The sequence below is a fragment of the Streptomyces sp. NPDC048361 genome (genome assembly GCF_040651795.1).
GTDB lineage: Bacteria > Actinomycetota > Actinomycetes > Streptomycetales > Streptomycetaceae > Streptomyces.
Genome location: NZ_JBEZKW010000006.1, coordinates 96147 through 151840 on the forward strand (window position 1 = coordinate 96147; position 55694 = coordinate 151840).

Here is a 55694-nt window from a genome sequence, read left to right on the forward strand (position 1 = left end):
GCCAGGGCCAGGGCCAGGGCCAGGGCCAGGGCCAGGGCCAGGGCCAGGGCCAGGGCCAGGGCCAGGGCCAGGGCCAGGGCCAGGGCCAGGGCCAGGGCCAGTAAGGGCCTTCTGAAGGGGCCCCGGCCACCGCCGACCGCCCGCCATCACCGACCTGCCACCTACCGCTGCCCAGGCGCGACACCGCTCAGGTCGTGGACGTCCGCGATCCGGTCGGGCGCGGGGGGCGCGGCCGGGGTGACGGACACCGCGAGGAAGGTCGCGGCGAGCGCGCTGACGGCGGTGAGCCCCGCGGCGAGCCGGCGCCGGGCACGGTCCAGCGGAACGGGAGTGGGGCGCTTGCGGTGACGGGCCATGGCTCTGCGATTCCTCGTCCTGGTCGTGGGTCCTGAAAGTACGTGCGAACGCCCTCAGAAACTGAACTGCTCGGTGTGGATGTGCTCCTCGGGCACCCCGGCCCTGATGAGCGAGGCCGTCGCCGCGCGGGCCATGGGGCCGGGCCCGCACAGGAAGACGTCGTGTTCGGCGAGGTCGGGGACGAGGTTGCGCAGGGCCTGCGGCGCGAGCGGGTCGAAGGAGGCGCCCGAGGGCCCGAGCAGATAGTGCAACGCGGCCCCCCGCTGAACGGCGATGGCCTCCAGCTCCTCGCGCAGTACCAACTGGGCGGCATTGTTGGCCCGGTAGAGCAGGGTGAGGTCGCCGGGCCCGGCGGGCAGCGTCTCGAACAGGACCCGCATCGGCGTGATCCCCACCCCGCCGGCCAGGAGCAGCACCTTGCGACGGGTACGGCGGTGCGGGGTCATCGCGCCGAACGGCCCCGTGGCCAGGACCCGGGTGCCGGGACGCAGCCGCCTGATGCGCCGGCTGTGCACGCCGAGCGCCTTCACGGTGACGCGTACGGTGTCGTCCCTGACCGGCGCGGACAGCGAGAACGGCAGCGAGGTGTGCCACAGCCTGCGCCGCAGGAACCGCCACCGCAGGAACTGGCCGGGTTCGGCGCGCAACGCGTCGAGGCCGGTGCCGCGCATCACGACCGAGACGACGTCGGGGCTCTCGTTCCGCACCTCGACCACATACAGCCCGTGCCGCAGAGCCTGCCGCACCGGGACGACGCCCCGGTACCAGACGATCAGCACGGCCACACTCGCGTGCAGCATCGCCCAGGCCCACACAGTGAGCGGGTTGCCCGCCACATCGGGCCCGACCAGCTGATGGGCGAAGGCCAGCGCGGCACCGAGGTAGGTGAGGAAGTGCAGGGCACGCCAGGTCTCCTGGGAGATCCGCGCCCGCGCCGCCCGCACCGAGCTGACCCCGGCGGCCCCGAACGCCAACGTGCCGAGCATGGCCGCCAGGATGCCTCCATAGTCGAGCAACCGGGTGGCCGACCGCAGCAGGTCGGTGCCGGTGTACGCGGCGTACGCGCACAACGCGAGCACCAGATGCGCGCCGACGAGCGTCAGGACGTAGCGTCCGCCGAGCGAGTGCCAGCGGGCGAGCCGGTCGGCGCCGACGCCGTGTTCGACGGCGGGCACCCGGGCCATGAGCAGCAGCATCACCAGGATTCCGTACCCGGCGAGCAGCCCCGACAGATGCGCCCCGCTCGCGAAGAGCGCGTCCAGCCGCGCGGACGGCTCGGCCTGCGTCCCCCACACCAACCCCACACCGCCGGCCCCCACGAGGATCCCTCGCCGCATGACGCGAGGCCCCACCCGCACCGGCCGCCCGCCCTGACGGCCGGCCGCCCCCAATGCCCCCGCATCGCCGGCCGGCCCGAACCCCCGGCGCTCCACCGGCTCCACCGGCTCCACCGGCTCCACCACCGGCGGGACATCCGGCGCGACATCCGGCACCTCCAACACAGCGCCGCAGTACGCGACTTGCCCCGCGCCCTCCAGTTGCTCCTCGCCCTGCTCTTCCCGTTGCTCCTGACGAGCCTGGAGGGCGAGATAGGCGGACAACGCCGGGTACGCGGCAAGCTGCGGGTCGGTGGCCTCGATCGTCACGCCCGGCAGCCTAGGTCGGCGCAACCGGCGAAACCCCCTGGTCAGCGCCCAATCCGCAATCCTTAAGGCCCCCTTGAGGATCGCCTGACCACCCATTAAGAGGCCACCGCAAACACCCTGGCCACCCAGCCACCCGCACCCACACCCGACCCCACCCGCACCCGCACCCGCAGCCGCACCGAGCCGGGTCGGGTCGGGTCGGGTCGGGCGGAGTCGGGCCGGGTCGGGTCGGGTCGGGTCGGGTCGGACCCAGCCGGCCGGCCCAGCCGGCCGGCCCAACCGGCCGGCCCAACCGGCCGACTCAGTCGGCCCGCTCAGTCGGCCCGCTCAGTTGGACGACTCAGTCGGCACCGCGGTCCAGGTAGCGAAGGACCGCCAGGACGCGGCGGTGGCCCGACTCCGAAGGGGGCAGGTCCAGCTTGGTGAAGATGTTCGCGATGTGTTTCTCCACCGCCCGCTCCGACACCCCGAACCCATCGGCGATGGCATGGTTGGTACGGCCCTCCGCCATCAGGCCCAGCACCTCCCGTTCGCGCGGGGTGAGCCCGTCGAGGGCCGCGGCCCGTCGGCTCGCGCCGAACAGCTGGGCCACCACCTCCGGGTCGAGCGCGGTGCCGCCCGCCGCGACCCGCTCCAGCGCGTTCACGAACTCGCCGATGTCCACGACGCGTTCCTTGAGCAGATAGCCCACCCCCGCCCCGCCGTCGCCGATGAGCTGCGCCGCATACCTGGTCTCCACGTACTGCGAGAAGATCAACACCCCGGTGCCCGGCGCCGTACGCCGGATCTCCACAGCCGCGCGCAGCCCCTCGTCGGTCTGTGTCGGCGGCAGCCGGATGTCCACCACCGCCGCGTCGGGCCGGTGTTCGGCGACCGCGGCCAGCAGCGCCTGCGCGTCCGCCACCGCGGCCGCCACCTCCACGCCCCGCATCTCCAGAAGCTGGACGAGCCCGTCACGAAGGATCGAGGAGTCCTCGGCGATGACGACGCGCATACGGTGACCCATTCTGTTGTTGGTAGCGGAGACGAAAACAGAGGCGATGGCACGCGTGTCGTGCCGGCGTTCGGTGCCCGGTGTCTGGTGCCTGTGTCTGTTGTCTGATGCCGGTGTCCGGTGTTCCGCGTCCGGTGTTCCGCGTCCGGTGTTCCGTGTCCGGGTGTCCGGTGTGACGCGCCGGTGCTCAGTCGGCCGCCGCTCACCTGAACGGCAGCACCACGCTCACCACCGTAGGCCCTCCGACGGGGCTGTTGCAGGTCAGTGAGCCGTCGACGGTACGCACCCGGGCCCGCAGGCCGGCGAGTCCGCTTCCCGCGCCCACCATCGCTCCCCCGCGCCCGTCGTCAGCCACCATCAACAACAGGATCTTCGCCGCACCGGTCACGGTGACCTTCGCCTGCGAAGCCCCGCTGTGTTTGGCCGCGTTGGCGAGCAACTCGGCCGTGCAGAAGTACGCGATGGACTCGATCGCCGGACTCGGCCTGCCCTCGATGCCGCACTCCACCCGCACCGGCAGCGCGCTGTCCGCCGCGAGAGTCGCGAGCGCGGTGTCCAGCCCCTGGTCGAGCACCGGCGGATGGATGCCCTTGACCAGGTGGCGCAAATCGGCGACGGCCTGCTTGGCATTGCTCTGGGCGGTCTCGACGACGCGCAGGATCCGGTCCGGCTCCGCTCCGCCCGCCACCAGTTCGCGGATCATCGTGAGGTGCATCCCCAGACCCACCAGACGGGCCTGGGTCCCGTCGTGCAGATCCCGCTCGATACGGCGCAGGGTCGCCGCCGCATCGTCGACGGCCTGCGCCCGGGTCTCCTCCAGGGTCCGGATCCGCTGGTCCGCCCGGTCGGGCCCGAGCAGCGCGGTGAGCAGCATCCGGTGCGGGGCGAGCGCGTGGCGGTCGAGCCACGGCGCCACGTACAGGAGGAGCAGCCCGAGAGCGAAGGGCGCCAGCCACCGCGGCCAGCTGTCGAACTCCACTCCCCCCACCTCCAGTCCCACATGCCGTACGGACCCGTCGGGCTTCCTGATCGTGAAGTAGTTCCACCGCTTGAGCACCGGATACAGGGTGAGGAGCACCCCCTGCACGTAGCCGACGTACACGGCGAGCAAGGGCAGCAGCGCCGTCAGCGGTGCGGCCAGGGCGCAGCACACCGCCCGCCATCCGGGCCTGCCTCCCAGCACCGAGCGCCGCCAGTCGAGCACCCCGGCGGTCTCCGCCCGCGCCGGCGGGTCGATCTCAAGCCCCAACAGGCGCCGCGCCAGCGCACGTTGCAGGTCTCCGAGCGCCAGCGCCCCGCGAACACCGGCGGCGACGAGCCAGAGCCCCGGCGCCGTCCACGACAGCACCGCGCCCGCCAGCAGGACCAGGGCGACCGCGAGGAGGCCGGAGAAGGCGAGGGGCAGCGCGACGAGCGAGTAGAACGCGGCCCGCGCAACGGCGGCGAGCCGGTCCCGCCGGTAGGGGAACTCGAGGATCGCCACGGATCGCGCCAGGAACGGACGGTGCATGAGAACAACCTAGGCCCGCCAGTCAGAGCTGGTGGATCACGGGTATGGACAGAAACGCGCAGACCAGGGCGAGCGCCAGGGCTGTCCAGGTCGTCTTCAGGAGCCCGGTGCGGTCCGCGCCGAGGAAACCCTTGACCAGGCGGGCCTGGATCAGGGTGAAGCCCCTCATCACCCAGGGCGTGATGAGCAGGAAGGGCACCCCGCCGCCGAGGCCGTGCACCGCCCACGCGCCGGCCATCGTGGGGCCGCCCCACGCCTGGCTCGGGTCCCCGCCGGGCCGCAACGGGTAGGCCAGGTTGATGACGACCACCGTCCAGAAGTAGCCGGACACGGCAAGCGCTATGAGGTTGAGCGGCACGCTGATCACGGCGTGGGCCAGGGCGAGCAGCCCCCCACGGCCATCGGGGCCGGGGTCGGCCGCCTCCACACCGAGGAGCCCGCGGGCGAGCCCGCGCTGTATCCGGCCGGCCGGCCCACCGACCAGAGCTATGGGGACGCACAGGATGCCGACGGGGAGCGCAAGGAGGAGGTAGACGAACCGCAGCCACGTCGCCGCCCGGAAGGGCTCACGCAGGAAGGCGAGCGGGGTCGATGCCGAGGATGCGGCCGGTGCGGATGCGGCCGGTGTGGATGCGGCCGGTGCGGAGGCGTTCGGCATGAGTGCGGCCGGGGCGGAGGCGGCCGGGGTAGATACCGTCGGTGTGGATGCGGTCGGTGTGGATGCGGGGTGCCGCTGCGCGAGGTCCATGCGTCAAGGCTCCCGCTCCCGGGCCGCCCTTTCGATCGTGCCAGTACGGATCTTCATGGTTCGGTTTACCCCACCCCAGAACCACCCGCCCCCAACGACCGGCCCACCCCAAGAACCACCCACCCCCGAAAACCGGCCCCACTCCTCACACCCCGCCCCCGAAAACCGGCCCACTCCGCTCACCCCGCCCCCAACGACCGGCCTCTCTCCTCACACCCCGCCCCCCGACCCGCTGAGCGCAAGGTTCCCCCGCGGTAATCGGCGGGATGCCACCGGGAAACAGCGCGCGCCCACGCTGGGCGCATGAGTACGGACATCGTGGTGATCGGCGGCGGCACGGCGGGTGCCCGCCTGGCCCGGCATGTCCCGGTGACCGTCATCGGCGAGGAGCCCCACGCACCGTACAACCGGGTGCTCCTCGCGGAGGTGCTTGCCGGACGGTACGGGCCCGAGGTGATCGCCCTGCCCCCGGTGCCGGTGCGGCGCGGCGTGCGGGCGGTGCGGATCGACCGTACGGCCCGGGTGGTGCACTGCGACGACGGCAGCGCCGTCCCGTACGGGCGCCTCGTGCTCGCGACCGGCTCGAACCCGGTGCTGCCGCCGCTGCGGGGGCTGCGCGAGGGCCGGCTGCCCGACGGCGTCCACCCCTTCCGCACCCTCGACGACGCGCTCGCCCTGCGCGAACGGGCCCGGGAGGGCGCCCGCGCCGTGGTCATCGGAGGCGGACTGCTGGGGGTGATGGCGGCGCGGGCGCTCGCCGAATGCGGGGCCCAAGTCGTCCTCGCCCAGCAGGGCGAACGCCTGATGGAGCGTCAGATCGACGCGGGCGCATCGGCCTTGCTCCGTACCCATCTCGAACTCCTCGGTGTCGAAGTGCACACCGAGTGCCGGGTACGCGGGCTGACCGGGCCCGCCGGCACCGACGTCGAACTCGCCGACGGCTTCGTCCTCGGCGCCGAACTCGTCGTCCTCGCCACCGGCGTCCGCCCACGCACCGGCCTCGCACTCGACGCCGGGCTCGACGTCCGCCAGGGCATCGTCGTCGACGACGAGCTGCGCACCACCGACCCCGCCATCCACGCCATCGGCGACTGCGCCGAGCATCGCGGCACGGTGTACGGACTCGCGGGCCCCGCGCTCGAACAGGCCGACGCTCTGGGCCGGCTGCTCGCCACCGGCCGCGGAACCTACCCGGGAACCCGGGGCCTGACCCGGCTCACCCTCGGCGGCCCGCGCCCCCTGGACCTGGCCGCGTTCGGCGAACCCACGCCCCGCCCCGGCGACGACGTGGCCCACCTCGCGGACGCCACCCGGGGCGCCTACCGCAAGGTCGTCGTACGCGGCGACCGCCTGGTCGGGGGCGTACTCCTCGGCGATCTCGGCGCGGTCGGGGCGCTCGCCCGGACCTGGCAGGGCGACGAACCCGTACCCGACGCGCCCCTGCTCCACCTGCTCACCCACGACGGAGGTTCCTGACGTGCCCACCGAACACCTTTCCACCCTCGTCGTCATCGGCCACGGCATGGTCGGTCAGCGCTTCCTCGAAGCACTCGCCGAGCGCGGCGCGACCGGGCGGACCCGGGTGGTCGTGCTGTGCGAGGAACCCCGCCCGGCGTACGACCGCGTCCACCTCACCTCATACTTCGAGGGAAAGACACCCGACCAACTCAGCCTCGTACCCGACGCCTTCATGCGGGAACACGGCATCGAGCTGTACGTGGACGACCCCGCCGAAACCGTCGACCGGGCGGCGCGCACCGTCACCGCCCGCTCGGGCCGCACCTTCGCCTACGACACGCTCGTCCTGGCCACCGGCTCGTACCCGTTCGTGCCGCCCGTCCCCGGCAAGGACATCCCGGGCTGCTTCGTCTACCGCACCATCGAGGACCTGCTCGCCATCGAGGCGTACGCGAAGACCGCGACGACCGGCGCGGTGGTGGGCGGCGGGCTGCTCGGCCTTGAGGCGGCCGGCGCGCTGCGCGGGCTCGGCCTCGACACGCACATCGTGGAGTTCGCACCCCGTCTGATGCCGGTGCAGGTCGATGCGGGCGGCGGCGCGGCGCTGCTGCGCACCATCGAGAACATGGGCCTCACCGTGCACACCGGGGTCGGCACACAGGAGATCACCGCCGGTGAGGAGGGACGCGTCAATGGAATGACACTGTCCGACAGCTCTCATCTGTCAACCGATCTCGTGGTCTTCTCCGCCGGTGTCCGCCCCCGCGACCAGCTGGCCCGCGACTGCGGACTCACCGTCGGCGAGCGCGGCGGCATAGTCGTCGACCAACAGTGCCGCACCAGCGACCCCGCGGTCTTCGCGATCGGCGAGTGCGCGCTGGCCGCGGACGGCCGGGTGTACGGCCTGGTCGCGCCCGGCTACGACATGGCCGAGACCGCCGCCGACACCATCGCCGCGGCCGGCGAACGCGCCTTCACCGGCGCCGACCTGTCGACCAAACTGAAGCTGCTCGGCGTCGACGTCGCCTCGTTCGGCGACGCGCACGGCACCGCCGAAGGCTGCCTCGACGTCGTCTACTCGGACTCCCGCTCCGGCGTCTACAAAAAGCTGGTCATCTCCCGCGACGGCGCCCTGCTCGGCGGCGTCCTCGTCGGTGACGCCGACGCCTACGGCACGCTGCGCCCGCTCACCGGACACGTCCCCCCGGTCGCGCCCGAGCAGTTGGTCCTGCCCGCCGGGCTCGGCGCACCGGCCGCGCTCGGCCCGGAATCCCTGCCCGAGGACGCCGTCATCTGTTCCTGCCACAACGTCACCAAGGGCGCCATCACCGCCTGCACCTCCCTGCCCGAGGTCAAACGCTGCACCAAGGCCGGTACCGGATGCGGCAGTTGCGTCAAAACCATCGGCATGCTGCTGCCGAAGTCCGGCGACACCGGGCTGTGCCCGTGCTTCGCGCAGACCCGCCAGGAGCTGTACGAGATCGCGCTCGCGCTGCGCCTGACCACCTTCACCGAACTCCTCGACGGACACGGGCGCACCCGGGCGCGCGGCGGCGAGGGGTGCGAGATCTGCAAGCCGACGGTCGCCTCGATCCTGGCCGCCCTGGGCAACGGGCACATCCTGGACGGCGAACAGGCCGCGCTCCAGGACACCAACGACCACTTCCTCGCCAACTTGCAGCGCAACGGCTCCTATTCGGTCGTGCCGCGCATCCCCGGCGGGGAAATCACCCCGGACAAGCTCATCGTGATCGGCGAGGTGGCACGCGACTTCGGTCTCTACACGAAGATCACGGGCGGCCAGCGCATCGACCTCTTCGGCGCCCGCGTCGGCCAACTCCCCTTCATCTGGACCAGGTTGGTGGACGCCGGTTTCGAGTCCGGGCACGCGTACGGGAAGTCACTGCGTACGGTGAAGTCGTGCGTCGGCCAGACGTGGTGCCGCTACGGTGTGCAGGACTCGGTGCGGATGGCCATCGACCTGGAGCTGCGCTACCGGGGCCTGCGCTCGCCGCACAAACTGAAGTCGGCGGTCTCCGGCTGCGCCCGCGAGTGCGCCGAGGCCCAGTCGAAGGACTTTGGTGTCATCGCCACGGCCAACGGCTGGAACCTGTATGTAGGAGGCAACGGCGGCGCGAGCCCGCGCCACGCCGATCTGCTCGCCCAGGATCTGACAGATGACGAACTTGTCCGTTTGATCGACAGATTTCTCATGTTCTATATCCGCACCGCCGACCGTCTGGAGCGCACCTCGGTGTGGCTGGAGCGCATCGAGGGCGGCCTCGGCCACGTCAAGGACGTGGTGGTGAACGACTCGCTCGGCATCTGCGCCGAACTCGAAGCTCTGATGGCCGCGCATGTGGCCGGCTACCGCGACGAGTGGGGCGAGACCCTCGACGACCCCGAGCGGCTCGCCCGCTTCGTCTCCTTCGTGAACGCGCCCGGCGCGCCCGACCCGTCGGTGCGCTTCGTCCCGGAGCGCGACCAGATCAAGCCGGAACTTCCCCTCCTCACCCTGGGAGCCACCCGATGACGATGGTCCATCTCAAGCTGGAGGAAGGCTCGGTCGCGGTCTGCGAGGCCGCCCGCCTCACGCCCGGACGCGGCGTCGCCGCCCTCCTCCCCGACGGCCGCCAGGCCGCCGTCTTCACCGACCGGCGCGGCCGCACCTACGCGATCGACAACCGCGACCCGTTCACCGGCGCCTACGTCCTGTCCCGCGGGCTGCTCGGCGCCACCCCGGAGGGTCGCCCCTATGTGGCCTCCCCGCTCCTCAAACACCGCTTCGACCTGGAAACCGGCGCCTGCCTCGACGACGCGGCGCAAGCCGTCCGGACCTACGTGACCGAGCATTCCCATTAGACGCCCCTCTCCCGGCATACCGGCCGGTACGGTGGATGTATGAATCGTGGCTGGAGCGCTCAGGACATCCCCGATCAGAGCGGCCGCACCGCCGTCGTCACCGGGGCCAACAGCGGGATCGGTCTGGTCACCGCGCGGGAGCTCGCTCGGCGCGGCGCGCGCGTGGTGCTCGCCTGTCGCAGTGAACCGCGGGGCAAGGAGGCCGAGGAGCGCATCCGGGGCGAAGTCCCGGGTGCGGACGTGGAGTTGCGGCTGCTCGACCTGGGCGACCTCGCCTCGGTGCGGGCGTTCGCCAAGACGTTTCCGTACGAGCGGCTCGATCTGCTGATCAACAACGCGGGGGTGATGGCGCTCCCCTACGGCAGGACCGCCGACGGGTTCGAGACGCAGTTCGGCGTCAACCACCTCGGTCACTTCGCGCTCACCGGGCTGCTCCTGCCCCGGCTGCGGGCGGCCCGGGTGGTGAGCCTGTCGAGTGGCATGCACGCACTGTCAACTATTGATATCCGTGATCTCAACAGTGTCCGCCGCTACCGGCGGTGGGTCGCCTACGGGCGTTCCAAGTCGGCGAACCTGCTGTTCGTGCACGAGCTGGCGCGGCGGCTCGACGCGGCTGGCTCGGATGTCGTCGCTGCGGCCGCGCATCCTGGCTATGCCGCCACCAATCTGCAGACGCAGGCCGTCCGTATGGAGGGCCGCAGGAGGGCCGAGCGGATCGTCGAGCTCGGCAACCGGATCATGGCCCAGCCCGCGGAGGCGGGCGCGCTGCCCACGCTGTACGCGGCGACCGCGCCCGGGGTGCGGCCCGACTCGTTCACGGGACCGTCCCTGATGATGTGGCGCGGTGCGCCCGCCCCCTCCTGGCGGGCACCCTGGACGCTGAACGACGTCGCCGGTGAACGGCTGTGGGCGGCATCCGAGCAGCTCACCGGCGTGACGTTCGAGGGGCTGTGACGAGCGGGTCGCCGTGCCGCAGCGGGCCGCCGTTGCGCAAGGGGGCGTGAGGCGCGAGGGGGTGCGAGGCAGCCGTACGGCCCGGATGTCAGCTGTTGATCGCGGCCGGGTCCATGTACATGACCTCCCAGTGGTGCCCGTCGGGGTCCAGGAAGGAGCGGCCGTACATGGGGCCCTGTTCCATGGTGTCGTTGGCGGGCGAACCGCCCGACGTCAGCGCGGTGTCGACGAGGCGGTCGACCTCTTCGCGGCTGTCGGCGCTGAGGCAGACGATCGACTCGACGGTGGTGGCGGTGTCGGCGATCTGGCGCTGGGTGAACCCCTTGAAGAACGGTTCGGTCAGGAGCATCGCGTAGATCGTGTCGCTGATGACCAGGCAGCCGGCGTTCTCGTCGGTGAACTGGGGGTTGAAGGTGTAGCCCAGCCTGCCGAAGAAGTCCTTGGAACGGTCCAGGTCCTTCACCGGCAGATTGACGAAGATCATGGTGGGCATGGTGTGCTCCCTCGGGGGCCGTGGCGTTGCTTACGAGGGGTAGACCGGGGCCCGGGCGGGAACTCATCGCCGTCTCGCGGTCGACTTTTCGGCCATCCTCGGGCGGGGCGCCTCCGTGGCCGACACACCGTCGCAATAGCCCTGTCGCAATCGTCCCGCATGGTTGATCGTTGAGCGGTACAGCGGGATGAGTACAGCGGGACGACGAACAGGGGCGTACGCCATGACGATCAGCCGCAGGGCACTGCTCGGCACCGGGGCCGCACTGGGTCTGCTCACCGCTTGCGGCTCCAACACCGGGCGCGACAGCGGTGGTTCGCCGGGCGGGAAGGTGACGCTCGACCACTGGTACCACCAGTACGGCGAGAGCGGGACCGAGGCGGCGGTGCGCCGGTATGCGGCGGCGTACGACAAGGCGAAGGTCAACGTCCAGTGGCGGCCGGGCAATTACGACCAGCAGACCGCGGCAGCGTTGCTCACGTCGTCGGGCCCGGACGTCTTCGAGGTCAACGGGCCGACGCTGGACCAGATTCAGGGCGGGCAGGTCGCCGATCTCACGGCGTTGTTCGACGGTGTGAAGGACGATTTCAATCCGGCGGTGCTCGCGCCTAAGACGTACGGCGGGAAGATCTGGGGTGTGCCGCAGGTCGTCGATACGCAGTTCCTGTACTACCGCAAGAGTCTGCTGCGGGACGCCGGGGTTCGGCCGCCCGGTTCGCTGGACGAACTCGTCGACGCGGCCAAGGCGTTGACGCGGAACAGGGTCAAGGGGCTGTTCCTCGGGAACGACGGGGGCGCCGGTGTGCTGGGCGGTACGCCGTTGTACGCGGCCGGCCTCAGCCTGGTCACCGCGGACGGCAGGGCGGGTTTCGACGATCCGGCGGCCGCCCGGGTGCTCGGCAAGGTGCGCCGGCTGTATACGGACAAGTCGCTGCTGCTGGGTGCGCCGAGCGACTGGTCGGACCCGTCGGCGTTCACGCAGGGGCTGACCGCCATGCAGTGGTCGGGCCTGTGGGCGCTGCCGGCGGTGCAGAAGGCGCTGGGGGACGACTTCGGGGTGCTGCCGTTCCCGCAGGACGGGCCGGGCGGTAAGCCGTCGGTGCCGGTGGGGGCGTATGCCGCGGCGGTGTCGACGCGCTCGAAGCGCCAGGCCGAGGCGAAGGCGTATGTGAAGTGGCTCTGGGTGGAACGCGCCGATTTCCAGGAGGACTTCGCGCTGTCCTACGGCTTCCACATCCCGGCGCGGCTCTCGCTCGCCAAGAAGGCGGCGAAGCTGCGGCAGGGCGCGGCGGCCGAGGTGGTGAGGCTGGTGACGGAGGACGGATACGCACAGCCGTTGCTGTGGACGCCGACGATGCAGAGCGCTTACCAGGACGCGCTGAACCGGATCATCAAGGATGGGGCGAGCCCTGACAGTGAGATGAAATCTGTCATCCGGAAGACCAATGACGAACTTCAGCGGGTGAAGAAGCGCTGACCATCATGCGACGTCCTTCGATGCGGCGCCCCGCGACGCGACGGTCTTCCACGACGCGTCTCTCGATGCGGCGCCGGACCAATGACGCCCTCTGGTTCTGGATCTTCGTCGGTCCGTTCGCGGCCGGGCTGGCGCTCTTCACGTACGTTCCGCTCCTGTGGAGTGTCTATCTCAGTTTCTTCGACGCCCACAACACGGTCTCGCCGACCGACTTCGTGGGCTTCGACAACTACACGGCGATGCTGCGGGACGGCGCGTTCACCTCCAGTCTGGGCACGTTCGCGGTGTTCTCGCTGTTCATCGTGCCCGCGACGTATGTGCTGGCGCTGGGTCTCGCGCTCATGGTGAACCGGACCCGGCGCTTCCAGGCGTTCTTCCGCTCGGTGTTCTTCCTGCCCGCCGCCTGTTCGTATGTGGTGGCGGCTCTGATCTGGAAGCTGTCGATCTTCAACGGTGTGCGGTTCGGTCTGGCGAACACGGTGCTGGGCTGGTTCGGGGCCGATCAGACGGCGTGGCTGTCGACGACGCATCCGCCGTGGTACTGGCTGGTCATCGTGACCGTACGGCTGTGGCTGCAGGCCGGGTTCTACATGATCCTCTTCCTGGCGGGGCTTCAGCGGATCAGTCCGCGGCTGTATGAGGCGGCGGCGGTCGACGGGGCGCGGCCGGGGTGGCAGGTGTTCCGGCACATCACGTTTCCGCAGCTGCGCACCACGTCGGTGGCGGTGGTGCTGCTGTTGGTGATCAACGCGTTCCAGGCGTTCGACGAGTTCTACACCTTGCTCTCCGATGCGCGGGGCTTTCCGCCGTATGCCCGTCCGCCGTTGGTCTATCTCTATTACACGGCGCTCGGTCAGGGGCAGAACCTGGGGATGGGCAGTGCGGGTGCGGTGATCCTGGCGCTGATCATCGCGGTGGTGACGGTGTTCCAGGCCCGGTGGTTCGGTCTGGGCAGGAAGGAGGCCGACGCGTGAGGGCGCCGGGGCGGGTGGGGGCCGGTGCGGACGATGCGCTGGTGCGGGCCGGGCGTGCGGTGCGCGCGGTGGTGCTGGTGGTGCTGGCGCTGTTGTTCCTGGTGCCGTTCTATCTGCTGGTGCGCAACGGTCTGGCCGCCGAGCAGGACATCACGTCGCCCGCGTGGACGTTCTTCCCGTCCACGCTGCACTGGTCGAACGTGCGGGAGCTGTTCGACGATCCGGCGGTGCCGATGGCGCGGTCGTTGCTCAACTCGGCGCTGATCGCGGTGGCGACGACGGTGGGGACGCTGCTGTTGGCGTCGCTTGCGGGGTACGGGCTCGCGCGGATCCCGTACCGCTTCGCCAACCAGGTGTTCTACGCGGTGATCGGTACGCTGATGGTTCCGGCGGCGGTGACGTTCGTACCGAGTTTCGTTCTTGTTTCGTCGCTCGGCTGGGTGTCGAGCCTGCGGGGTCTGATCGTTCCCACGCTGTTCTCGGGGTTCGCGTGCTTCGTCTTCCGCCAATTCTTCACGGGATTTCCACGGGAGCTTGAGGATGCGGCCCGGGTGGACGGTCTTGGGTATTGGCGGACGTACTGGCGGATCGTCGTGCCCAATGCGCGTCCGGTGTTCGCGGCCGTCGGCACCATTGTGTTCATCGGTGCCTGGAATTCCTTTCTGTGGCCGCTGGTGATCGGGCAGGACCGTGGGGCGTGGACGGTTCAGGTGGCGTTGTCGACGTTCACCACGGCTCAAGTGGTCCATCTGCACGAGCTGTTCGTGGCGGCGGCCGTGTCCATCGTGCCGCTGGTCCTGGTCTTCCTGCTGCTCCAGCGTTACATCGTGGCCGGCGTGGAGCGCTCGGGGATCGACGACTGAAGCCGGCGCGGTGCGGGTGGAGTGCCGCCGCACAGCAGGGCGGAGCCGAGCGGGGTCAGGGTGTGCAGGACGGAGTTGCCGTGGCGCAGGGTGACCAGGAGGCCGGCGTCGCGCAGGACTCCGGCGTGCTGGCTCGCGGAGGCGAGGGAGACGCTTGCCCTGCGGGCGAGTTCGCTGGTGGTGCAGCCGTTGCCGATGGCGTGCAGGACGCCGGCGCGGGTGTGGCCGACGAGGCGGCCGAGTGAGGTGCCGCGGTCGGGGCCCGGCGGGGATTCGTAGGGCGCCTGGGTGTGGGTGACCGGGTAGACGAGGACGGGCGGGAGTGTGGGGTTGTGGAGGGCGACGGGGGTGCGGCGGCAGAAGAAGGAGGGTTGCAGGAGCAGTCCGCGGCCGCCCAGATGGAGTTCGCGGTCGACGGGGTAGTCGGCTTCGAGTACGGGGGCGCGCCAGCGGAGCATGGGCGGGAGTGAGGCGAGGAGTTCGCCGGCGCCGCCGTCGAGCAGGGCGCGGCCGCGGGCGGCGCGGTCGGCGTCGACGCGGGTCTGGATGTGGGCCCAGTACGGGGAGACGGCCGCGTGGTGGTAGGCGGCCAACGCGTCGGCGAGGCGGCCGAGTTGGGTGGTGCAGCCGTCGGCGAGGGAGGCGGCCCAGCCGGTGGAGGGCCGGCCGCCGGGGAGCCGGGAGAGTTCTTCGTTCAGGCGTGCGGGTCCTGTTTCGCGTATGTGTTCAAGTCCGGCGTCGAGGGAATGCGGGCCCCGGGGCGGGGTGAGAAAGTCGGGGAAATATCCTCGACAGGGAACGACTGCGGAGAGCAATCGTGTTTCTCCGCTCAGCCGGCCGCGAGTTTCCTGTCGCCATTCGCCGAATACGGAGGCGCCCCGCCGGTCCCTTAAGCGGTGAAAGCTGAGAATCGTTTCCCACAGCGTGTCGGGACCCGGCGCCATACGGAGCCGGGCCAGATCCTCGCCGGTGAAATGAATGCGCAGCACCGAAACCCCACCTGTCCACTGTGTTGCAACCTGTTGCGTCATGTTGCATCCGCAATTGATCCCCCGATCGACTCGACTGAGTATGCCTCCCGTCACTGCCCGTGACCACGGGCCTTTCAGCCACAGTTGAAAGGCCTCGCGGAAGGGGCCCCGAGGACGAAAAGCTGTACCTCGTCGGGCACGACACCGAGCCAACCGGAAAGATTCTGCGAAGACCGTGGGGGGCTTCACAGGCTCTGGCGGCGGTGGGCGTAGGTGGCGGCTCCGTGCTCGGCGTGGTTGACAGAGTGCGGTTCACGGGTGGGGATCCGTGAACCGCACTCTGCATTTCCGGCCACGGTCCTGTTAAATGTCCGCCATTCAACAGGAATTAAGCGGTTGCATACCTGGTTCATGCGGGGCGCTTACCGCAGAGGGTTTCGGTACTTCGGGCAACCATCCAGGCGAGTCGGGTACTTCGGGCAGCCATCCGTACGGGCCCGGCACTTCGGGCAGCCATCCGTACGGGCCCGGCACTTCCGGCAATCATCCGTGTGGCGCCGGCACTTCCGGCAACCATCTGAGCGGGCCCGGCGCTTCGGGCAACGATCCGAGCGGGCCCGGCACTTCGGGCAACGATCCGAGCGGGCCCGGCACTTCGGGCAACGATCCATGCGAAAGGGGCAGCACACCCCCGCACAGGGTTGCTGCCCCTTCTTGGTGGCCGGAGCCGCCGCCGGATCGGTGGTGAGGGTCGGGGACCCGGCGGCGGCTCCGGGGTCTCAGCGGGAGTCGCTGCCCTTGGACTGCGCGGCGGCGCGGCCGGCTTCGAGGCGGGCGACGGGGATGCGGAACGGCGAGCAGGACACGTAGTCCAGGCCGACCTCGTGGAAGAAGTGCACCGACTCGGGGTCGCCGCCGTGCTCGCCGCAGACGCCGAGCTTGAGGTCGGGTCGGGTGGCGCGGCCTGCCTCGACGGCGGAGCGTACGAGCGAGCCGACGCCGTCCTTGTCGATGGTCTCGAACGGGGAGACCCCGAAGATGCCCTTCTCCAGGTAGGCGGTGAAGAAGCTGGCCTCGACGTCGTCGCGGGAGAAGCCCCACACGGTCTGGGTCAGGTCGTTGGTGCCGAAGCTGAAGAACTGGGCGGCCTCGGCGATCTGGCCGGCCGTCAGGGCGGCGCGGGGCAGCTCGATCATGGTGCCGATGGTCAGCTTGAGCTCGACGCCGGTGGCGGCCTCGACCTCGGCGATGACGGTGTCGGCCTCCTCGCGGACGATCTCCAGCTCCTGGACGGTGCCGACCAGCGGGATCATGATTTCGGCGCGGGGGTCGCCCTTGGCGTTCTTGCGCTCGGCTGCGGCTTCGGCGATGGCGCGTACCTGCATGGCGAACAGGCCGGGGATGACGAGGCCGAGGCGTACGCCGCGCAGGCCGAGCATCGGGTTCTGCTCGTGCAGCTTGTGGACGGCCTGGAGCAGGCGCAGGTCGTTCTCGTTGGCGTCCTTGCGGGACTCGGCGAGGGCGACGCGCACGGAGAGCTCGGTGATGTCGGGCAGGAACTCGTGGAGCGGCGGGTCGAGGAGGCGCACGGTGACGGGGAGTCCGTCCATCGCCTCGAACAGCTCGACGAAGTCCTTCTTCTGGAGCGGCAGCAGGGCACTGAGTGCCGTCTCACGCTCGTCGTCGGTGTCGGCGAGGATGAGCTTCTCGACCATTTCGCGGCGCTCGCCGAGGAACATGTGCTCGGTGCGGCACAGGCCGATGCCCTGGGCGCCGAAGCGGCGGGCGCGCAGGGCGTCTTCGGCGTTGTCGGCGTTGGCCCGTACGCGCAGGCGGCGTACGCGGTCGGCGTAGGCCATGACGCGGTGGACGGCGCCGACCAGTTCGTCGGCGTCGTCGGCGCCGGCGTGCATGCGGCCCTCGAAGTACTCGACGACCGGGGACGGTACGACGGGGACCTCACCGAGGTAGACCTTGCCGGTGGAACCGTCGATGGAGACGACGTCGCCCTCTTCGATGACGGTGCCGGCCTGGGTGGTCATGCGGCGGCGCTTGGTGTCGACCTCCAGCTCCTCGGCGCCGCAGACACAGGTCTTGCCCATGCCGCGGGCGACGACGGCGGCGTGCGAGGTCTTGCCGCCGCGGGAGGTGAGGATGCCCTCGGAGGCGATCATGCCGTCGAGGTCGTCGGGGTTGGTCTCGCGGCGGATCAGGATGACCTTCTCGCCCGAGCGCGACCACTTGACGGCGGTGTAGGAGTCGAAGACGGCCTTGCCGACGGCGGCGCCGGGCGAGGCGGCGATGCCGCGGCCGATGAGGTCGCTCTTGGCCCCGTCGTCGAAGCGGGGGAACATCAGCTGGGCGAGTTGGGCGCCGTTGACGCGCTGGAGGGCCTCGGCCTCGTCGATGAGGCCCTGGTCGACGAGTTGGGTGGCGATGCGGAAGGCGGCGCCCGCGGTGCGCTTGCCGACGCGGGTCTGGAGCATCCACAGCTGGCCGCGCTCGATGGTGAACTCGATGTCGCAGAGATCCTTGTAGTGGGTCTCCAGGGTCTCCATGATGCCCATGAGCTGGTCGTAGGACTTCTTGTCGATGCCCTCCAGGTCGGCGAGGGCGACGGTGTTGCGGATGCCGGCGACGACGTCCTCGCCCTGGGCGTTCTGCAGGTAGTCGCCGTAGACGCCCTGGTGGCCGGAGGCGGGGTCGCGGGTGAAGGCGACGCCGGTGCCGGAGTCGGGGCCGAGGTTGCCGAAGACCATGGAGCAGATGTTGACGGCGGTACCGAGGTCGCCGGGGATGCGCTCCTGGCGGCGGTAGAGCTTGGCGCGGTCGGTGTTCCACGATTCGAAGACCGAGCAGATCGCGAGGTCCATCTGTTCGCGCGGGTCCTGCGGGAAGTCGCGTCCGGCCTCGGTCTTGACGATCTTCTTGAAGTGCTTGACGAGCTTCTTCAGGTCGCTCGCGTCGAGGTCGGTGTCGACGGTGATCTTCTTGGCGGCCTTGGCTTCGTCGAGGGCTTCCTCGAAGAGTTCGCCGTCGACGCCGAGGACGGTCTTGCCGAACATCTGGATCAGGCGGCGGTAGGAGTCCCAGGCGAACCGCTCGTCGCCGGACTGCTTGGCGAGGCCGGTGACGGACTTGTCGGAGAGCCCGATGTTGAGGACGGTGTCCATCATGCCGGGCATCGAAAACTTGGCGCCGGAGCGGACGGAGACGAGGAGCGGGTCGTCGGCCTGGCCGAGCTTCTTGCCCATTTTCTGCTGGAGGGCGTCGAGGTGTGCGCTGACCTCGTCGCGCAGCTGGGCCGGCTCGTTGCCGCTGTCGAGGTAGACCTTGCAGGCCTCGGTGGTGATCGTGAACCCGGGCGGGACGGGGAGGCCGAGGTTGGTCATCTCGGCGAGGTTCGCGCCCTTCCCGCCGAGAAGGTCCTTGAGGTCCCTGTTCCCCTCGGTGAAGTCGTAGACGAACTTCTGGGTGTGCTGGAGGTCTTTGTCTTCCGACACGGGTCTCGACTCCTCGAATCCGCGGTGGCTGCCCTGACGGCGAGGAACATACCCAGATCGAAGGTGTCTGGGTACGTCCACTTGCGCGTCACGGGGTCGTAACCACTCGTCCGCCACCAGATCGAAAGTGACTGGAGCGTATGGAAGGGTGAGCTCGTGGCTTCATCACTTGAACGGAGTTGGTCAAGAAAAGGTCTATAGCTGCTCTTCTGAGCGGCCCGTCCGACAAGTGAGTTCACTAGATGAACACAGAAGGGGTGGCACTGAGTGCCACCCCTTTCAGAGGTGCAGCCACCATGAAATCGCTCATCTGAGCGCAACCCCTATCAGGGGTGGCGAGAATCACGCGCTCGATCGAGCGGGATTCCAGACTTCGGACCGCTTTTTGGACCGTTCCGAGCGGTCCGGACCCGGTACGGTCCCGCGCGGACCGGCGCGGATCAGCCGCCGGAGGTGTCCAGCTCGGCGTCCATCGTGATGCCGGAGCAGTCGTAGGGGTCCTTCAGCCAGCAGTCCGGCAGGACGACCCGGTTGTTTCCGGACGTTCTGCCGCGCGGGCCGTCCGCACCGTCCGGCCACGACTGGTCCAGGTCCAGCTCGCTCAACTGAGCGGCCAGCTCCTGAAGGGACGAGGTGATGGCGAGGGACTTGCGCAGGGTGGAACCGACCGCGAAGCCCTTCAGATACCAGGCGACGTGCTTGCGGAAGTCGATCACACCGCGCGTCTCGTCGCCGATCCACTCGCCGAGCAGCGTCGCGTGCCGCAGCATCACCTCGGAGACCGTGCGCAGCGTGGGGCGCGCGAAGGAATCCGTCCCCTCGAACGCGGCCACCAGGTCGCCGAAGAGCCAGGGCCGCCCGAGGCAGCCGCGGCCGACGACGACGCCGTCGCAGCCGGTCTCCTTGACCATGCGCAGCGCGTCCTCGGCACACCAGATGTCGCCGTTGCCGAGGACCGGGATCTCCGGGACGTGGTCCTTGAGGCGGGCGATGGCGTCCCAGTCGGCGGTGCCGCCGTAGTGCTGGGCGGCGGTGCGGCCGTGCAGGGCGATCGCGGTGACGCCCTCCTCGACGGCGATCCGGCCGGCGTCGAGATAGGTGATGTGGTCGTCGTCGATGCCGATGCGCATCTTCATGGTGACCGGCAGGTCGCCGGCGTTGGTGACCGCCTCGTGCAGGATCGCGCGCAGCAGCGGCCGCTTGTAGGGCAGGGCCGAGCCGCCGCCCTTGCGGGTCACCTTCGGCACGGGGCAGCCGAAGTTGAGGTCGATGTGGTCGGCGAGGTTCTCGTCCACGATCATGCGGACGGCTTTGCCGACGGTGACCGGGTCCACTCCGTACAGCTGGATCGAGCGCGGGGTCTCGGTCTCGTCGAAGTGGATGAGCTGCATGGTCTTCTCGTTGCGCTCGACCAGCGCCCGCGTGGTGATCATCTCGCTGACGAACAGGCCCTTGCCGCCGGAGAACTCACGGCACAGGGTGCGGAACGGGGCGTTGGTGATGCCGGCCATGGGTGCGAGCACCACGGGCGGCTGCACGGTGTGCGGGCCGATGGAGAGCGTGGTCATCTGTTCATTGTCGCGCATGCGGGACGTGCGCCTGCTGGGCCTGTGGACAACGGGGCTCGGGGGGCGTGCGGGCAAGCGCCGGGCCTGTGGACAACGGAGCTCAGAGGGCCGTGCGGGCAAGCGCCCCGAGCGCCGGGGCCGGGACCCGCGCGGGCAGGTGCCCTTTGCCGGGGCCGCCGCCACCAGGATCGCGCCGCACCGGGTGGCCCGGTACCGGGACCGCAGCCCGGGGAGGCCCCACCTGGTGCCCCCGGTACAGGGACCGCAGCCCGGAGACGCCCCACCTGGTGCCCCCGGCACCGGGACCGCCGCCACCAGGGCCGCAGCACCCCCGGTTCATTAGTTAGGCGTACTATCGAAGCCATGTCCGAGCCGACCCACCGCCGACGGATGCTCATCCTGGCGATCTGCTGCCTGAGCCTGCTGATCGTCAGCCTCGACAACACCGTCCTCAACGTTGCCCTCCCCTCCCTGCAGAAGGACTTCCACGCCGAAGTCTCCGGCCTGCAGTGGACGATCGACGCCTACACCCTCGTCCTCGCCTCGCTCCTGATGCTGTCGGGCTCGACCGCCGACCGCATCGGCCGCCGCAAGGTCTTCCAGACGGGCCTGGTCCTGTTCACCATCGGCTCGCTCCTCTGCTCGCTCGCGCCCGGCCTCACCTCCCTCGTGATCTTCCGGATGGTGCAGGCGGTGGGCGGATCGATGCTCAACCCCGTCGCGATGTCGATCATCACCAACACCTTCACCGACGCCCGTGAACGCGCCCGTGCCATCGGCGTGTGGGGCGCCGTCGTCGGCATCTCGATGGCCATGGGCCCGATCGTGGGCGGCGCCCTGGTCGAATCGGTGGGCTGGCGCTCGATCTTCTGGCTCAATCTGCCGGTCGGCCTGATCGCGCTGTTCCTGACCTGGCGCTTCATCCCGGAGTCGCGCGCGCCCAAGCCGCGCCGCCCCGACCCGGTCGGCCAGCTCCTGGTCATCGCGCTGCTCGGCTCACTGACGTACGCGATCATCGAGGCGCCGAGCGCCGGCTGGAACTCGCCGAAGATCCTCGTCTTCGCCGCGCTCGCCATCGCCTCGCTCGCGGGGCTCCTCGTGTACGAGCCGAGGCGCGCCGAGCCGCTGATCGACCTGCGTTTCTTCCGCAGCGCCCCGTTCAGCGGGGCCACGGTGATAGCGGTCTCCGCGTTCTCCGCGCTCAGCGGGTTCCTCTTCCTCAACACGCTCTACCTGCAGAACGCGCGCGGTCTGAGCGCCCTGAACGCGGGCCTGTACATGCTGCCCATGGCCGCGCTCACCTTCGTGTGCGCACCGATCTCGGGCCGGCTCGTCGGCAACCGGGGTCCGCGGCTCTCGCTCCTGATCGCGGGTGTCGCGATGGCGTCGAGCGGGCTGCTGTTCGCCCTCTTCGACGCCGAGCGGACCACGGCGCTGCTCTTCACCGGGTACGTCCTGTTCGGGCTCGGGTTCGGCATGGTGAACGCGCCGATCACCAACACCGCGGTCTCCGGGATGCCGCGTTCGCAGGCGGGTGTGGCCGCGGCAGTCGCCTCCACCAGCCGCCAGATCGGCCAGACCCTGGGCGTCGCGGTGATCGGCGCGGTGCTGGCGGGCGGCATGGCGGGTGTCTCGGCGGGTGCGTACGCGGGTCACTTCCCCGACGCCGCGCGGCCCGCGTGGTGGATCATCGCGGGGTGCGGTCTGAGCGTGTTGTTCCTTGGGCTCGCCACCAGCGGCAAGTGGGCCCAGGAGTCGGCGCGTCGTACCGCGCGGCGCCTTGAGGCCCCCGTGGCTCAGACCCCGGCGGACGCCAACGCCTGAGCGCGGTCCGGCGCAACGAGTGCCTGGAGCTGCTCCAGGCGCTCGCGGGTCTCGTCGTCGCAGGGCACGTACATCACGAGACGCGGGCCCGCCGACGGGCCGAGCCACAGGTTGGTGTGCTCGACGGAGAGCAGGCCGACGTGGGCGTTGCGCAGGTACTTCGTCTTGCCGCCCTGGGTGACGACCTCGTGCCGGGCCCACACCTCGCGGAACTCCGCCGATGCCCCTTCGAGCCGGGCGAGCAGCGCCTTCCAGGCCGGCTCGGCGAGGTGCTCGGCCATCGAGGCGCGGAACTTGGCAGCCATCACCCGGTTCATGTCGGGCAGGTCGACGACCGAGGCCCGCCACTCGGCGTTGGTGAAGGCCAGCCACAGGCAGTTGCGGTCCTCGGGCGGCACCGCGTCGAGGTCGCACAGCAGCCGGCCGTACGTCTGGTTGTACGCGAGGATGTCGTACCGGCTGTTCTGGACGCAGGCCGGGATCGGGCCCAGCTGGTCGAGCATGGCGCGCAGCGCCGGGGTGAGCCGGGGGCAGGGCGCGTTGGGCGTGGGGTCGAGGGCGCCGGCCAGGGCGAAGAGGTGGCTGCGCTCGCTGGGGTCGAGCAGCAGGGCGCGCGCCAGGGCATCGAGGACCTGCGGGGAGACCTGGATGTCGCGGGCCTGTTCCAGCCAGGTGTACCAGGTGACGCCGACGGCGGAGAGCTGGGCGACCTCCTCGCGGCGCAGCCCCGGGGTGCGGCGGCGTCGGCCGGGGGGCAGGCCGACCTGTTCGGGGGTGATCCGCTCACGCCGGCTGCGCAGGAACTCGGCCAGCTCATGGCGGCGGACGTCGCTCGCCGGTGCCACAGTGCTCATGGTCTCAGAGTGCCGCACCCGCGGAGCCTTGTCAGCCGGTGTCCGGGTAGTGGTGGTACCAGGATAACGAGACTCTGGTACCAGGCTCAGAGGAGGAGGATGGTTCTCCACGTGAGCGACATCGTGAACGAATCAACCGTACGAACGGCACCCCGCCCCTCCCCCGCCCCCTCCTCCGCCCCTCTCGTTTCCTCCGCCTCTCCCTCCCCTTCAGCTTCTTCAGCTTCTTCCGCCACTCTCACCACTTCCACCTCTTCCTCCTCCGCGTCCTCCGTGCCCTCCGCGTCCTCCGTGCCCTCCGTGTCCTCCGGCTCCGGACCTGCGGCCCGACGGCACTCCGTCCCAGTCACTCACCACGGGGCGGTCATCGGGCCCCTCGGGCTGTTCACGGTGCTGCTCGGTGCGGCGCTTCCCCTGATCGACTTCTTCATCGTCAATGTCGCTCTGCCGTCCATGGACAGTGACCTCGCCGCGGGCCCCGCGACCCTGGAGCTGGTGGTCGCCGGGTACGGCGTCGCCTATGCGGTGCTGCTCGTGCTCGGCGGGCGGCTCGGCGACATGGCGGGCCGGCGCCGGCTCTTCCTGATCGGCATGGCGGCGTTCGCCGTGACCTCCCTTGCCTGCGGTCTCGCGCCGACCGCGTGGACGCTGGTCGGGGCGCGGGTGGCGCAGGGCGCGGCGGCTGCCCTGATGCTGCCGCAGGTGCTCGCCACCATCCAGGCCACCACGCAGGGCCCGCGCCGGGCCAAGGCGATGAGCCTGTACGGGGCGACCGCGGGCCTTTCCATGGTCGCCGGACAGATCCTCGGCGGTGTGCTGGTCGCGGCCGACGTCGCCGGTACGGGCTGGCGCTCGGTGTTCCTGGTGAACGTCCCCGTCGCCGTCGTGGGCCTGGTACTCGCGGTCCGTTCGGTGCCGGAGACCCGCTCGGACAAGCCGGCCACCATCGATGTGGCGGGCACGCTGCTCCTCGCGCTCTCCCTGCTGTCGCTGCTGCTCCCGCTCACCGAGGGGCGGGCCGCGGGCTGGCCGCTGTGGACGTGGGTCTCGCTGGGTGTCTTCCCGTTCGCTGCGGCCGGCTTCTTCATGGTCGAGCGGCGCGCGGACCGGCTGGGGCGGACACCGCTGGTGCCGCCGAGCCTCCTGGAGACGGAGTCGCTGCGCCGCGGCCTCGTGATGATCGTGCCGTTCTCGATCGGCTTCAGCGGCTTCATGTTCGTTGTCGCGGTGGTGTTGCAACAGGGGCTGCGGATGGGTCCGGTCGACGCGGGTCTGGCCCTGGTGCCGATGGCGCTCGCCTTCTTCGCCGCGTCACTGGCCGGGCCGAGGCTGATCGGCCGGTTCGGCACCCGCGTGGTGAGCGCGGGCGGAGTGATCCAGGCGGTGGGCATCGCCCTGCTCACGCTGACCGTGTGGCACGGCTGGTCCGGTCTGACCGTCGCCGAACTCGCCCCCGGCGTCGCGGTGGCCGGCCTCGGCCAGGGCCTCCAACTCCCCATCCTCATCCGCCTGATGCTCTCCGACATTCCGGCCGACCGGGCCGGAGTGGGCGGCGGCGTGGTGGTCACCACCCAGCAGTCCGCGCTCGCCCTCGGGGTGGCCACCCTGGGCACGCTCTTCCTGGCCCTGGCCCCCTCACTCGGCATGCGCGACGCGCTCGTCGTCACACTCCTCGCCCAGCTCGGTCTCGTCGTCATCACGGCGCTGCTCAGCCTGCGGCTGCCGCGTGTCATGCGGTGAGCCGGTGAGGGGTGACACGAAGGGCCCGGACCGTGATCCGATCACGGTCCGGGCCCTTCGGCGTATGCGGCGGCTCAGCTCTCGCCGGCCTCCGTCGCGGTGTGTGTCGCGGTGTCCGTCGCCGGGCCCGTCGCGGGGTTGGCGCGCTCACGCATCCTGCGCAGCAGCTCCTCCTTCTTGTCCACGGCCGCCTTGCGGTCGGCCGCGCCCTCCTGGACAGAGCCCTGGTCTCCGTTGCGGGACACCTTCTTGCGCTGTCCACCGACACCGAGCAGGTTGTTACGACTCTTAGCCATGAGGGCGACGGTACCTGCCGGAAGAGGGCGGCTCGTACCGGTTTTCCGCCGGGGGCGGCGCGGAGGAGCGGCGCCAGGCGGCATCGCACGGCGGCGCCGGCGCAGGGCGCATGACAGCTGACAGATATTGAAATCTGTCAGCTGTCATGTCATGGTGGACGCATACCCAGCCTCACCCCTCCGCCACCAAGGAGCACCTCATGCGCACCCGCACCCTCGGCACCACCGGCCCCCGCGTCTCCGCGCTGGGCCTCGGTTGTATGGGCATGTCCGCCCTGTACGGAGAGGCCGACCGGGGCGAGTCCATCGCCACCATCCACGCCGCGCTCGACGCCGGCGTCACCCTCCTGGACACCGGCGACTTCTACGCCATGGGCCACAACGAGATGCTGATCGGCGAGGCGCTGCGTTCCGCGCCCGTCGCCGCTCGCGAGCAGGCGCTGACCAGTGTGAAGTTCGGGGCGCTGCGCGACCCGGACGGCGGCTGGTCCGGCTACGACGGGCGGCCGGCCGCGGTGAAGAACTTCGCCGCGTACTCGTTGCAGCGACTCGGAGTCGACCACATCGACATCTACCGCATCGCGCGGATCGACCCGGACGTGCCGATCGAAGAGACGGTCGGCGCCATCGCCGAACTGGTCGAGGCCGGGCACGTACGGCACATCGGCCTCTCCGAGGTCGGTGCGGACACGCTGCGCCGGGCGGCGTCGGTGGCCCCGATCTCGGATCTCCAGATCGAGTACTCGCTGGTGTCGCGCGGCATCGAGGAAAAGATCCTGCCGGCCGCCGTCGAGCTGGGCATCGGTGTCACCGCGTACGGGGTGCTCTCGCGCGGTCTGATCAGTGGGCACTTCTCGCCGGACCGGCAGCTGGCCCCGGGTGACTTCCGCGGCATGAGCCCGCGTTTCCAGGGTGAGAACCTGCGGCACAACCTCTCTCTCGTGGAGGCGCTGCGGAAGATCGCGGAGCAGAAGGGCGTCTCAGTGGCGCAGATCGCCATCGCGTGGGTGCTGGCGCAGGGCGAGGGGCGGGGTGCGGACGTGGTGCCGCTGGTCGGTGCGCGGACCCGGGAGCGGCTTGCCGAGGCGCTCGGTGCGCTCGATGTGGTGCTGACCGGGGACGATCTGGCCGCGATCGAGGGTGCGGTGCCGCCCGGCGCGGCGGCGGGTGAGCGCTACCCGCAGGCTCAGATGGTGCATCTGGACAGTGAGCGCTGAGCGGTCGAGCCGGGTCGCGCGGCCGTCCTGGCCTGTGGGCAAGTCCGTCACCCGGGGTTGTCCACAGGCCCGTCGGGGCATTGGGAGCGGCAGGTAACGTCATGGCCATGAGTACGGAACCACTGACCGCCGAGCGCATCCTCGTGGCGACCGAGGAGGTGCTGCGCCGCCACGGGCCGGCGAAGGCCACGGTCGTCGATGTCGCGCGTCAGCTGGGGGTGAGTCATGGCAGTGTGTACCGCCATTTCCGGACGAAGGCGGCGTTGCGGGAGGCGGTCACCGAGCGGTGGCTGAACCGTTCGACGGTCCTGTTGCGGGAGATCGCGTCCCGTCAGGATCTGGAGTCGGCGGTGGTGCTGCGGCTGTGGCTGAGCGAGCTGTTCCTGGCGAAGATGCACAAGGCGGGTGACGACCCGGAGTTGTTCGGGACGTATGAGGTGTTGCTGCGGGAGAACAGCCGGGTCGTGGAGGAGCACATCGGTGAGCTGGTGGATCAGCTGACGGTGATCGTGCGGTTCGGTGTGGAGCGGGGCGAGTTCGCGGTGCCGGACGCGCCGGCGGTCTCGGCGCGTGCGGTGTTCGACGCGACGGGCCGTTTCCATGATCCGGTGTATGCGGCGGAGTGGTCGCGGCCGTCGATTCGGGACGACTTCGGGGCGGTGGTGGATCTGTTGGTGCAGGGGTTGCGGCGTCAGCCGGCCGGGGGGCTGGAGAAGTCCCAGCCGGGGTAGCCGACGGTGACCGATCCCGAGCCGCTGGAGACGTCGAGTGTGCGGTCCGATGTGGGGTCGGCGAGGCCGGCGTCGATGATGCGGGCGCCTGATCCGGGGGTGCCCAGGATGCGGTAGTGGCTGCCGTCGGGGACGGTGAGGTCGACGCTGCCGGAGCCGGCGGAGGCATCGGCTCGGCGGGGCGGGGCGGTGAATTCGGCGCGTACGGTACCGGAGCCAGCCTTCAAGTGGGCTTCCGGGGTGGCGAGTTGGGTGGCTTCGATGGTGCCGGAGCCGACGGTGGCCCGCAGCGTGCCGGTGAGGGCGCGCAGGGTCATGCCGCCGGAGCCGTTGGTGAGGTCGACCGGTCCTGTCAGGTCGCGGACGCGGATGTGACCGGAGCCGTTGTGGACGGTCAGGGCGACACCCGGGGGGACGGTGAGGTGAAGGTCGATCTGGCAGTTCTGGAGGAATTGGTCCACAAAGCCGTTGCACTGGGCGTGGACTTTGAGGGTGTCGCCGTCCCAGGTCCGTTTGATGGTGGGCTTCTTCAGCAGCCAGTTGAGTGTGCCGCCCAGGGTGACGTGTCCGGCGGGGCCGGTGGTGACGGTGATCTCGGCGGAGCCGGCTTCGACGTCGACGGCGGAGACGGCGTGGGGGCGGTCATTGTCGGGTCCGGTGTAGACGCCGGTCCGGCTGGCGGTGTCGGCTATGAGGGAGGCGGTGAGCGGCGCCACGATGAACAGGGCGCCGGCGAGGGCGACGAGGATCCAGGGGATGCGGTGGCGGGGGCGTTCCCGGGCGGGCCCGCGCGTCGCGTTCTCCCCGCCGCCCCTACGCGTCCAGCGCGCCCCCTTCGCTCCGTCCGCCCCGCTCGCACTGCCGGGTGCGCTCGCACTGCCGGGGCGGCTCGCACTGCCGGGCCCGCTCGGGCCGCTCGGCCCGCTCGACCTGGGGCTTCCGGGACTGGGGGTTCCGGGGCCGGGGGTTCCGGGGCCGGGGGTTCGGGGGCCGGGGGTTCGGGGGCCGGGGGTTCGGGGGCCGGGGGTTCGGGCGGCTCGGGGTGGTGCGTGCTGTTCGGTGCCGGCGGCGGCGTTGGGGGTGGTGGTCGTGCGGGGCATGCCGGCGCCGCCGTTGGGGGTGGTCATGCGGGGCCGCCGTCGAGGAAGCGCAGGACGGCGAGGACACGGCGGTGGTCACCGTCGGCGACGGGCAGGTCGAGTTTGGCGAAGATGTTGTTGATGTGTTTGGCGACCGCGCTTTCACTGACGACGAGTTCGGTGGCGATGCCGGCGTTGGAGCGGCCTTCCGCCATGAGGGCGAGGACGTCGCGTTCGCGGGGGGTGAGGCGTTCGAGGGGGTCGGGTCCGCCGCCTCGGCGCAGCAGGAGCTGGGCGACGACCTGGGGGTCGAGGGCGGCGCCGCCGGCGGCGACGCGTTTGAGGGCGTCGATAAACTCCTCGACATCGGCGACGCGTTGTTTGAGGAGGTAGCCGATGCCGCCGCTCTGGGTGGCGAGGAGGTCGGCGGCGTACCGCTCCTCGACGTATTGGGAGAGCAGCAACACGGCGGTGCCGGGCCATTGTTGACGGATCATCAGGGCGGCGCGTACGCCTTCGTCGGTGAATCCGGGTGGCATGCGAACGTCGACGAGGGCGAGGTCGGGCCGGTGGGTTTCGACGGCCGTGAGCAGGCTTTCGGCGTCGCCGGTCTCGGCGGCCACGTCGAATCCGGCCATGTCGAGGACTTTGACGAGTCCTATCCGCAGCAGTACCGAGTCTTCGGCGATCACAGCCCGCACGGCAGCTCCACAGTGATGGTGGTCGGGCCCCCGTGGGGGCTGTTGATGGTGAGGGTTCCGTCGATGGACCCTACGCGTTTGTGGAGGCCGAGCAGTCCGGTGCCGCCGGCGGGGTCGGCGCCGCCGATGCCGTTGTCGCCGACGGTGATCGTCAGGAGGGCGGCGTGGCGGCGGACGTGGACCGAACAGCGGGTGGCGTGGGCGTGTTTGGCGATGTTGGCGAGGGTTTCGGAGACGACGAAGTAGGCGACGGCTTCGACGGTGGGCGAGGGCCGTTGGACGAGGTCCACGGTGAGGTCGACGGGGAAGGGGGCGCGGGCGGCGATGCCGGAGATCGCGGCGTCGAGGCCGCGGTCCTCCAGGACGGCGGGGTGCAGTCCCCGGACGAGGTTGCTGAGTTCTTCGATGGCTTCCTTGGCCTCGCGGTGGGCTTCGTCGATGACGGCGCGGGCTTCGGGTGGCAGGTCGGTGAGGGTGGCGCGGGCGATGCCGAGGTTCATGGCGAGGGAGACCAGGCGTTGTTGGGCGCCGTCGTGGAGGTCGCGTTCGATGCGGCGGCGTTCCAGGTCGGCGGCGTCGAGGATGTCGGCGCGGCTCTCGGCGAGGTTCTCGACGCGGCGTTCGAGTTCCTTGGCGCGGCTGGGTCCGAGGAGGGCGGTCGCGGCGCCGGCGTCGAGCCGGGCGACGAGGGCGGCGAGGGCGGGGGTGGCGAGGAGGAGCAGGACGCCGAGGACGGTGAAGGCGACGTATCTCTCGCTCCAGCCCGGTGGGCGGGCGCTCGGGGGCAGGGCCCAGACCCAGGAGAAGACGAGGGCGAAGCCGGCGCCGGCGGCCCAGCCGATGACGACGAGGGCGCCGCCGAGTGCGGCGAGCGGGGAGACCAGCAGGTGGTAGCCGTACTGGCGCCACATCGTTCCGGCGCGCAGCCGGGACAGGAGTCCGTGCCGCCGGTACCAGGGGTGGGGCCAGTGGATCTTGGGTATGTCGTGGCCGGTCAGTGACCAGAAGCGGCTGCGTTGGAGTGCGGTGAGCAGGGGGCTCAGGACGAGGACGGCCGCGAGTGCCTTGAGGGTGCCGCCGGGGTGGAGGGCGAGGTAGGTGAGGGCGAGCGCGACGGGCAGGGCCAGGGGTACGGAGGCGGCCACGAGGGCGGTGTTGCGCCAGGCCCACGCGGACCACGGCGCGTGTGCGGCGCTCCAGCGGTAGGTGCGCCGCAGCGGGCCGGGAGTTGCCATGTGCACAGGGTAGTTGGGCTGGTCAGGGGCGCTCCATCATGCTGCTGCCCGGGCGGGGGTATAGCCAGCACCACCTCGGGTTCGGACTGTTGCGTTACTGACCCGGGGTGGGGCGGCGGGGAAGTCTGGTGCTGTGCTCGGGCGGAGGGACCGCCGGGCCGGAAGGAGCCCGCCGCCATGACTTTCCTCGCCCCGCAGATCCGTCCGGGCCGGCCGGTGTCCACTGTCGCCGTCGTGGGCGCTTGGGGCATACGGCGCCGGCCGCGTCTGTCGACCGTCCTCACCGGGGCGGGTATCGCGCTGGTGCCGTGGATGGTGGTGCTGGCCAAGACGCTTCCGCAGTCGACGGAGGTGTCGAACTGGTCGACGGCGTGGGTGGGGCTGGATGCGTTGCTCGCGCTGGGGCTTACGGGGACGGGGGTGTTGTTGCGGCGCGACGATCCCCGGGCCCAGCAGGTCGCGGCGGCGACGGGAGCGGTGCTGCTGGTGGACGCGTGGTTCGATGTCACAACGGCCGCGCCGGGTATGGGACTTGCGACGGCGCTGGCGCTGGCGGTGGCGGTGGAGCTGCCGGTGGCGGCGCTCTGCGCGACGGTCGCCCTCCGCAACCACTGACCCCGCCCGCCCCAAGTAGCCACTGCGCGGCTCCACCCCGGCGGGCTCGACCGCTCGGCACCGGGTGCCCTACTCGGCACGGCCCTGCAACATTCCACCCGGCTCCACCCCGGCGGGCGCGGCCAATCGGCACCGGGTGCGCTTCCAGGGGCGCGGGGAACTGCGCGGGACGCGGGCACGGTCCGCGGTCGAAAGCCGGGCCTCCGGGGCTCCGCCCCAGCCCCCGGTGATGCCCCGCCCCACCCCTTCCCGAAACCCTCCGGGGGCATGAAGGAGCTGAGGTCCAAACACCTGGGGCTCCGCCCCAGACCCCGTTCGCGCCTTGAGGACGCTCGTCCTCAAACGCCGGACGGGCTGGGTGGACGTACGCGCCGACCATTGTGCTGAGGACGACCGTGCCACCAGGCATCACGTAGTCAGGGGCGCGGGGAACTGCGCGACCAGCCCGCACCGGCCCGCACCGGCCCGCGCCCGAAGGCCCCCGCAGGCCCGCGCCCAAAAGCCCGCCCCCGCCCGGTCGTCACCGATGGGCAACCGGGCAGGGGGCGGAGCCCAGGGGCAGGGGCGGAGCCCAGGGGCGGGGGTCAGCAGCCCAGCAGGCGGCTGCCGAGGTACTGCTGGATCTGGTCCAGGGAGACCCGCTCCTGGGCCATCGTGTCGCGCTCGCGCACCGTCACCGCGTTGTCGTCGAGCGTGTCGAAGTCGACGGTGACACAGAACGGCGTACCGATCTCGTCCTGGCGACGGTAGCGGCGCCCGATCGCACCGGCGTCGTCGAACTCGATGTTCCAGTTCTGCCGCAGGTCCGCCGCGAGGCCCTTCGCCTTCGGGGAGAGCTGCGGGTTGCGGGAGAGCGGCAGGACGGCGACCTTGACCGGCGCGAGGCGCGGGTCGAGGCGCATCACGGCGCGCTTTTCCATGACGCCCTTGGCGTTGGGCGCCTCGTCCTCGCTGTAGGCGTCGAGGAGGAAGGCGAGCATGGCGCGGCCGACACCGGCTGCGGGCTCGATGACGTACGGCGTCCAGCGCTGGCCGGCTTCCTGGTCGAAGTAGAGCAGGTCGTGGCCGGAGGCCTTGGAGTGCGCGGTGAGGTCGTAGTCGGTGCGGTTGGCGACGCCTTCGAGCTCGCCCCATTCGCTGCCGCCGAAGCTGAAGCGGTACTCGATGTCGGCGGTGCGCTTGGAGTAGTGGGAGAGCTTCTCCGCCGGGTGCTCGAACCAGCGCATGTTCTCTTCACGCATGCCGAGGCCGGTGTACCAGTTCCAGCGCTGCTCCATCCAGTATTCCTGCCACTGCTCGTCCTCGCCGGGCTTGACGAAGAACTCCATCTCCATCTGCTCGAACTCGCGGGTGCGGAAGATGAAGTTGCCGGGCGTGATCTCGTTGCGGAAGGACTTGCCCATCTGCGCGATGCCGAACGGCGGCTTCTTGCGGGAGGTCTGCAGGACCTGGCCGAAGTTGGTGAAGATGCCCTGGGCGGTCTCGGGGCGCAGGTAGGCGACCGAGGCGGTGTCCTGGGTGGGGCCGAGGTGGGTGGAGAGCAGACCGGAGAAGCTCTTGGGCTCGGTGAAGGTGCCCTTGTTGCCGCAGTTGGGGCAGTTGAGGTCGGCGAGGCCGTTAGCGGGGGCCTTGCCGTGCTTCTCCTCGTACGCCTCTTCGAGGTGGTCCGCGCGGAAGCGCTTGTGGCAGGAGGTGCACTCGGTGAGCGGGTCGCTGAAGGTGGCGACGTGGCCGGAGGCCTCCCAGACCTCGGAGGCCAGGATCACCGACGAGTCGATGCCGACGACGTCCTCACGCGAGGTGACCATGTAGCGCCACCACTGGCGCTTCAGGTTCTCCTTCAGCTCGACACCCAGCGGCCCGTAGTCCCAGGCGGCCTTCTGGCCTCCGTAGATCTCGCTGCACGGGTAGACGAAGCCACGGCGCTTGCTCAGGTTGACGATGGTGTCGATCTTGTCGGCGGCCACGGTGCTCTCTTCATTAACGACGACGTGAACGGGGAACGGCGAAGCCTTCAGATTAGCGGCGGCCGCACCCCCTCTATCAAATCGGTTCCGGTGCGAGGCCCTGCGCAGGGGTCGGCACGGGGTCGGCGCAGGGGTCGGCGCGGGGGTCGGCACGGGCTCGGTGCGGGGCCACCCGTACTGATTATTGACAATCGTTTCCATCTTTGTTGAAAATGGATGTCATGAACGTACGCCGCCTCATACCCACGGCCGCCCTGTCCTGCGCCGCCCTCCTCGGCCTCACCGCCCTCACGGCCTGCGGTGCGGGAGGTGCCGGCGACGGCCGCAAGGACGGCAGGCTGGACGTGGTGGCGTCGTTCTATCCGCTGCAGTTCCTGACCCAGCAGATAGGCGGGGACCACGTGGCGGTCACCTCCCTGACCAAGCCCGGCGTCGAGCCCCACGACCTGGAGATCAGCGCCCGCCAGACCGCGAAGCTCAACGACGCCGACGCGGTCGTCTACCTCAAGGGCCTCCAGCCCGCCGTGGACGCGGCCGTCTCCCAGGCCGACCTCAAGACGAAGATCGACGCCTCGACGCTCACCTCGATGGAGAAGCACGGCAACGAGGTGGGCGGCCACGCGGCCGCCCACGACTCCTCCTCCGGCGAGGAGGACCACGGCGACGACAGCAGTCACAGCCACCGTCACTCCGCGGCCGGCGACGACCCGCACATCTGGCTCGACCCGGTGAAGTACGCCGAGGTCGCCCGGGGCGTGGGCGCCGCCCTCGCGAAGGCCGACCCGGCGCACGCCGCGGACTACCGCACCAACACCGACACCCTGGTGGGCAAGCTCGACGTGCTCGACAAGGAGTACGCGGCCGCCCTGAAGAACAGCAAGGCGCTCACCTCCCGGGTCTTCATCACCACGCACGCCGCCTTCGGCTACCTCGCCGAGCGGTACGGGCTGACCGAGGAGGCCATCAACGGCCTCGACCCCGACTCCGAGCCCAGCCCTGCGCGGATCAGGGCCCTCCAGAAGATGGCCAAGGCGGACGGCGTCACGACCGTCTTCTACGAGACGCTGGTCAGCGACAAGACCGCCAAGACCCTCGCGTCGGACGCCTCGCTCAAGACCGATGTGCTCGACCCCCTGGAAGGGATCACCGACCGGTCCAAGGGCACCGACTACTTCTCGGTGATGCGGTCCAACCTGACCGCCCTGACCGCGGCACTCACCGCCAAGTGACCATCCTGCCCACCGCTTTGGAGGCTCCCGCCATGGCGCCCGTCACATCGCCCACCCCCGCCGCATCGCCCGGCCCCGCCGCATCACCCGCCTCTGCCGCATCCCCCACCCCGGTCATATCCCTCACCTCGGTGACCGCCGAGCTCGGCTCGCGTCCCGTCCTGCGCGGCATCGACCTGTCGGTGCGGCCCGGCGAGGTCGTGGCCCTGCTCGGCGCGAACGGCTCGGGCAAGTCGACCGCGATCCGCACCATCATCGGCCAGGTGCCGCTCAGCGGCGGCTCCGTCGAGATCTTCGGCACCCCGCGCCGGCGTTTTCGCGACTGGGGGCGGGTCGGCTACGTACCGCAGCGCACCACGGCCGCGGGCGGGGTGCCCGCCACGATCCGCGAGGTCGTCTCCACCGGCCGCCTCTCCCGGTCCCGCTTCGGGATCCTGCGCAAGGCCGACCGCGAGGCCGTCGACCGGGCGATCGCGGCCGTGGGCCTCGCCGACCGGGCCAAGGACTCCGTGGACGCGCTCTCCGGAGGGCAGCACCAACGCGTCCTGATCGCACGGGCGTTGGCGGGCGAACCCGAACTCCTGATCATGGACGAGCCGATGGCGGGCGTCGACATCGAGAGCCAGGAGATACTCGCGGCCACCTTGCGCGAACAAGTCGCCGCCGGCGCCTCCGTGCTGCTCGTCCTGCACGAGCTCGGGCCGCTGGAACCACTCATCGACCGGGCGGTGGTACTGCGCGACGGCTGCGTCGTGCACGACGGGCCGCCGCCGCGGGCCGTCGGCCAGCACGCCCTGCCCGGCCACGACCACGTACATCCGCACACGGCCGCCGAGCCGGTACGCACGGGACTGCTGACCTGATCATGATGGAACTCCTCAACTCCGCTTTCATGCAACGGTCGTTGTTCGCCGCGGCCATCGTCGGCATCATCGCGCCGGCCGTCGGGATCTACCTCGTCCAGCGCCGCCAGGCCCTCATGGGCGACGGCATCGGGCACGTCGCGATGACCGGTGTCGGCCTCGGCTTCCTGCTCTCCACCTCACCGGTGTGGATGGCGACCCTGGTCTCCGTGCTCGGCGCGGTCGCCATGGAACTCATCCGCTGGTACGGCAAGACGCGCGGCGACATCGCGCTCGCGATGCTCTTCTACGGCGGCATGGCGGGCGGTGTGCTCTTCATCAACCTCGCGCCGGGCGGCTCCACCGCCAACCTCAACTCCTACCTCTTCGGCTCCCTCGCGACGGTCTCCGCCTCCGATGTGTGGGCCATCAGCCTCCTCGCGGCGTTCGTCCTGATCGTCACCATCGGCCTGCGCCGCCAGCTGTTCGCGGTCAGCCAGGACGAGGAGTTCGCCCGCGTGACGGGTCTGCCGGTGCGCGCCCTGAACCTCCTGACCGCGGTCACGGCGGCGGTCACCGTCACGGTCGCGATGCGGGTCGTGGGCCTGCTCCTGGTCTCCGCGCTGATGGTGGTGCCGGTCGCGGCCGCGCAGCAGCTGTCCCGCAGCTTCGCCTGGACCTTCGCGATCGCGGTGGCGATCGGCGTGACGGTCACGCTGAGCGGAACGGCCGTCACGTACTACGAGGATGTGCCGCCCGGCGCGGTCATCGTGCTGTTCACGATCGCGATCTTCATCGTCCTGACCGCGCTGGCCGCTCCCCTGGCCAGGCGGCGGGCCCGGGCCGCGGCGGCGGCGGCCACCGAGGGCGAGTGCGGCCTCGACGTACCCGGCGGTGCACCCGGCGGCGGATCCGGGGATGCACCCGGCGGCGGATCCGGCGGCCTGCCCGGCAGCGCCCCCGGAGGCGTGCCCGCCCCGGCAAAGCCTCAGGCCGGCGAGGTCACGGCCTGAGCGGGAGCTGGCACAATGGCCCGAGGAAGGTTTGTACGGGTCAAGGCTTGGAGGCACCTGTGACGACAGCGCCGCTCGGCGGGTCCAATACCGCCCCCGTACGAGGCCGGTCGACCCGGCAGCGTGCCGCGGTGGCGGCGGCGCTGGACGAGGTGGACGAGTTCCGCAGCGCGCAGGAGCTGCACGACATGCTGAAGCACCGGGGCGACTCGGTGGGCCTGACCACCGTCTACCGCACCCTGCAGTCGCTCGCGGACGCGGGCGAGGTGGATGTGCTGCGCACCAGCGACGGGGAGTCGGTGTACCGGCGCTGCTCCTCGGGCGACCACCACCATCACCTGGTGTGCCGGGTGTGCGGCAAGGCGGTGGAGGTCGAGGGCCCGGCGGTCGAGAAGTGGGCGGAGTCGATCGCCTCGCAGCACGGGTATGTGAACGTGGCGCACACGGTGGAGATCTTCGGCACGTGTGAGGCGTGCGCCGCGCCGGAAATGACCTGACCCCGCCCACGTCCTTGCCCGCTTCGGGGCCGACCGGCATGGACGGGGTCCGGGGCGGAGTGCGGGCGGGCTTTTCGGCTGCGGACCGTGCGTGGCTGATCGCGCAGTTCCCCGCGCCCCTGGTGGGACACCCGGCATGCCGGCCGGTTGCCCCACCGCGGCGGGGCCGCGCAGACGTCGCGGTCCCGCGAGCCAGCCGCTGCGGACCGGTTACGGCCTCGGGGCGTCGCCGGACTTGTCGAGGGCGGCGAGCGCCTCGTTCGGGATGGCTCCTCCGAAGCGCCGGTCGCGGGAGGCGAATTCGAGGCAGGCGCGCCACAGGTCACGCCGGTCGAAGTCCGGCCACAGCACGTCCTGGAAGACCATCTCGGCGTAACTGGACTGCCAGATCAGGTAGTTGGAGGTCCGCTGCTCCCCGCTCGGCCGCAGGAACAGGTCGACGTCCGGCATGTCCGGGTAGTACAGGTACTTCGCGAAGGTCTTCTCGTTGACCTTCGACGGATCGAGCTTGCCCGCCGCGACATCGCGCGCGATGGCCTGCGCCGCGTCCGCGAGTTCGGCGCGGCCGCCGTAGTTGACGCAGAAGTACAGCGTCATCGCGTCGTTGTCGACGGTCTGCTCCTGGGCGACCTGGAGCTCCTGGACGACGGACTTCCACATCTTGGGCATACGGCCCACCCAGCGGATCCGGATGCCGAGCTCGTTCATCTCGTCGCGCCGGCGCCGGATGACGTCGCGGTTGAAGTTCATCAGGAAGCGGACCTCTTCGGGCGAGCGCTTCCAGTTCTCGGTGGAGAAGGCGTACAGGGAGAGGTTCTTGACGCCCATCTCCAGGCAGCCCTTGAGCACGTCCAGGACGACGCCCTCGCCGACCTTGTGTCCCTCGGTGCGGGGCAGCCCGCGCTCCTTGGCCCAGCGCCCGTTGCCGTCCATGACGCAGGCGACGTGGTTGGGCACCAGCTCGGCCTGGATCTTCGGCGGCACCGCGCCCGAGGGGTGCGGCTCGGGGGTCTTGTAGTCGCGCCTCGTCCGCCCGCCCAGGATTCCGCGTACTGCCATGTGGAGCTCTCTCCCTAGCTGCTCTTGATGTTGCAGATGCTGTTGATGTTGCAGATGTTCTTAATGTTGCAGGTGCTCGTGGTGCTGCAGATGCTCGTGATGCTGCAGATGCTCGTGATGCTGCAGATGCTCGTGATGCCGCATCCTCATTGACGCTGTCGAAAGCTCGGGTCGCTCAGCTCTTCTCCACGTACCGCAAGGACCGCAGACCGCGCTCCAAGTGCCAGTGCAGATAGGCCGATACGAGCCCGCTGCCCTCCCGCACATGCCTCGGCTCGCTCGCGTCCGCCGTCTCCCAGTCCCCCGTGAGCAGCGCGCTGAGCAGTCCGACGGCCTCCGCAGAGGGTACGACGCTGCCGGGTACGCGGCAGTCACCGCACACCACGCCGCCGCCCGCGACGGAGAAGAACCGGTTGGGACCGTGGATGCCGCACTTGGCGCAGTCGTCGAAGCTCGGCGCGTAGCCGTTGACGGCGAGGGAGCGCAGCAGGAAGGCGTCGAGGATGAGGTGGGGGGCGTGTTCGCCGCGGGCGAGGGTGCGCAGTCCGCCGACGAGGAGCAAGTACTGCTGGACGGCCGGTTCGCCCTCGTTGTCGGTGAACCGTTCCGCCGTCTCCAGCATGGCGGTGCCGGCGGTGTAGCGGGCGTAGTCGGAGACGATGCCGCCACCGTACGGGGCGATGGTCTCACTCTGGGTGCACAGTGGGAGCCCGCGGCCGACGAGTTCGCTGCCGCGTGCGAAGAACTGCACGTCGACGTGGCTGAACGGTTCGAGCCGGGCCCCGAACTTCGACTTGGTGCGCCGCACCCCGCGCGCGACGGCCCGCACCCGCCCGTGCCCGCGCGTGAGCAGGGTGATGATGCGGTCGGCTTCGCCCAGCTTCTGGGTGCGCAGCACGATGCCGTCGTCGCGGAACAGGCTCATGGGGCCATTGTCCTGCACGCCGGAAGGGCCTTCCCCTCAGACCCCACGACGGGCGGGGGCGCACGAGCGACGTGGTACGCATCACGCCACCCGTCTCCGCCCGTGCGCCTCATGAGGTCGAGGCGTCGGGGGACGCGGTGGGCGGGGCGGTTCACGGCATTCGTACAGGAAGATGGGGCACCATGGCGCCAGCAGGGCTTTCTCCCCCTGTGAGCCGTTGCTCCCACTCCCCCCTGGACGGACCGGAATGCCGTTGCCGACGACCGGCCGCCGTGCTCGCGCGGCGGGGTGTGCGCTTGTCGTGCTGGCGCTTGCCGGGTGCTCGGCGGGTGAGGGGGTGCGGGACGACGGGCCGGCGCCGACGCCGTCCGCTTCGGTGACCGCTTCGCCGCTGTGGCCCGGTCACACCGCGTCGGCGGCGCCCGCCAAGCCCGGGCAGGGGTTTCACGCGCGGGGTCCGGTGCCGGGGGTGACGGTGCCGGGTGGGGATCTGACGCGGGTCGACGGGGTGCGGCTGCTCGCCGCGGATCCCGGTACCGACCGTGCGGTGCAGAGCGGGCTCAAGGAGTGCCCGGAAGGTTCGTCGTGCCGGCTGCGGCCGCCCGCGTACGCCGATCTCACGGGGGACGGCGAGCGTGAACTGGTGCTCGCCTACGACGACTTGGGCCGCACGATCCTGTGGGTGTACACCGCGGTGGGCGAGCGGGCCCACGCCGTACTCGAATACGCGGGGCGGCCCGGCCTGAGCGCCGAGACGCTCGGCACGGACCTGGTCGTCACCGAGCCGGCGGGCGGCCGCGACCGCCAGGCCGCGACCACGCTGCGCTGGAACGGCTCCGAGCTCGCCCCGCTGCCCGCCGCGGCCGACCCGGCACGGGGTGCCGTCAAGGCGCGGCCCTCCGAGGACTCCCTGATCGAGCCGGCCGACGGCACGGAGAAGGCGGGCCGGGGCTGAGCCCCACCCGTGCGGCGACCCGCTCAGCCGCCCGGCACCACGAGCCCCGACTCGTACGCCAAAATCACCAGCTGCGCCCGGTCGCGTACCCCGCACTTGCCCATGATGCGGCTGACGTGGGTCTTCGCGGTGAGCGGGCTCAGGGCGAGGGCGTCGGCGATCTCGGTGTTGTTGAGGCCGCGGGCGGCTGCGAAGGGACCCCATCGCGGGTCCCCCTTCGGCCGGGTCTCTCGGATGGGCCCCTTGCGGCCTGCCCGGCTGGTTCCAGCGTCCCGGCCGCCGGGGCGCGGTTCGTCGGGCGCGAGGCCGAGATCGTCCGTACGTCCCCGGGTGTCCGGGCCGCTCGCGTTACTCCCCGGGGAGTAGCGCGGACCGGGCCGGACCGTGCCCGGGGCGGGCGGGCGGTTCCGCTGCGCGGGGCGCCATGATCTACGGTCTCCTACTGCACCAGTAGCGATGTTCTGTTCAGCAACGGGGATGTACACACATGCGCAAGACAGTCACTCTCACCCTCAGCCTGCTCGCGGCGGCCGCGCTGTTGACGGGGTGCGGCAGCGAGAAGAAGGACGCCGGTTCCGCGAAGGCGGGCGACGCCTCGGCAAGCGCCTCGGCCGGCGGGGCCGCGAAGGGCTCGGCGAAGGATTCGGACGTTGTGAAGGGCGCGGTGCACCAGGTGGTCCTGGAGGTGGGCGGCACCGGGCCGTCCCAGGTCATGTGGGTCGGGAACACCAACCACTTCGACAAGGTCCAACTGCCGTGGACGAAGACGGAGTCCGTGCAGCTGGAGGACGCCGAGCTGACGGCCGGTCACGTGCTGTCGGTGGTGCCGGGGTCCATCGAGGCGCCGGGCGGGAAGCTGAAGGCCGCGCCTTGCACGATCAAGGTGGACGGCAAGGTGGTCGCGGACAACCAGGGCGGGGCGTCCAAGAGCAAGATGTGCGAGTACATGCTGAAGGGGTGATGGCCGGCTCGCCGCCCGCCCGGGAGTTCTGCGGCTGCTCCGAAGGGGCACTCCGCCCGCCCGGGAGTTCTGCGGCTGCTCCGAGGGGGCTCGCCGCCCGCCCGGGAGTTCTGCGGCTGCTCCGAAGGGGCACTCCGCCCGCCCGGGAGTTCTGCGGCTGCCCCGAGGGGGCGGCTGGGGTCAGGAGGGGGTGCGGGCCGCCGCGGCGAGCAGTCGGGCGGTGTCGTCGGCGCAGAGCGAGAGGGCGCCGCCGACCGTGCTGAGGACCTCGCGTTCGGCCGGGCTGTACGGGCCGTCCGCGAGGGCGATGCGCGCGCCCTGGAGCAGGATCGATTCGCGGCCCGCGGGGGCGAGGTGGGGGGCGAGTGGCTCAAGCGCCTCGTGGAGTTCGATGGCGAGCGCGGCGCCGCAGGGGTCGGTGTCGTCGACCGGGTCGGCGAGGAAGCGGCCGGTGTCGGCGGCGAGGGCGTCGATGAGGGCGATGAGCTGGTCCTCCGTACAGTCCTCGAATCCGGCGGCTCTGACGGTGGCGACGGCGGTGCCGGTGACCGTACGGGACGAGGTGCCGCCCGCGGCGAGGACGGCGAGGGCGACGGTGTGCACGGCGTCGCGGAGCATCGCGGAGAAGCGGGTCGTGGTGGGGTGGTCCAGGGTCTCCGTGTCGAAGTGCCCCCGGCAGGCGGCGCACTCGACGACGGGGCCGGCGCTGCCGCGGGTGACCAGCGGGATGCCGAGGACGGTAAGGCGCCTGCGGCCCGTGCGGCGCTGGTAGTTGCGGTCGCCGCCGCAGTCGGGGCAGAAGAACTCGCCGTCGCCGACGGTGTGCCACAACGTGCGGGTGGACCAGAGCCGGGGGCGGGGGCCGGGTGTCGACCCGGCGCTCAGGCTCGTACCGTTCTGTCCCTGTGCTGGCCGCACCGCGCACCTCCGTAACGCTCCGGCAACGTTGCCGCGTTGACGTGATGTTAGCCACATCCATGATGTTGCGTCAGCACCCCGGGAGAAGGAGCCCTTGCCAATTGGCCAATTCCCACCGCCCGGGGCGCCCCCGTATCCGCGTTTCCCCACCCACGCGCCCGTGCGGCTACTTGAGGGGTGGCAGCTCCCCGGGGCTCCGCCCCGGACCCCGGTTCGCGCCTGAACGGCGCTTGTCCTCAAACTCCCCCACGGCCTCAAGGGCCAGGGGGACCCCCATGACGGGCTGAGGATGCCCGTGCGGGCCGGCACCGAGTAGCTCAGGGGCGCGGGGAACTGCGCGACACGCGGGCACGGTCCGCATCCGAAAGACGAGCGTTCAAGGGGCGCGGGGAACTGCGCGGTTCGGTGAAGCCCGGGCCCCGCGGACGCGGAACGGCGCCGGGCCCCGCCCCTGCCGAAGGGGCTGAATCCGGCGCCGCAGGGCCAGGCGGCCAAGCCTGGGGACTAGGCCTGGGGACTAGCGTGCCGCCCGGTTGACCGCCGAGATGACCGCCTTCATCGACGCCCGCGTCGTATTCGCGTCAATGCCGATCCCCCACAGCACCGCCCCGTCGATCGCACACTCGATGTACGACGCCGCCTGCGCGGAGGCGCCCTCGCTCATCGTGTGCTCCTGGTAGTCCAGCAGCCGCGCGTCGACGCCCGTGGCGGCCAGCGCATCGAAGAAGGCCGAGATCGGACCGTTGCCGGTGCCGGTCAGGACCGTGTCGACGCCGTCCACGACCGCTTCCACCGTCAGAGTGTCGCGGCCGTCGGTGTCCGTCGTGGTCTGGCCCGAGCGCAGCTGGATGCGACCCCAACGAGCCGCGGCGTCGCCGGGGTTGGGCAGGTACTCGTCCTGGAAGACCGACCAGATCGCGGCGGGGGTGACCTCGCCGCCCTCCGCGTCCGTCTTCTGCTGGATGATCTTCGAGAACTCGATCTGCATCCGGCGCGGCAGGTCCAGCTTGTGGTCGTTCTTCAGGACGTAGGCGATACCGCCCTTGCCGGACTGGGAGTTGACGCGGATGACGGCTTCGTAGGAGCGGCCGACGTCCTTGGGGTCGATGGGCAGGTACGGGACCGCCCATTCGATCTCGTCGACGGTCTTGCCCGCCGCGGCCGCGTCCGCCTCCATCGCGTCGAAGCCCTTCTTGATGGCGTCCTGGTGGGAGCCGGAGAAGGCGGTGTAGACCAGGTCGCCCGCGTAGGGGTGGCGCGGGTGGACCTCCATCTGGTTGCAGTACTCGGAGGTGCGGCGGATCTCGTCGATCTGGGAGAAGTCGATCTGTGGGTCGACGCCCTGGCTGAACAGGTTCATGCCCAGGGTCACCAGGTCGACGTTGCCGGTGCGCTCGCCCTGGCCGAACAGGCAGCCCTCGATGCGGTCGGCGCCGGCCATGATGGCCAGCTCGGCGGCGGCCACCGCGGTGCCGCGGTCGTTGTGGGGGTGCACGGACAGGCACACGTGCTCACGCCGGGTCAGGTTGCGGCTCATCCACTCGAAGCGGTCCGCGTGGGTGGACGGGGTCGAACGCTCCACCGTGGCGGGCAGGTTGAGGATGATCTCGCGGCCCTCCTCGGGCTGCCAGACGTCGCACACCGCCTCGCAGACCTCCAGGGCGAAGTCCAACTCGGTGTCGGTGAAGATCTCCGGGGAGTACTGGTAGCCGAAGATCGTCTCGTCGCCCAGGATCTTGTCCGCGTACTCCATGACCAGCCGGGTGCCGTCCACGGCGATCTGCTTGACCTGCTCCTTGGTGCCGCGGAAGACGACGCGGCGGAAGGTGGGGGCGGTCGCGTTGTACAGGTGGACGGTGGCGCGGTGGGCGCCGCGCAGCGACTCCACGGTGCGCTCGATCAGCTCTTCGCGGGCCTGGGTCAGGACGGAGATCGTCACGTCCTCGGGGATCGCGCCCTCTTCGATGATGGAGCGTACGAAGTTGAAGTCGGTCTCGCCGGAGGAGGGGAAGCCGACCTCGATCTCCTTGTAGCCCATGCGCACCAGCAGGTCGAACATCTCGCGCTTGCGGGCCGGACTCATCGGGTCGATCAGCGCCTGGTTGCCGTCGCGCAGGTCGGTCGAGAGCCAGCGCGGAGCCTTGGTGATGCGGCCGTCGGGCCAGGTGCGGTCGGGGATGTCCACGGCGTCGTACTGGCCGTACTTGTGGATCGGCATCCCGGAGGGCTTCTGCATCCGGGTGGCGTTGGTGACGGGGGTCGGGCGACCGACGGGCTGAGACATGGCGTGCGGCTCCTCGGGGCAAAGAGGGGGACGGCCGACTGTCGAGCGCAACACCAGATCCCGCGGGGAGGGGGTCGGCCTACGACTACAGGCCCTCGCCGCGGCAGCTAAGAAGAAGCAGCCCGATACGCATGATGCCGCAGCCTAGCCGAGGCCCGACGCGAGCGCCGGACCCGTATCAGTATGCGGGACGCATCCATCAAACCGCCCGAAACGTGACGAATGCCATGGCCACGGCTTCACCGGGGCCGGCCTTGTTGGCGGCGCCTCGCCGCCTGAGCACCGGCCGCAGGCGAGCGCAGGCCCGTCCCTCACCGTTCGTCCGGCGACTCTCCGTAGTCGGCGCGGAAGCCGCCACCGTCCAGCTGGGCCGCGACGCGCGCCAGCCACCCGCTGGGCGCGTACGGTGCGGGCGGGTCGACCTCCATGCCCAGTTCCGCGACCGCCAGGGCATAGGCGGACTCGTCGAGGTTCAGTGCGAGCAGTTCATGAACCTCGCCGGCGAGGCGCGCCGTCAGCTGGGGGTCCGTTTCGGCGATGTAGTGGGTGACCGCCGCGTCGTGGTCTGCGAACTCGTCCGGCATGTCCTGGGAGAACCAGCCACCGAGGAACTGCCCGGTTTCAGGGAAGCGGGCGTGCCACTCCCAGTGGGTCAGCGGGACGGAGGGTGCCGGGACTTCGCCTGCCTCGATGCTGTGCTTGATGTGGTCTGCGAGGATACGCAGCCAGTCCTGGATCTCGTGCTCCGGCAGACCGACGTCGGGGATCGGGTAGTACTCGCCCAGGCGCAGCCGCAGCCGCCCCGGGGGGTGGCGGGAGTATTCGCGAAGCTGCTGCTCGGCGGCCGCAAGTGCCCACGGCCGGGTGTGCCAGGTATGACGGAGGTACGCCGTGAGGGCTGCGCTGGGCCTGCCCTCGCCGTCATCCGCGGGCTGACCGGCGTACGCGCGCAGCACCTGGTCCAGCTCTCCGTAGCGGCGGTCGTGTTCGAGCGGGTTCATGGGCACGGTTACTGCGTCCTCAACAAGTGATCACAGGTAGACGGGGAACGAGGCCTGCACGACGAATCCATGCAGCTGGGCGGCGTCCCGCTTGAGGATCACTCGTGCTGCGCGTACGTCGACGGGGTCGCGGCCGGCGAGCAACATCGCTTGGAGCAGGACTCGACCGACAGGATCCGGACGCGAGGGCCAAGCGGCCTCGATCGTGAGGCGGGGGCGGGACGACTGGGCGAGCCATCGATGGACGCGCTGCTCGTTCGCGGTAACGACCTGTTGCGTGGCCCATTGAGCGGTTTCGCGGTCGGGATAGGAGGCGGAGCGATTCGGGCGGGCGGTCATGAGTGCTCTTTTTGCATGTGTGCTTCCACGGTATCGATGAGCTCACGCAGAGCGCTCCTGGTCGCCCAGGTGAGGTGGCTTTTGATTGCATCCTCCCCAGGAAAGATGATCGTCGCACGCTGCGCCTCAGTAGCGTAGGCCGCAGCCAGATCACGGCAGTACGGGTGCTCCGCCGTCACTGCACCGAGGACGATTTCGGGAAATTCCCGATCTCCCTCGTCCATCAGGATGACATCCAGGCCGATCAGGTACGGAAATGCCAGACGAAACTCCCAATCCGCCATGGGGAGCTCATCATATCCGAGCAGCGGCTGCCGGTCCACGATACGAACGATTCCAGCCAGCGTTTCCAGGTAGTCGGCAGGCCCCATGTCACCGCATGCCCGCTTCAGCTTTACTTGAAAATCCAGCGGAAAGCACGAGAGGTCGGCGCTGGACTTTGCGAATTGGGCCGACAATTCCAGCAGCCCGGACGCCACATATGCGGAACAGTTCCAATCGGCGATCCAGTCACCACGAATTACTCGGACATACCGTTGAATCTCATCGTCCAGAGACGTACCGCCCCTGGATTCCTGCGCTCTGATCGCGATGTCAAGGAGCCGCAGGACCGGGCCGCCGGAACATAGGGATGCGGGGAAGGGCTGCACTCCAACCTCTCTTCTAGGGACCGCTTCCATGCGGCATGGCGGTGAGGACAATAAAGGGCGGGTGCAGGCCCTGCTTGTAGATCAGGCGAACCTGGACCCAGCTTCTGCTTACAGCTGCGGCTTGCATTCCGTCAGCATTATAGGCATCGCGCGAGACGCTGCGCCCCGTAGACTGACCAGGGAACTCCTTGTACAGCGGTGGCTGTATCTCTGAAGCGTTCGGATTATAATTCGGATTATTCTTGATCTTCTTCTCGACGCTCGCAATCCACTTGTCTACGCGATCGGCGTTGTTGATGTCTTCGATGGTCGCCGTCGTGAATTTCTGAGCCGAGGCAAGGTCTTGGAAGGTAGAAGCGGCCGGGACACTGCCCTGATCACGCAGTCGCATTTTGAGCTGGTCATCGGTGAGACCAACATGCTTGTCGATGGGGTGGCTACCGTACAGGCCCTCTTGATTCGCCAGATCGAGAGGATAGAACAGGTTATCCGGATCCTGACCTGCGGCGGTAAAACGATGCTCCTTCTTGAAATCGTTCAGCGAGCGTGCACCGAATGCCTCCGCACGTGCCTCCTCGGCCGCGTAGGTCGGTGCGCTGCGGAGCGCCTCGTCCAAAGGTTCCTTAAGTGCATCAAGTTGCGGAAGGAGCGCGGTCACGCGGTGATTGTATTCCGCTACGATGCGATTGATGGCAGCCGTATCGATATCAAGGGTGATCTCAACACTGAGCTCCGCAGCCCCCTTGGCGACACCCTTGATCAAGCGGCCGAAACCTTTGATACCTTCCTTGACGTCCTTCAAATCGATGTGGCTGAGATCAATATCGCCGACGGCCTTCTTGATCGCCGCGAAATAGACGTCCCAGACCTCTCCGTTCACATAGACAGCCGCCTCGGCGAACGCGCGCAGCAGGTCGCTGATCTTCATCGCGCTGTCGAACAGGACGCTCATGACGGGGTGGCTCGGCTGATGGTTGGCGACCTTGTCGTGCTGCCACTCGTAGTTCGCCGTCGTCTTGCCCCAGGCGGTGGTGCCCCACAGCGAGCTGCAGAACTGGCGCATCGCATCGTGCCACTCGCTGTCGCTCTGCTGGGTGATGCTGTACATCTGGCCCGTCAGACTGCCTTCGGTCCAGGACAGCGCCTTCGTCATGTCCGCCCATGACTGCGACAGCGAGTTGAGGTAGTGCTGCTGGGGGTACGGGTACACCTCAGCGACCTTGCCCCACCGGAACGCGTGCTCAAGCAGCGGACGAATGATGTGCCAGACCACGCTCGGGATGGATTCGAGGAGCGAGCGGAAGAAGTCGTCGCCACCGTCGTCATCGCCCCATTTGAGGTCGGGTACCGAGCCATAGTCGGGCGCTGTGTCGATGACGGCCGGCGGCGCCTGGATCTGAGCCTTGGTCTTTCCGGAGGCGTCGTTGGCGGCCTCCGCCCTGGAATAGTTGTTGGCGGTGGTGGCGAAGCCGACTGCGGCCCCTCCGATACTGACGACGGACTTGGCCCACACCTCCAGGTAGAGGTTGCCGACCTTGAGGTAGGACGCGGCGAAACCCTGAGCGGCAGTGCCGTACCCACCGGCGTCCGGGTACTCCTTGAGTTGGGTGATGAGGTTTTTGGCGGCCTTGTCGAACGGCGTCTGCTCCCGCGCGAACCCTGCGGCGACCTGATGCAGGGTGGTGGGCCTGACGTCGATGTTGCCACTCGGTGGCGTCCCCATCAGGCCCCGCCCCAGCCCCGCAGAACCGCTCGGTGCGCCGCCGCGTAGTTGATGTGCCCAGTGGTCACGATTTCGTGCAGCCACTTCTGGGAGGCCTGAAGGTCCTGAGCGGAGTGATCCCACTCGTCGAGCTTGTCGATGAAGATCTCCCGTGCCTCGCCCTCCCAGGAGAGGACGACCGGTGCGACACGGTCGTACAGGTCGTCCAGCCTGCCGTTGAGCTTGTTGAGGATGTCCTCCAGCTCTACGGCGAGGTGATGCAGCGTCATGAAGTGGACCGCTATGTGATCGTCCCCATTACTGGGCGGCACAGATTCTCCTTGTCGCACCGGCTTGGCCTGTCCTACGAGTTCGACGCTCGTCCCCGAATCCGTATGAGGAGCATGCCCACTTGGTCGTCGAGCGCTGCGGTCGGGTCACAAACTGTCCAGCCCACTGCGAGGCCGATCGAGGGGCGGGGGCGCCTCAGAACTGGAGGTGGACAGCTTGTCCACTTCGCTCGTGATATCGACGTGGACCCGTCGGAACTGCTCCAGTATTTCCAGTTCCCGCTCGCTGAAGCCGTCGCGGCTCATACGGACGGCCTGCTCCAAAGCCTTCATCACTTCGCGGATGCGCACGGCATCCTCGGCCGCGGCGCGATGAAACTCCCGGTACGCCGTCGCCGCCGGCCCGCTCCAGCCCGCTTCAATGCTGTCCACGACGGCGTCCATGCGTCTCACCTGCTGGTCCAAGTGGTCCTGCATGTCGTCGAGATCGCCTGCGAGCGTGGTCAGTTTATGGGGCACTATCCGGAGATCCTTCGAATCGCCCACTGCCAAGCTCCCGTCACTCGGGCGCACAACCCCCGTTGTTCGCACGGGAACTCTATGCCAAGCCTGCCGGTCCCTCCGCTCCAGCCCCACCCATGCCCGCCCCTCCAGGGTCGTCGCGGCGCCCATCTCTTCGGCCGGCTGCGCGGCCAGTCACATGCGCCGACGGGTTCGCGTGGCGGGCGCTCGCGGTCGAGCGGGGCGGGCGCTCGCGGTTGAGCGGGGCGGGCGCTCGCGGTTGAGCGGGGCGGGCGCTCTCGGTTGAGCGGGGCGGGCGCCCGCGGTTGATTCGCTGACGCGGACGGCCGCGGCTGCTAGACAGAGGCCATGCGTATCCAGGTATGTCGCTCAGGAGGGTTCGCCGGTATCGAGCGCCGGGCCGAGATCGACACCTCGGGCCTGCCCGATGCCGAGGCGTGGGAGGCGCTGGTCGAGGCGGCGCTCGACGAAGGCAACGCCGAGCCGGTGGCCGGTGTTCCGGACGGCTTCCACTATGTGATCAGCGTGGACGGCCGGACGGTGCACTGTGCCGACCCCCGCCTCACGGACGCTCAACGCGAGCTGATTACAAGGGCGTTGAAGGAAGGGGCGTAGCAGCGCACGATCGCCCGGCGCGGGCGGGCGGAAACGCGGGTGCGGGCCGGGTGGTGCCCTGCTTTGATGCGGACCATGAATCCGCCTTCCCCCTCCCCTCTTGATGTCCCCGGCACGCTCGGCGCGCTGGAGCGCTACTACGATGCGGCGCCCAGGAGTTCGGCCCGCGCCGAGGACTTCGGTCCGCTCACCCTGTTCGTGCGGGAGGGTGCGGGATGGCCGTACTACGCGCGGCCCACTCCGGGCGCTTCCGGGCCGGTGAGCGCCGCCGACGTGGACGCGGTACGGGCCCGCCAGCGCGAACTCGGTGCGCCCGAGGCCTTCGAGTGGGTGGCCGAGGTGAGCCCGGGGCTGCGCGCGGCGGTCGAGGAGTCGGGGCTCGCCGTGCACGAGCATCCGCTGATGGTCCTCGACCCGGCGGCTCCCCCGGCCGGCCCTCACCCCCTGGTACGCGTCCTGGACGCCGCCGACCCGCTGCTGCACGCGGCGCTCGTCGCGCCCCAGCTGGCATTCGCCGCGCCGGGTACGGGAGTTGGGCCGACGGGGCGGGCCGAGCTGACGGCCGCGATCACCGCGCACGCCGGTGACGGCCGCGCCGGGCAGGTCGCCGAGCGGATCCGCGCGGGCCGCACGGCGGTGGCGGCCGCCTTCGAGGACGGCCTTCCGCTCTGTTCCGGGATGCACAACCCGGTGGGCCCGGTCACCGAGATCGTCGCCGTGGGCACGCTGCCCGCCGCACGCCGTCGCGGGCTCGCGCGGGCGGTGACCGCCGCCCTGGTCGCGGACGCGCGGGCGGCGGGCGCGACGACGGTGTTCCTGTCGGCGGGCGACGCGGACGTGGCCCGGATGTACGCGAGCCTCGGCTTCCGTCCGGTCGGCACCGCTCTGATCGCCGAACCGGCTGCCGCCTGAGCCCTGTCGGGGCCTGCGCCTGGAACACCTCGGACGACCGTCCGGCCGCCGAACCGGCCACCACCGCAGCCCTGTTGGGACCTGACGCCTCCCGGAGTACCTCGGACGAGCGGAGGGCGGGCGGGCGGCTTGCGGCTGCTTCTTGTCTCGACCGCCGACCCCTGCGTACAGTGTGCGCAACAGGGGAACAGTGTACGCATTGTGGGTGCGCATCAGGGGAGGGGAATCCGATGGCGAAGAACGTGAGCTGGGACGAGCAGGGGCAATGGCGTGCCGAGGGGGCCTGGGGGGTCCATGGATCCGCCGGTGAGCGCGTCCACATGGACACCTGGCAGGCGCGGCTCGATCAACTCCGCCGCACCCATCACGTCCCCGGCGCCACCCTCGCCGTACTGGCCCACGGCACGATCCACGAGTGGGCCAGCGGTGTGCTGCACACCCGCACCGGCGTGGCCGCCACCACCGACTCGGTCTTCCAGCTCGGCTCGCTCGCCAAGACGTACACCGCCACGCTGGTCATGCGGCTCGTGGACGCGGGGAAGCTGGACCTGGACGCGCCGGTCCGCGCGGTGCTGCCCGACTTCACCGTCGCCGACGACACGGCGAGCCGCACCATCACACCTCGGCAGCTGCTCTCCCACACCAGCGGGCTGACCTGCGACTTCACCTTCGACTCCGGTCGAGGCGACGACTGTCTGGAGCGGTACGTCGACGCCGCCAAGGGGGTCGCGCTCGACTGCCCGCCCGGCAGCGCCTGCTCCTACAGCAGCCTCGGCTTCAATGTGCTCGGCCGGATCGTCGAGGTTCTCACCGGCTCGACCTGGGACCAGGCCCTGAAGGATCTGGTGCTCGACCCGCTGGGCGTGAGCCACACGATGACGCTGCCCGAGGAGGCGCTCGCGTTCCGGGCCGCGATGGGCCACCTCGGCGAGTACGGCGAGGACCCCGCGCCGGCGCCCGCCTGGGACATGATGCCGCGCTCGGCCGGCCCCTACGGCCGGGTCATCGCCAGCGCCGGTGACGTCGCCCGGCTCGCCCGGATGCACCTCGCGGACGGCACCGCCCCCGACGGGTCCCGGATCCTGAGCCCCGCGAGCGTCGCCGCGATGCAGAGCCGCGAGGTCGACTCCCCCGACAAGTGGACCGTCCACGCCGACGGCTGGGGCCTCGGCTGGACCCTGTACGACTGGAACGGCGTCCCCGGCTTCGGCCACGACGGTGCCTCGATCGGCCAGTACGGCTTCCTGCGGGTGGTGCCGGGCACCGACGTGGCGGTGGTGCTCCTGACCAACGGCGGCGACGCGCGCCGGCTGTACGAGGACCTGTTCACCGAGCTGCTCGACGAGCTGGCCGGTGTGCGGATGCCCGCGCCCTTCGCGCCGCCCGCCGAGCCGGTCGCGGTGGACTTCACGCCGCTGACCGGCACGTACGAGCGCGAGGGTGTGGTCATCACCGTCTCCGAGCGGGACGGCAAGAAGCACCTGGTGTACGAGTTCGTCGGCGGCATGAAGGACTTCTCGCCGCCGCTGGAGATGGAGCTCGTGGCGGTCACGGACACGGTGTTCGCGGGGGCGGGCTCCGGTGCCTACAGCGCCGACTGGATGCCGGTCGTCTTCGCCACCCTCCAGGACGGCACCGCCTGCTGTTACATCGGCATGCGGTGCGCCCCGAAGGTCGCCTGACCCGCCCCGCGACCCGGCTCAGAAACCGAGCTTGCGCAGCTGTTTGGGGTCGCGCTGCCAGTCCTTGGCGACCTTGACGTGGAGGTCGAGGAAGACGGGCGTGCCGAGCAGCGCCTCGATGTGCTTGCGGGACTTCATGCCGACTTCCTTGAGGCGCTTGCCCTTGGGGCCGATGATGATGCCCTTCTGGCTGGGGCGCTCGATGTAGACGTTGGCGTGGATGTCGAGGAGCGGCTTGTCGGCGGGCCGGTCCTCGCGCGGAATCATCTCCTCCACGACGACGGCGATGGAGTGCGGCAGCTCGTCCCGTACGCCTTCGAGGGCTGCCTCGCGGATCAGCTCGGCGACCATGACCTGCTCGGGCTCGTCGGTGAGGTCGCCCTCGGGGTAGAGCGGCGGGCTCTCGGGGAGCATCGGGATGAGCAGGTCCGCGACGAGCTTGACCTGTACGTCGCCGACGGCGGACACCGGCACGATCTGCGCCCACTCGAAGCCGAGCTCCGTGGAGAGCTGATCGACGGCGATGAGCTGTTCGGCGAGGGTCTTGGAGTCGACCAGGTCGGTCTTGGTGATGATGGCGATCTTGGGGGTCTTCTTGATCCCCGCGAGTTCCTTGACGATGAACTTGTCGCCCGGGCCGAGCTTCTGGTCGGCGGGCAGACAGAAGCCGATCACGTCGACCTCGGCCCATGTGGTGCGGACCACGTCGTTGAGGCGCTCGCCGAGCAGGGTGCGCGGCTTGTGGAGCCCGGGGGTGTCCACGAGGATCAGCTGGGCGTCGGGGCGGTGCACGATGCCGCGCACGGTGTGCCGGGTGGTCTGCGGGCGGTTGGAGGTGATGGCCACCTTCTGCCCGACCAGAGCGTTCGTGAGAGTGGACTTGCCCGCGTTGGGGCGACCGACGAAGCAGGCGAAGCCGGCCCGGTGGGTGGTCTCGGCGGCGGTGTCAGCGGCAGGGGTACGAGCGCTCATGCCGCCATTCTCCCCGATCCCGGACCCCCCGCCGCCCAGCCCCTCCCCTGAGGCTCCGCCCCAGCCCCTAATCACACCCGACGGGACGCCTCCGGGTCGCCTACCAGGGGCGCGGGGAACTGCGCGACAGCCCAGCACGGTCTGCAGACGAAAGCGGGGTTGCTGGGGCGCTGCCCCAGGCCCCGTTCGCGCCTTGAGGGCGCTCGTGCTCAAACGCCGGACAGGCTGAGGTGTCGAGCAGTCGGACCGGCCGAGGGGGCCCGTGGGGTGGTGTCGGAGGGGGACGGCATCATGGGGCGTATGGACATGGCCTCCCCCCGTACCCCCCGCCGCATCCTCATCAGCGGAGCCACCCGCGGACTGGGCCGTGCGCTCGCGCAGGGGTTCGCGGCGCAGGGGGACACCGTCGCCGCGCACTTCGGCTCGCGGCGCGAGGAGGCCGAGCAGACCCTGGCCTCCCTCGCGGGGAGCGGCCACGTACTGGTCGGCGGCGACCTGTCGACCCCCGACGGCGCGCGCACCGTCGCCGAGGCCGCGGCCGGCGGACTCGGCGGCATCGACGTGCTGGTCAACAACGCCGCCGTGAACCTCCCGCATCCCCTCGCCACCACCTCGTACGAGGACTGGGCGGCCGCCTGGCAGAGCCATGTGTCGGTCAACCTCCTCGCGACGGCGAACCTCAGCCACCTCGCCGCGCACCGCATGATCGAGCAGGGCACGGGCGGCCGGATCGTCAACGTGGGCTCGCGCGGCGCGTTCCGCGGCGAGCCGGACCATCCGGCCTACGGGGCGACGAAGGCCGCGGTGCACGCGCTGGGCCAGTCCCTCGCCGTGCACCTCGCCCCGTACGGGATCGGTGTCGCCTCCGTCGCACCCGGGTTCTTCGAGACGGAGCGGGTCGCGCACCGGCTGAGCGGGGACGAGGGTGCGGTGATCCGCGCCCAGAGCCCGTTCGGCCGGGTGGCGTCGGCGGACGAGATCGCGGCGGCCGTGCTGTGGCTGGCGTCACCTGCGGCCGAGTGGGCGTCGGGGACGGTCCTGGACCTCAACGGGGCGTCGTATCTGCGTACGTGAGTGAAGGTTCCGGCGGCGCACCACCCGGTAGGCGGCGAGGGCCGCGGCCGCGGCCATCAGGACCGCTCCGGCCAGCCAGGGCAGAGCCAGGAACGACGCCCCCGCGGAGCCCTTCGCGTCCTTCGCTGTCGCCGTCAACGTGACGTCGCCCCAGTCGAGTTGGGGCGATCCGTGCCATGCCTCGGTGAGTGTGACCCGCTGTCCGGGCAGCAGCTCGGAGGGGACCTTGGTGAGGCCGCGGCGGCTGAGCAGCGTACGGCCGAAGAGCCCCGTCGCGCCGAGGTCGACCTTCGGGTTGAGCGTGACGTTGCCCCGGTTGTGCAACGTGTACGTGATGTCGGTGCGGCTCTCGCCGACTCCGGGCACCAGGGGCCGGTGCTGGGAGAGCGAGACGCGCTCGACGGCGAGGGCGGGCACGGTGGGGCCGCCGACCCGGAGATAGACCCGGGCGCCCACGGCCTGCTGGATACCGACGGCGACCTTGCCGCTCCCGGCCGGCCCCGGTGCGATCCGGTCGTCGAGCGCGACCAGGGCGCCGACGTGGTCGCCGGGCTCGGCGTCGTCCGGCACGGTGAGGGTGAAGGGCACGGTGAGCGAGGAGCGGGCCGGCACGGTGACCGTGCCCCGCGCGGGCTTCACCCACGCGCCCACCCCGGTCTGCTTCTCCTTCTCGGTGCGCACGGCGAACCCGCCGTCACGCTCGGTGTTGTACGCGTCGGCCCCGTACAGCCGGAACGTCAGTGGCGCCGCCGTCTTGTTGGTGACGGTCACCTTGTCGTCGAGGGTGGTCCCCGGGGTGGCCGAGAGGTAGAAGTAGGGACGCTGAGCCGAGCCCGAACTCGCGGGGAACACCGACCAGTTGCCGTTGTCGGCGGCGTGCGCCGGGGGCGCGGCGAGCAGGGCGAGCACGGCGTTCAGGAGGATGGCGTTCAGCAGGACGGCGGCGGCCAGGAGGAGTGCGGACGGCTTGCGCACGGTGCGGGACTCCCGGGGACGGGGGTGGGCCGGCCGGGTGCGCGCCCGGCCCACGGGCGGATACAGCGGATACAGCGGATACAGGGGATGCACGGGCCTGAGACAGGCAAGGGGCCCTAGGTGAGCGTGAGGGTCAGTACGCCGCTGTAGGTTCCGGGCGGGGTGAACGCCGGCACGTCGAGCGAGAGCTTCGCGTCGACGGTGAACTCGCCGCCGGTGAGCGCCGCGTTCGGGGCGGAGGCGAGGGTGGCGCCCGCGCTGCCCACACTTCCGGCCGAGCCCGCGGCGCACACGGACGGGGAGCCGGCCTTGGCGGTGCAGGCGGGAGTCCAGCCGAGCCTGCCCGCGTCGATGGAGCCGCCGGGGCCGGTGAAGTCGGTGACCTTGCCGGTCAGGGACCAGCCCGCGGGGCCGCCGCGGAAGTCCTGGACCGTCACCGTGTTCAGATCGCCGGTGGAGGCGCCGCCCTTGCCGAAGTCGACCGCGCTCAGATCGACGCTGTCACCGGCCTGGGACATCGACAACGTGCCCGCGTTCACGGCCGCGTTGAGCTTCTGGCTGGGTCCGGTCGGCGGCGGTCCGCTGTTGACCGTGTACGCGACCGGGCCGGCGCCCTTGGCCGGGTCCCAGGAGGCCCCTTCGTAGGCCACGATTCCGGTGGTCGCCGGGTCCGTGATCTTGGGCCGGGCGGTGAAGCCGCCGGTGGCGTCCGATGTGAAGGTGATCTTGTCGGCGGTGGTGGCGGTGCCGTTCCAGCCGGCGACGGTGACGTCCGCGTTCGGGGTGAACTTGGACCCGGTGACGGTGGTGCGGTCGCCGGCGTTGCCGGAGGCGGGGTCGGCGGTGATGGCACGCTCGTTGACCTGGCCGCCGCCGTCCGTGGCGTTGACCGTCTCGGAGACGGGCGCGGGCGGGTTGGTGACGGTGCAGGGGGTGTCCAGCTCCATGATGTAGCTGGTGTGGATGTTGTAGTCGCCGGGCGACAGGGTGATCGCGCCGGCCTTGGTGGCGGTGAAGCTGCCGCTCATGGAGAACGCCGGGAACGCGCCCTTGCCGGGCACCGGGGCGTTCTTCTTGGGGCCGGTGACATCCACGGTGCCGGTCTGGGCGCCCGCGAGGACGACCTTGCCGGTGGGGGTCATGATGTCGGCGGGCAGGGCGATGTCGACGGGGTTGCTGGCGGCGGGCTTGTTCACCGTGTAGGTGACGGTGACCTTGTCGCCGACCTTGGGTGCCGCGTTGTCGACGGCGATGGTCGCGTTGGTGGTGCCGTCGATGGGCGGGATGCCGGCGATGGCCGGCGGGATGCAGTGCGTGGCGAAGTCGACGGGTGTCGCGGCCAGTGCGCTCGCGGGTGCGGCGAGCGCGCCGGTCCCCGCGGCGAGTGCGACCGCCCCCAATACGGCGGCCAGACGCCGTCTTCGACGGAGCGACATGGGCGTGCCCCCCTTCCTGAAGTGGCACAGCGCGGCTCGGCTGCGCCGGCAGGGGGCCATTGACGGCTCGGCGCGAAAAGAAGTCAATGGAATCCCGGCGCATCAACTGATGACCCATCAGCTACTGTCAAGATCCGGCCTGCGCACGGCAGTTCGGGGCAGTTTGCGCCGCTCACGGCGGGCTCGGCGGGGCTCGGCGCACAC

General features: G+C 70.4%; 51 protein-coding genes and 1 pseudogene. 23 read left to right on the forward strand and 29 right to left on the reverse strand.

What is annotated here, in order from left to right; genetic code table 11:
• Nucleotides 1–161: 161 nt before the first annotated feature.
• The 5 genes from AB0D31_RS05430 to AB0D31_RS05450 all read right to left on the reverse strand — a co-directional run bounded on the left by AB0D31_RS05430 (nt 162) and on the right by AB0D31_RS05450 (nt 5255).
• Nucleotides 162–356, reverse strand: a complete 195-nt coding sequence (locus tag AB0D31_RS05430; protein ID WP_362717286.1) for a hypothetical protein — start codon at nt 354–356, stop codon at nt 162–164.
• Nucleotides 357–410: 54 nt separating this feature from the next.
• On the reverse strand, nt 411–2003 hold the full coding sequence (locus AB0D31_RS05435; protein ID WP_362717289.1) for a ferredoxin reductase family protein: 1593 nt from the start codon (nt 2001–2003) through the stop codon (nt 411–413).
• A gap of 340 nt (nt 2004–2343) precedes the next feature.
• On the reverse strand, nt 2344–2997 hold the full coding sequence (locus AB0D31_RS05440) for a response regulator transcription factor (RefSeq protein ID WP_362717471.1): 654 nt from the start codon (nt 2995–2997) through the stop codon (nt 2344–2346).
• A gap of 202 nt (nt 2998–3199) precedes the next feature.
• Nucleotides 3200–4507, reverse strand: a complete 1308-nt coding sequence (locus tag AB0D31_RS05445; protein WP_362717292.1) for a sensor domain-containing protein — start codon at nt 4505–4507, stop codon at nt 3200–3202.
• A gap of 22 nt (nt 4508–4529) precedes the next feature.
• Nucleotides 4530–5255, reverse strand: a complete 726-nt coding sequence (locus tag AB0D31_RS05450; protein ID WP_362717295.1) for a hypothetical protein — start codon at nt 5253–5255, stop codon at nt 4530–4532.
• Between the two features lie 303 nt (nt 5256–5558).
• Here AB0D31_RS05450 and AB0D31_RS05455 point away from each other — a divergent pair, with 303 nt between their 5' ends.
• Genes AB0D31_RS05455 through AB0D31_RS05470 form a run of 4 tightly spaced genes read left to right on the forward strand, consistent with a single transcriptional unit; the run spans nt 5559 to nt 10529 of the window.
• Nucleotides 5559–6731, forward strand: coding sequence for an FAD-dependent oxidoreductase (locus tag AB0D31_RS05455; RefSeq protein ID WP_362717298.1), 1173 nt, complete (start codon nt 5559–5561; stop codon nt 6729–6731).
• Nucleotides 6732–6777: 46 nt separating this feature from the next.
• Nucleotides 6778–9246: a nitrite reductase large subunit NirB gene (nirB, locus tag AB0D31_RS05460; protein ID WP_362717473.1), complete on the forward strand. Its 2469-nt coding sequence runs from the start codon at nt 6778–6780 to the stop codon at nt 9244–9246.
• Nucleotides 9243–9575: a nitrite reductase small subunit NirD gene (gene nirD / locus AB0D31_RS05465; RefSeq protein WP_362717300.1), complete on the forward strand. Its 333-nt coding sequence runs from the start codon at nt 9243–9245 to the stop codon at nt 9573–9575. Before nirB ends, nirD begins: the two co-directional genes overlap by 4 nt.
• 39 nt (nt 9576–9614) lie before the next feature.
• Nucleotides 9615–10529: an oxidoreductase gene (locus AB0D31_RS05470; RefSeq protein WP_362717303.1), complete on the forward strand. Its 915-nt coding sequence runs from the start codon at nt 9615–9617 to the stop codon at nt 10527–10529.
• An 88-nt stretch (nt 10530–10617) separates the two neighbouring features.
• On the opposite strand, the gene AB0D31_RS05475 is transcribed toward AB0D31_RS05470, so the two are convergent.
• Entirely contained in the window at nt 10618–11022 is a 405-nt protein-coding gene (locus AB0D31_RS05475; RefSeq protein WP_362717306.1) for a VOC family protein, read from the reverse strand.
• 223 nt (nt 11023–11245) lie between these two features.
• On the opposite strand from AB0D31_RS05475, the gene AB0D31_RS05480 reads away from it, so the two are divergent.
• The 3 genes from AB0D31_RS05480 to AB0D31_RS05490 all read left to right on the forward strand — a co-directional run bounded on the left by AB0D31_RS05480 (nt 11246) and on the right by AB0D31_RS05490 (nt 14336).
• The gene (locus tag AB0D31_RS05480) at nt 11246–12499 is read left to right on the forward strand and encodes a sugar ABC transporter substrate-binding protein (protein WP_362717308.1); all 1254 of its coding nucleotides are present in this window, start codon (nt 11246–11248) and stop codon (nt 12497–12499) included.
• Nucleotides 12500–12564: 65 nt separating this feature from the next.
• Entirely contained in the window at nt 12565–13473 is a 909-nt protein-coding gene (locus tag AB0D31_RS05485; RefSeq protein ID WP_362717476.1) for a sugar ABC transporter permease, read from the forward strand.
• Complete coding sequence (locus tag AB0D31_RS05490; protein ID WP_362717311.1) at nt 13470–14336, forward strand: carbohydrate ABC transporter permease; 867 nt, start codon at nt 13470–13472, stop codon at nt 14334–14336. The genes AB0D31_RS05485 and AB0D31_RS05490 overlap by 4 nt, the downstream gene beginning before the upstream one ends.
• Here the strand turns inward: AB0D31_RS05490 and AB0D31_RS05495 are convergent.
• The 3 genes from AB0D31_RS05495 to dusB form a co-directional block, all read right to left on the reverse strand.
• On the reverse strand, nt 14294–15325 hold the full coding sequence (locus AB0D31_RS05495) for a winged helix-turn-helix domain-containing protein (RefSeq protein ID WP_362717314.1): 1032 nt from the start codon (nt 15323–15325) through the stop codon (nt 14294–14296). The genes AB0D31_RS05490 and AB0D31_RS05495 overlap by 43 nt on opposite strands.
• 761 nt (nt 15326–16086) lie before the next feature.
• Nucleotides 16087–18810 (reverse strand): pyruvate, phosphate dikinase, encoded by a 2724-nt coding sequence (gene ppdK / locus AB0D31_RS05500; protein ID WP_362717316.1) that lies wholly within the window; start codon nt 18808–18810, stop codon nt 16087–16089.
• A 440-nt stretch (nt 18811–19250) separates the two neighbouring features.
• Nucleotides 19251–20378 carry a tRNA dihydrouridine synthase DusB gene (gene dusB / locus AB0D31_RS05505; protein ID WP_362717479.1) on the reverse strand — a complete coding sequence of 376 codons (1128 nt, stop codon included), beginning with the start codon at nt 20376–20378 and terminating at the stop codon, nt 19251–19253.
• Between the two features lie 363 nt (nt 20379–20741).
• Between dusB and AB0D31_RS05510 the strand changes: the two genes are divergently transcribed.
• Nucleotides 20742–22202 (forward strand): MFS transporter, encoded by a 1461-nt coding sequence (locus tag AB0D31_RS05510; protein ID WP_362717318.1) that lies wholly within the window; start codon nt 20742–20744, stop codon nt 22200–22202.
• Here AB0D31_RS05510 and AB0D31_RS05515 read toward each other — a convergent pair.
• The gene (locus tag AB0D31_RS05515; RefSeq protein WP_362717319.1) at nt 22175–23056 is read right to left on the reverse strand and encodes a helix-turn-helix domain-containing protein; all 882 of its coding nucleotides are present in this window, start codon (nt 23054–23056) and stop codon (nt 22175–22177) included. The two genes, AB0D31_RS05510 and AB0D31_RS05515, sit on opposite strands and share 28 nt — an antisense overlap.
• A 366-nt stretch (nt 23057–23422) precedes the next feature.
• Between AB0D31_RS05515 and AB0D31_RS05520 the strand changes: the two genes are divergently transcribed.
• Complete coding sequence (locus AB0D31_RS05520) at nt 23423–24796, forward strand: MFS transporter (RefSeq protein ID WP_362717482.1); 1374 nt, start codon at nt 23423–23425, stop codon at nt 24794–24796.
• 74 nt (nt 24797–24870) lie between these two features.
• Here AB0D31_RS05520 and AB0D31_RS05525 read toward each other — a convergent pair whose 3' ends face one another.
• Nucleotides 24871–25092: a DUF6243 family protein gene (locus tag AB0D31_RS05525; protein ID WP_362717322.1), complete on the reverse strand. Its 222-nt coding sequence runs from the start codon at nt 25090–25092 to the stop codon at nt 24871–24873.
• A 200-nt stretch (nt 25093–25292) separates the two neighbouring features.
• Here AB0D31_RS05525 and AB0D31_RS05530 point away from each other — a divergent pair, with 200 nt between their 5' ends.
• Nucleotides 25293–26309, forward strand: coding sequence for an aldo/keto reductase (locus AB0D31_RS05530; RefSeq protein ID WP_362717325.1), 1017 nt, complete (start codon nt 25293–25295; stop codon nt 26307–26309).
• A gap of 101 nt (nt 26310–26410) precedes the next feature.
• Complete coding sequence (locus AB0D31_RS05535; RefSeq protein ID WP_362717328.1) at nt 26411–27040, forward strand: TetR family transcriptional regulator; 630 nt, start codon at nt 26411–26413, stop codon at nt 27038–27040.
• Here the strand turns inward: AB0D31_RS05535 and AB0D31_RS05540 are convergent.
• From AB0D31_RS05540 to AB0D31_RS05550, 3 genes are all read right to left on the reverse strand, one after another.
• On the reverse strand, nt 27001–27756 hold the full coding sequence (locus tag AB0D31_RS05540; protein WP_362717330.1) for a hypothetical protein: 756 nt from the start codon (nt 27754–27756) through the stop codon (nt 27001–27003). The genes AB0D31_RS05535 and AB0D31_RS05540 overlap by 40 nt on opposite strands.
• Nucleotides 27757–28163: 407 nt before the next feature.
• Nucleotides 28164–28820, reverse strand: coding sequence for a response regulator transcription factor (locus AB0D31_RS05545; RefSeq protein ID WP_362717333.1), 657 nt, complete (start codon nt 28818–28820; stop codon nt 28164–28166).
• Nucleotides 28808–30055 carry a histidine kinase gene (locus tag AB0D31_RS05550; RefSeq protein ID WP_362717336.1) on the reverse strand — a complete coding sequence of 416 codons (1248 nt, stop codon included), beginning with the start codon at nt 30053–30055 and terminating at the stop codon, nt 28808–28810. Before AB0D31_RS05550 ends, AB0D31_RS05545 begins: the two co-directional genes overlap by 13 nt.
• Nucleotides 30056–30232: 177 nt before the next feature.
• Between AB0D31_RS05550 and AB0D31_RS05555 the strand changes: the two genes are divergently transcribed.
• Entirely contained in the window at nt 30233–30670 is a 438-nt protein-coding gene (locus AB0D31_RS05555) for a hypothetical protein (RefSeq protein ID WP_362717339.1), read from the forward strand.
• Nucleotides 30671–31254: 584 nt separating this feature from the next.
• On the opposite strand, the gene AB0D31_RS05560 is transcribed toward AB0D31_RS05555, so the two are convergent.
• Entirely contained in the window at nt 31255–32637 is a 1383-nt protein-coding gene (locus tag AB0D31_RS05560; RefSeq protein ID WP_362717342.1) for a glycine--tRNA ligase, read from the reverse strand.
• Nucleotides 32638–32858: 221 nt separating this feature from the next.
• Here AB0D31_RS05560 and AB0D31_RS05565 point away from each other — a divergent pair, with 221 nt between their 5' ends.
• The 4 genes from AB0D31_RS05565 to AB0D31_RS05580 are packed head-to-tail and all read left to right on the forward strand — an operon-like array spanning nt 32859 to nt 36218.
• Nucleotides 32859–33866 carry a metal ABC transporter substrate-binding protein gene (locus AB0D31_RS05565; protein WP_362717345.1) on the forward strand — a complete coding sequence of 336 codons (1008 nt, stop codon included), beginning with the start codon at nt 32859–32861 and terminating at the stop codon, nt 33864–33866.
• Nucleotides 33867–33898: 32 nt separating this feature from the next.
• On the forward strand, nt 33899–34729 hold the full coding sequence (locus AB0D31_RS05570; protein WP_362717348.1) for an ABC transporter ATP-binding protein: 831 nt from the start codon (nt 33899–33901) through the stop codon (nt 34727–34729).
• 5 nt (nt 34730–34734) lie between these two features.
• On the forward strand, nt 34735–35721 hold the full coding sequence (locus AB0D31_RS05575) for a metal ABC transporter permease (RefSeq protein ID WP_362717351.1): 987 nt from the start codon (nt 34735–34737) through the stop codon (nt 35719–35721).
• 59 nt (nt 35722–35780) lie between these two features.
• Nucleotides 35781–36218, forward strand: a complete 438-nt coding sequence (locus AB0D31_RS05580) for a transcriptional repressor (protein WP_362717354.1) — start codon at nt 35781–35783, stop codon at nt 36216–36218.
• 210 nt (nt 36219–36428) lie between these two features.
• On the opposite strand, the gene AB0D31_RS05585 is transcribed toward AB0D31_RS05580, so the two are convergent.
• Complete coding sequence (locus AB0D31_RS05585) at nt 36429–37277, reverse strand: isoprenyl transferase (protein ID WP_362717357.1); 849 nt, start codon at nt 37275–37277, stop codon at nt 36429–36431.
• A 27-nt stretch (nt 37278–37304) separates the two neighbouring features.
• Between AB0D31_RS05585 and AB0D31_RS05590 the strand changes: the two genes are divergently transcribed.
• Nucleotides 37305–37430, forward strand: a complete 126-nt coding sequence (locus AB0D31_RS05590) for a hypothetical protein (RefSeq protein WP_362717360.1) — start codon at nt 37305–37307, stop codon at nt 37428–37430.
• Nucleotides 37431–37452: 22 nt separating this feature from the next.
• Here the strand turns inward: AB0D31_RS05590 and recO are convergent, their stop codons facing one another.
• Complete coding sequence (recO, locus tag AB0D31_RS05595; RefSeq protein WP_362717363.1) at nt 37453–38202, reverse strand: DNA repair protein RecO; 750 nt, start codon at nt 38200–38202, stop codon at nt 37453–37455.
• 469 nt (nt 38203–38671) lie between these two features.
• Between recO and AB0D31_RS05600 the strand changes: the two genes are divergently transcribed.
• Nucleotides 38672–39157 (forward strand): hypothetical protein, encoded by a 486-nt coding sequence (locus AB0D31_RS05600; RefSeq protein WP_362717365.1) that lies wholly within the window; start codon nt 38672–38674, stop codon nt 39155–39157.
• Nucleotides 39158–39180: 23 nt separating this feature from the next.
• On the opposite strand, the pseudogene AB0D31_RS05605 reads toward AB0D31_RS05600, so the two are convergent.
• A pseudogene (locus AB0D31_RS05605) lies at nt 39181–39342 on the reverse strand (LuxR C-terminal-related transcriptional regulator); the annotation flags it as partial.
• A 302-nt stretch (nt 39343–39644) separates the two neighbouring features.
• On the opposite strand from AB0D31_RS05605, the gene AB0D31_RS05610 reads away from it, so the two are divergent.
• Entirely contained in the window at nt 39645–40118 is a 474-nt protein-coding gene (locus AB0D31_RS05610) for a hypothetical protein (RefSeq protein WP_362717368.1), read from the forward strand.
• A gap of 180 nt (nt 40119–40298) precedes the next feature.
• Here AB0D31_RS05610 and AB0D31_RS05615 read toward each other — a convergent pair whose 3' ends face one another.
• The 8 genes from AB0D31_RS05615 to AB0D31_RS05650 all read right to left on the reverse strand — a co-directional run bounded on the left by AB0D31_RS05615 (nt 40299) and on the right by AB0D31_RS05650 (nt 47848).
• Nucleotides 40299–41003: a TerB family tellurite resistance protein gene (locus AB0D31_RS05615; RefSeq protein ID WP_362717485.1), complete on the reverse strand. Its 705-nt coding sequence runs from the start codon at nt 41001–41003 to the stop codon at nt 40299–40301.
• 550 nt (nt 41004–41553) lie between these two features.
• Nucleotides 41554–43320 (reverse strand): 2-isopropylmalate synthase, encoded by a 1767-nt coding sequence (gene leuA, locus AB0D31_RS05620; RefSeq protein WP_362717371.1) that lies wholly within the window; start codon nt 43318–43320, stop codon nt 41554–41556.
• Nucleotides 43321–43631: 311 nt separating this feature from the next.
• Nucleotides 43632–44327 (reverse strand): contact-dependent growth inhibition system immunity protein, encoded by a 696-nt coding sequence (locus AB0D31_RS05625; protein ID WP_362717374.1) that lies wholly within the window; start codon nt 44325–44327, stop codon nt 43632–43634.
• A 24-nt stretch (nt 44328–44351) separates the two neighbouring features.
• Nucleotides 44352–44660 (reverse strand): RNase A-like domain-containing protein, encoded by a 309-nt coding sequence (locus AB0D31_RS05630; protein WP_362717377.1) that lies wholly within the window; start codon nt 44658–44660, stop codon nt 44352–44354.
• On the reverse strand, nt 44657–45310 hold the full coding sequence (locus AB0D31_RS05635; protein ID WP_362717380.1) for a hypothetical protein: 654 nt from the start codon (nt 45308–45310) through the stop codon (nt 44657–44659). The genes AB0D31_RS05630 and AB0D31_RS05635 overlap by 4 nt, the downstream gene beginning before the upstream one ends.
• A gap of 13 nt (nt 45311–45323) precedes the next feature.
• A complete protein-coding gene (locus AB0D31_RS05640; protein WP_362717383.1) occupies nt 45324–47033 on the reverse strand; it encodes an RNase A-like domain-containing protein in 1710 nt (569 codons plus the stop codon).
• Nucleotides 47033–47302, reverse strand: coding sequence for a WXG100 family type VII secretion target (locus tag AB0D31_RS05645; protein WP_362717487.1), 270 nt, complete (start codon nt 47300–47302; stop codon nt 47033–47035). The genes AB0D31_RS05640 and AB0D31_RS05645 overlap by 1 nt, the downstream gene beginning before the upstream one ends.
• 147 nt (nt 47303–47449) lie before the next feature.
• A complete protein-coding gene (locus AB0D31_RS05650) occupies nt 47450–47848 on the reverse strand; it encodes a WXG100 family type VII secretion target (RefSeq protein WP_362717386.1) in 399 nt (132 codons plus the stop codon).
• A 324-nt stretch (nt 47849–48172) separates the two neighbouring features.
• Between AB0D31_RS05650 and AB0D31_RS05655 the strand changes: the two genes are divergently transcribed.
• From AB0D31_RS05655 to AB0D31_RS05665, 3 genes are all read left to right on the forward strand, one after another.
• Nucleotides 48173–48439: a protealysin inhibitor emfourin gene (locus AB0D31_RS05655; protein WP_362717389.1), complete on the forward strand. Its 267-nt coding sequence runs from the start codon at nt 48173–48175 to the stop codon at nt 48437–48439.
• A gap of 75 nt (nt 48440–48514) precedes the next feature.
• The gene (locus AB0D31_RS05660) at nt 48515–49351 is read left to right on the forward strand and encodes a GNAT family N-acetyltransferase (RefSeq protein WP_362717392.1); all 837 of its coding nucleotides are present in this window, start codon (nt 48515–48517) and stop codon (nt 49349–49351) included.
• Between the two features lie 230 nt (nt 49352–49581).
• Nucleotides 49582–51033 carry a serine hydrolase domain-containing protein gene (locus AB0D31_RS05665; protein ID WP_362717395.1) on the forward strand — a complete coding sequence of 484 codons (1452 nt, stop codon included), beginning with the start codon at nt 49582–49584 and terminating at the stop codon, nt 51031–51033.
• Nucleotides 51034–51051: 18 nt separating this feature from the next.
• On the opposite strand, the gene era is transcribed toward AB0D31_RS05665, so the two are convergent.
• Nucleotides 51052–52005 carry a GTPase Era gene (gene era, locus AB0D31_RS05670; RefSeq protein ID WP_267053329.1) on the reverse strand — a complete coding sequence of 318 codons (954 nt, stop codon included), beginning with the start codon at nt 52003–52005 and terminating at the stop codon, nt 51052–51054.
• A gap of 306 nt (nt 52006–52311) precedes the next feature.
• Here era and AB0D31_RS05675 point away from each other — a divergent pair, with 306 nt between their 5' ends.
• Complete coding sequence (locus tag AB0D31_RS05675; protein WP_362717490.1) at nt 52312–53079, forward strand: SDR family oxidoreductase; 768 nt, start codon at nt 52312–52314, stop codon at nt 53077–53079.
• Here the strand turns inward: AB0D31_RS05675 and AB0D31_RS05680 are convergent.
• A complete protein-coding gene (locus AB0D31_RS05680; RefSeq protein WP_362717493.1) occupies nt 53011–54030 on the reverse strand; it encodes a DUF916 domain-containing protein in 1020 nt (339 codons plus the stop codon). The two genes, AB0D31_RS05675 and AB0D31_RS05680, sit on opposite strands and share 69 nt — an antisense overlap.
• 140 nt (nt 54031–54170) lie before the next feature.
• The gene (locus tag AB0D31_RS05685) at nt 54171–55490 is read right to left on the reverse strand and encodes a beta-xylosidase (protein WP_362717398.1); all 1320 of its coding nucleotides are present in this window, start codon (nt 55488–55490) and stop codon (nt 54171–54173) included.
• Nucleotides 55491–55694: the final 204 nt, after the last annotated feature.

Excerpts from the sequence above, each read along its gene's own strand:
- AB0D31_RS05430 (WP_362717286.1), bottom strand. The coding sequence starts at position 356 with ATGGCCCGTCACCGCAAGCGCCCCACTCCCGTTCCGCTGGACCGTGCC.
- AB0D31_RS05440 (WP_362717471.1), bottom strand. The coding sequence starts at position 2,997 with ATGCGCGTCGTCATCGCCGAGGACTCCTCGATCCTTCGTGACGGGCTC.
- AB0D31_RS05445 (WP_362717292.1), bottom strand. The coding sequence starts at position 4,507 with ATGCACCGTCCGTTCCTGGCGCGATCCGTGGCGATCCTCGAGTTCCCC.
- AB0D31_RS05450 (WP_362717295.1), bottom strand. The coding sequence starts at position 5,255 with ATGGACCTCGCGCAGCGGCACCCCGCATCCACACCGACCGCATCCACA.
- AB0D31_RS05455 (WP_362717298.1), top strand. The coding sequence starts at position 5,559 with ATGAGTACGGACATCGTGGTGATCGGCGGCGGCACGGCGGGTGCCCGC.
- nirB (WP_362717473.1), top strand. The coding sequence starts at position 6,778 with ATGGTCGGTCAGCGCTTCCTCGAAGCACTCGCCGAGCGCGGCGCGACC.
- nirD (WP_362717300.1), top strand. The coding sequence starts at position 9,243 with ATGACGATGGTCCATCTCAAGCTGGAGGAAGGCTCGGTCGCGGTCTGC.
- AB0D31_RS05470 (WP_362717303.1), top strand. The coding sequence starts at position 9,615 with ATGAATCGTGGCTGGAGCGCTCAGGACATCCCCGATCAGAGCGGCCGC.
- AB0D31_RS05475 (WP_362717306.1), bottom strand. The coding sequence starts at position 11,022 with ATGCCCACCATGATCTTCGTCAATCTGCCGGTGAAGGACCTGGACCGT.
- AB0D31_RS05480 (WP_362717308.1), top strand. The coding sequence starts at position 11,246 with ATGACGATCAGCCGCAGGGCACTGCTCGGCACCGGGGCCGCACTGGGT.
- AB0D31_RS05485 (WP_362717476.1), top strand. The coding sequence starts at position 12,565 with ATGCGGCGCCGGACCAATGACGCCCTCTGGTTCTGGATCTTCGTCGGT.
- dusB (WP_362717479.1), bottom strand. The coding sequence starts at position 20,378 with ATGACCACGCTCTCCATCGGCCCGCACACCGTGCAGCCGCCCGTGGTG.
- AB0D31_RS05510 (WP_362717318.1), top strand. The coding sequence starts at position 20,742 with ATGTCCGAGCCGACCCACCGCCGACGGATGCTCATCCTGGCGATCTGC.
- AB0D31_RS05515 (WP_362717319.1), bottom strand. The coding sequence starts at position 23,056 with ATGAGCACTGTGGCACCGGCGAGCGACGTCCGCCGCCATGAGCTGGCC.
- AB0D31_RS05525 (WP_362717322.1), bottom strand. The coding sequence starts at position 25,092 with ATGGCTAAGAGTCGTAACAACCTGCTCGGTGTCGGTGGACAGCGCAAG.
- AB0D31_RS05530 (WP_362717325.1), top strand. The coding sequence starts at position 25,293 with ATGCGCACCCGCACCCTCGGCACCACCGGCCCCCGCGTCTCCGCGCTG.
- AB0D31_RS05535 (WP_362717328.1), top strand. The coding sequence starts at position 26,411 with ATGGCCATGAGTACGGAACCACTGACCGCCGAGCGCATCCTCGTGGCG.
- AB0D31_RS05550 (WP_362717336.1), bottom strand. The coding sequence starts at position 30,055 with ATGGCAACTCCCGGCCCGCTGCGGCGCACCTACCGCTGGAGCGCCGCA.
- AB0D31_RS05555 (WP_362717339.1), top strand. The coding sequence starts at position 30,233 with ATGACTTTCCTCGCCCCGCAGATCCGTCCGGGCCGGCCGGTGTCCACT.
- AB0D31_RS05565 (WP_362717345.1), top strand. The coding sequence starts at position 32,859 with ATGAACGTACGCCGCCTCATACCCACGGCCGCCCTGTCCTGCGCCGCC.
- AB0D31_RS05570 (WP_362717348.1), top strand. The coding sequence starts at position 33,899 with ATGGCGCCCGTCACATCGCCCACCCCCGCCGCATCGCCCGGCCCCGCC.
- AB0D31_RS05575 (WP_362717351.1), top strand. The coding sequence starts at position 34,735 with ATGGAACTCCTCAACTCCGCTTTCATGCAACGGTCGTTGTTCGCCGCG.
- AB0D31_RS05585 (WP_362717357.1), bottom strand. The coding sequence starts at position 37,277 with ATGGCAGTACGCGGAATCCTGGGCGGGCGGACGAGGCGCGACTACAAG.
- AB0D31_RS05590 (WP_362717360.1), top strand. The coding sequence starts at position 37,305 with ATGTTGCAGATGCTGTTGATGTTGCAGATGTTCTTAATGTTGCAGGTG.
- recO (WP_362717363.1), bottom strand. The coding sequence starts at position 38,202 with ATGAGCCTGTTCCGCGACGACGGCATCGTGCTGCGCACCCAGAAGCTG.
- AB0D31_RS05610 (WP_362717368.1), top strand. The coding sequence starts at position 39,645 with ATGCGCAAGACAGTCACTCTCACCCTCAGCCTGCTCGCGGCGGCCGCG.
- leuA (WP_362717371.1), bottom strand. The coding sequence starts at position 43,320 with ATGTCTCAGCCCGTCGGTCGCCCGACCCCCGTCACCAACGCCACCCGG.
- AB0D31_RS05630 (WP_362717377.1), bottom strand. The coding sequence starts at position 44,660 with ATGACCGCCCGCCCGAATCGCTCCGCCTCCTATCCCGACCGCGAAACC.
- AB0D31_RS05640 (WP_362717383.1), bottom strand. The coding sequence starts at position 47,033 with ATGGGGACGCCACCGAGTGGCAACATCGACGTCAGGCCCACCACCCTG.
- AB0D31_RS05645 (WP_362717487.1), bottom strand. The coding sequence starts at position 47,302 with ATGACGCTGCATCACCTCGCCGTAGAGCTGGAGGACATCCTCAACAAG.
- AB0D31_RS05655 (WP_362717389.1), top strand. The coding sequence starts at position 48,173 with ATGCGTATCCAGGTATGTCGCTCAGGAGGGTTCGCCGGTATCGAGCGC.
- AB0D31_RS05660 (WP_362717392.1), top strand. The coding sequence starts at position 48,515 with ATGAATCCGCCTTCCCCCTCCCCTCTTGATGTCCCCGGCACGCTCGGC.
- AB0D31_RS05665 (WP_362717395.1), top strand. The coding sequence starts at position 49,582 with ATGGCGAAGAACGTGAGCTGGGACGAGCAGGGGCAATGGCGTGCCGAG.
- era (WP_267053329.1), bottom strand. The coding sequence starts at position 52,005 with ATGAGCGCTCGTACCCCTGCCGCTGACACCGCCGCCGAGACCACCCAC.
- AB0D31_RS05675 (WP_362717490.1), top strand. The coding sequence starts at position 52,312 with ATGGCCTCCCCCCGTACCCCCCGCCGCATCCTCATCAGCGGAGCCACC.
- AB0D31_RS05685 (WP_362717398.1), bottom strand. The coding sequence starts at position 55,490 with ATGTCGCTCCGTCGAAGACGGCGTCTGGCCGCCGTATTGGGGGCGGTC.